The sequence below is a fragment of the Gorillibacterium sp. sgz306347 genome, from assembly GCF_059735245.1.
The window spans coordinates 1-57,671 of record NZ_JCAPET010000013.1 but is presented as its reverse complement, the minus strand read 5'-3'; the positions used below and the strand labels follow the sequence as shown (position 1 = coordinate 57,671).

Annotated in this window: 58 protein-coding genes (1 of these 58 running past the window's edge); 56 read left to right on the top strand and 2 right to left on the bottom strand. The window is 58.1% G+C overall.

Features of this window, described 5'->3' with window-relative positions; all coding sequences use genetic code 11:
- The 36 genes from AC6I6H_RS09390 to AC6I6H_RS09215 all read left to right on the top strand — a co-directional run.
- On the top strand, positions 1-23 hold the 3' portion of the coding sequence (locus AC6I6H_RS09390) for a flagellar hook capping FlgD N-terminal domain-containing protein (protein ID WP_497953496.1). 418 nt of this gene lie to the left of the window's left edge; only the last 23 of its 441 coding nucleotides appear in the window; the start codon falls outside the window, past its left edge; the stop codon is at positions 21-23.
- 3 nt (positions 24-26) lie between these two features.
- Positions 27-407, top strand: a complete 381-nt coding sequence (locus AC6I6H_RS09385; protein WP_497953495.1) for a TIGR02530 family flagellar biosynthesis protein — start codon at positions 27-29, stop codon at positions 405-407.
- Between the two features lie 106 nt (positions 408-513).
- Positions 514-1,338 carry a flagellar basal body rod protein FlgG gene (gene flgG / locus AC6I6H_RS09380; protein WP_497953494.1) on the top strand — a complete coding sequence of 275 codons (825 nt, stop codon included), beginning with the start codon at positions 514-516 and terminating at the stop codon, positions 1,336-1,338.
- 79 nt (positions 1,339-1,417) lie between these two features.
- Complete coding sequence (locus AC6I6H_RS09375; protein WP_497953493.1) at positions 1,418-1,642, top strand: flagellar FlbD family protein; 225 nt, start codon at positions 1,418-1,420, stop codon at positions 1,640-1,642.
- Between the two features lie 2 nt (positions 1,643-1,644).
- Positions 1,645-2,118: a flagellar basal body-associated FliL family protein gene (locus tag AC6I6H_RS09370; RefSeq protein ID WP_497953492.1), complete on the top strand. Its 474-nt coding sequence runs from the start codon at positions 1,645-1,647 to the stop codon at positions 2,116-2,118.
- Positions 2,119-2,151: 33 nt separating this feature from the next.
- Complete coding sequence (gene fliM / locus AC6I6H_RS09365; RefSeq protein WP_497953491.1) at positions 2,152-3,150, top strand: flagellar motor switch protein FliM; 999 nt, start codon at positions 2,152-2,154, stop codon at positions 3,148-3,150.
- The gene (gene fliY / locus AC6I6H_RS09360) at positions 3,140-4,471 is read left to right on the top strand and encodes a flagellar motor switch phosphatase FliY (protein ID WP_497953490.1); all 1,332 of its coding nucleotides are present in this window, start codon (positions 3,140-3,142) and stop codon (positions 4,469-4,471) included. Before fliM ends, fliY begins: the two co-directional genes overlap by 11 nt.
- Before the next feature lie 21 nt (positions 4,472-4,492).
- Positions 4,493-4,855, top strand: coding sequence for a response regulator (locus tag AC6I6H_RS09355; protein ID WP_497953489.1), 363 nt, complete (start codon positions 4,493-4,495; stop codon positions 4,853-4,855).
- Between the two features lie 12 nt (positions 4,856-4,867).
- Complete coding sequence (locus AC6I6H_RS09350) at positions 4,868-5,503, top strand: FliO/MopB family protein (protein ID WP_497953546.1); 636 nt, start codon at positions 4,868-4,870, stop codon at positions 5,501-5,503.
- Positions 5,500-6,306 carry a flagellar type III secretion system pore protein FliP gene (gene fliP / locus AC6I6H_RS09345; protein ID WP_497953488.1) on the top strand — a complete coding sequence of 269 codons (807 nt, stop codon included), beginning with the start codon at positions 5,500-5,502 and terminating at the stop codon, positions 6,304-6,306. The genes AC6I6H_RS09350 and fliP overlap by 4 nt, the downstream gene beginning before the upstream one ends.
- Before the next feature lie 17 nt (positions 6,307-6,323).
- The gene (gene fliQ, locus AC6I6H_RS09340) at positions 6,324-6,593 is read left to right on the top strand and encodes a flagellar biosynthesis protein FliQ (RefSeq protein WP_497953487.1); all 270 of its coding nucleotides are present in this window, start codon (positions 6,324-6,326) and stop codon (positions 6,591-6,593) included.
- A gap of 11 nt (positions 6,594-6,604) precedes the next feature.
- Positions 6,605-7,393 carry a flagellar biosynthetic protein FliR gene (gene fliR / locus AC6I6H_RS09335; protein WP_497953486.1) on the top strand — a complete coding sequence of 263 codons (789 nt, stop codon included), beginning with the start codon at positions 6,605-6,607 and terminating at the stop codon, positions 7,391-7,393.
- Positions 7,390-8,520 carry a flagellar biosynthesis protein FlhB gene (gene flhB / locus AC6I6H_RS09330; RefSeq protein ID WP_497953485.1) on the top strand — a complete coding sequence of 377 codons (1,131 nt, stop codon included), beginning with the start codon at positions 7,390-7,392 and terminating at the stop codon, positions 8,518-8,520. The genes fliR and flhB overlap by 4 nt, the downstream gene beginning before the upstream one ends.
- A 58-nt stretch (positions 8,521-8,578) precedes the next feature.
- A complete protein-coding gene (gene flhA / locus AC6I6H_RS09325) occupies positions 8,579-10,612 on the top strand; it encodes a flagellar biosynthesis protein FlhA (RefSeq protein ID WP_497953484.1) in 2,034 nt (677 codons plus the stop codon).
- Entirely contained in the window at positions 10,609-11,919 is a 1,311-nt protein-coding gene (gene flhF / locus AC6I6H_RS09320) for a flagellar biosynthesis GTPase FlhF (RefSeq protein ID WP_497953483.1), read from the top strand. The genes flhA and flhF overlap by 4 nt, the downstream gene beginning before the upstream one ends.
- Positions 11,916-12,815 carry a MinD/ParA family protein gene (locus AC6I6H_RS09315; protein WP_497953482.1) on the top strand — a complete coding sequence of 300 codons (900 nt, stop codon included), beginning with the start codon at positions 11,916-11,918 and terminating at the stop codon, positions 12,813-12,815. The genes flhF and AC6I6H_RS09315 overlap by 4 nt, the downstream gene beginning before the upstream one ends.
- A 51-nt stretch (positions 12,816-12,866) precedes the next feature.
- Complete coding sequence (locus tag AC6I6H_RS09310) at positions 12,867-14,906, top strand: chemotaxis protein CheA (RefSeq protein WP_497953481.1); 2,040 nt, start codon at positions 12,867-12,869, stop codon at positions 14,904-14,906.
- A 46-nt stretch (positions 14,907-14,952) separates the two neighbouring features.
- Complete coding sequence (locus tag AC6I6H_RS09305; RefSeq protein ID WP_497953480.1) at positions 14,953-15,414, top strand: chemotaxis protein CheW; 462 nt, start codon at positions 14,953-14,955, stop codon at positions 15,412-15,414.
- Between the two features lie 3 nt (positions 15,415-15,417).
- Positions 15,418-16,038, top strand: coding sequence for a chemotaxis protein CheC (locus tag AC6I6H_RS09300; protein ID WP_497953479.1), 621 nt, complete (start codon positions 15,418-15,420; stop codon positions 16,036-16,038).
- A complete protein-coding gene (locus AC6I6H_RS09295) occupies positions 16,035-16,529 on the top strand; it encodes a chemotaxis protein CheD (RefSeq protein WP_497953478.1) in 495 nt (164 codons plus the stop codon). Before AC6I6H_RS09300 ends, AC6I6H_RS09295 begins: the two co-directional genes overlap by 4 nt.
- A 3-nt stretch (positions 16,530-16,532) precedes the next feature.
- Positions 16,533-16,943 (top strand): hypothetical protein, encoded by a 411-nt coding sequence (locus tag AC6I6H_RS09290; protein WP_497953477.1) that lies wholly within the window; start codon positions 16,533-16,535, stop codon positions 16,941-16,943.
- A 15-nt stretch (positions 16,944-16,958) separates the two neighbouring features.
- Positions 16,959-17,744 carry a FliA/WhiG family RNA polymerase sigma factor gene (locus tag AC6I6H_RS09285; RefSeq protein ID WP_497953476.1) on the top strand — a complete coding sequence of 262 codons (786 nt, stop codon included), beginning with the start codon at positions 16,959-16,961 and terminating at the stop codon, positions 17,742-17,744.
- Positions 17,745-17,773: 29 nt separating this feature from the next.
- Positions 17,774-19,183, top strand: a complete 1,410-nt coding sequence (locus tag AC6I6H_RS09280) for a flagellar assembly protein A (RefSeq protein WP_497953475.1) — start codon at positions 17,774-17,776, stop codon at positions 19,181-19,183.
- Positions 19,184-19,242: 59 nt separating this feature from the next.
- Positions 19,243-19,569 carry a hypothetical protein gene (locus AC6I6H_RS09275; RefSeq protein WP_497953474.1) on the top strand — a complete coding sequence of 109 codons (327 nt, stop codon included), beginning with the start codon at positions 19,243-19,245 and terminating at the stop codon, positions 19,567-19,569.
- A 12-nt stretch (positions 19,570-19,581) separates the two neighbouring features.
- Positions 19,582-20,175 (top strand): hypothetical protein, encoded by a 594-nt coding sequence (locus AC6I6H_RS09270; protein ID WP_497953473.1) that lies wholly within the window; start codon positions 19,582-19,584, stop codon positions 20,173-20,175.
- Entirely contained in the window at positions 20,168-20,671 is a 504-nt protein-coding gene (locus tag AC6I6H_RS09265) for a hypothetical protein (RefSeq protein ID WP_497953472.1), read from the top strand. The genes AC6I6H_RS09270 and AC6I6H_RS09265 overlap by 8 nt, the downstream gene beginning before the upstream one ends.
- A 166-nt stretch (positions 20,672-20,837) precedes the next feature.
- A complete protein-coding gene (gene rpsB / locus AC6I6H_RS09260; protein WP_497953471.1) occupies positions 20,838-21,536 on the top strand; it encodes a 30S ribosomal protein S2 in 699 nt (232 codons plus the stop codon).
- Positions 21,537-21,627: 91 nt separating this feature from the next.
- Positions 21,628-22,278, top strand: coding sequence for a translation elongation factor Ts (tsf, locus tag AC6I6H_RS09255; RefSeq protein WP_497953470.1), 651 nt, complete (start codon positions 21,628-21,630; stop codon positions 22,276-22,278).
- Positions 22,279-22,398: 120 nt separating this feature from the next.
- A complete protein-coding gene (gene pyrH, locus AC6I6H_RS09250; RefSeq protein WP_497953469.1) occupies positions 22,399-23,127 on the top strand; it encodes a UMP kinase in 729 nt (242 codons plus the stop codon).
- Positions 23,128-23,685, top strand: a complete 558-nt coding sequence (gene frr, locus AC6I6H_RS09245) for a ribosome recycling factor (RefSeq protein ID WP_497953468.1) — start codon at positions 23,128-23,130, stop codon at positions 23,683-23,685.
- 231 nt (positions 23,686-23,916) lie between these two features.
- A complete protein-coding gene (uppS, locus tag AC6I6H_RS09240) occupies positions 23,917-24,684 on the top strand; it encodes an undecaprenyl pyrophosphate synthase (protein ID WP_497953467.1) in 768 nt (255 codons plus the stop codon).
- Positions 24,685-24,705: 21 nt separating this feature from the next.
- Positions 24,706-25,524, top strand: coding sequence for a phosphatidate cytidylyltransferase (locus AC6I6H_RS09235; RefSeq protein WP_497953466.1), 819 nt, complete (start codon positions 24,706-24,708; stop codon positions 25,522-25,524).
- 12 nt (positions 25,525-25,536) lie between these two features.
- On the top strand, positions 25,537-26,688 hold the full coding sequence (locus tag AC6I6H_RS09230) for a 1-deoxy-D-xylulose-5-phosphate reductoisomerase (RefSeq protein WP_497953465.1): 1,152 nt from the start codon (positions 25,537-25,539) through the stop codon (positions 26,686-26,688).
- A gap of 156 nt (positions 26,689-26,844) precedes the next feature.
- A complete protein-coding gene (gene rseP, locus AC6I6H_RS09225) occupies positions 26,845-28,101 on the top strand; it encodes an RIP metalloprotease RseP (RefSeq protein ID WP_497953464.1) in 1,257 nt (418 codons plus the stop codon).
- 36 nt (positions 28,102-28,137) lie between these two features.
- Positions 28,138-29,592, top strand: coding sequence for a proline--tRNA ligase (gene proS, locus AC6I6H_RS09220; RefSeq protein ID WP_497953463.1), 1,455 nt, complete (start codon positions 28,138-28,140; stop codon positions 29,590-29,592).
- 188 nt (positions 29,593-29,780) lie between these two features.
- Entirely contained in the window at positions 29,781-34,112 is a 4,332-nt protein-coding gene (locus AC6I6H_RS09215) for a PolC-type DNA polymerase III (protein WP_497953462.1), read from the top strand.
- A gap of 268 nt (positions 34,113-34,380) precedes the next feature.
- On the opposite strand, the gene AC6I6H_RS09210 is transcribed toward AC6I6H_RS09215, so the two are convergent.
- Positions 34,381-35,373: a ketoacyl-ACP synthase III gene (locus AC6I6H_RS09210; RefSeq protein ID WP_497953461.1), complete on the bottom strand. Its 993-nt coding sequence runs from the start codon at positions 35,371-35,373 to the stop codon at positions 34,381-34,383.
- Between the two features lie 179 nt (positions 35,374-35,552).
- The gene (locus AC6I6H_RS09205; protein WP_497953460.1) at positions 35,553-35,945 is read right to left on the bottom strand and encodes a hypothetical protein; all 393 of its coding nucleotides are present in this window, start codon (positions 35,943-35,945) and stop codon (positions 35,553-35,555) included.
- Between the two features lie 491 nt (positions 35,946-36,436).
- On the opposite strand from AC6I6H_RS09205, the gene rimP reads away from it, so the two are divergent.
- From rimP to dapA, 20 genes are all read left to right on the top strand, one after another.
- A complete protein-coding gene (gene rimP / locus AC6I6H_RS09200) occupies positions 36,437-36,895 on the top strand; it encodes a ribosome maturation factor RimP (RefSeq protein ID WP_497953459.1) in 459 nt (152 codons plus the stop codon).
- Between the two features lie 61 nt (positions 36,896-36,956).
- Entirely contained in the window at positions 36,957-38,054 is a 1,098-nt protein-coding gene (gene nusA, locus AC6I6H_RS09195) for a transcription termination factor NusA (RefSeq protein WP_497953458.1), read from the top strand.
- An 83-nt stretch (positions 38,055-38,137) separates the two neighbouring features.
- Complete coding sequence (gene rnpM / locus AC6I6H_RS09190; RefSeq protein WP_497953457.1) at positions 38,138-38,452, top strand: RNase P modulator RnpM; 315 nt, start codon at positions 38,138-38,140, stop codon at positions 38,450-38,452.
- Entirely contained in the window at positions 38,445-38,738 is a 294-nt protein-coding gene (locus AC6I6H_RS09185; RefSeq protein WP_497953456.1) for a L7Ae/L30e/S12e/Gadd45 family ribosomal protein, read from the top strand. Before rnpM ends, AC6I6H_RS09185 begins: the two co-directional genes overlap by 8 nt.
- 22 nt (positions 38,739-38,760) lie before the next feature.
- The gene (infB, locus tag AC6I6H_RS09180; protein WP_497953455.1) at positions 38,761-41,469 is read left to right on the top strand and encodes a translation initiation factor IF-2; all 2,709 of its coding nucleotides are present in this window, start codon (positions 38,761-38,763) and stop codon (positions 41,467-41,469) included.
- Between the two features lie 7 nt (positions 41,470-41,476).
- On the top strand, positions 41,477-41,833 hold the full coding sequence (gene rbfA / locus AC6I6H_RS09175) for a 30S ribosome-binding factor RbfA (RefSeq protein WP_497953454.1): 357 nt from the start codon (positions 41,477-41,479) through the stop codon (positions 41,831-41,833).
- Positions 41,830-42,822: a DHH family phosphoesterase gene (locus AC6I6H_RS09170; RefSeq protein ID WP_497953453.1), complete on the top strand. Its 993-nt coding sequence runs from the start codon at positions 41,830-41,832 to the stop codon at positions 42,820-42,822. The genes rbfA and AC6I6H_RS09170 overlap by 4 nt, the downstream gene beginning before the upstream one ends.
- Positions 42,819-43,751, top strand: coding sequence for a tRNA pseudouridine(55) synthase TruB (truB, locus tag AC6I6H_RS09165; protein ID WP_497953452.1), 933 nt, complete (start codon positions 42,819-42,821; stop codon positions 43,749-43,751). The genes AC6I6H_RS09170 and truB overlap by 4 nt, the downstream gene beginning before the upstream one ends.
- Positions 43,752-43,797: 46 nt before the next feature.
- Positions 43,798-44,733, top strand: coding sequence for a bifunctional riboflavin kinase/FAD synthetase (locus AC6I6H_RS09160; RefSeq protein ID WP_497953451.1), 936 nt, complete (start codon positions 43,798-43,800; stop codon positions 44,731-44,733).
- Positions 44,734-45,020: 287 nt separating this feature from the next.
- Positions 45,021-45,290: a 30S ribosomal protein S15 gene (rpsO, locus tag AC6I6H_RS09155; protein ID WP_497953450.1), complete on the top strand. Its 270-nt coding sequence runs from the start codon at positions 45,021-45,023 to the stop codon at positions 45,288-45,290.
- Between the two features lie 202 nt (positions 45,291-45,492).
- A complete protein-coding gene (gene pnp / locus AC6I6H_RS09150; protein WP_497953449.1) occupies positions 45,493-47,673 on the top strand; it encodes a polyribonucleotide nucleotidyltransferase in 2,181 nt (726 codons plus the stop codon).
- A gap of 220 nt (positions 47,674-47,893) precedes the next feature.
- Positions 47,894-48,943, top strand: a complete 1,050-nt coding sequence (locus tag AC6I6H_RS09145) for a polysaccharide deacetylase family protein (RefSeq protein WP_497953448.1) — start codon at positions 47,894-47,896, stop codon at positions 48,941-48,943.
- Positions 48,944-48,984: 41 nt separating this feature from the next.
- Positions 48,985-50,253 carry a M16 family metallopeptidase gene (locus tag AC6I6H_RS09140; protein WP_497953447.1) on the top strand — a complete coding sequence of 423 codons (1,269 nt, stop codon included), beginning with the start codon at positions 48,985-48,987 and terminating at the stop codon, positions 50,251-50,253.
- Positions 50,231-50,677 carry a dUTP diphosphatase gene (dut, locus tag AC6I6H_RS09135; protein ID WP_497953446.1) on the top strand — a complete coding sequence of 149 codons (447 nt, stop codon included), beginning with the start codon at positions 50,231-50,233 and terminating at the stop codon, positions 50,675-50,677. Before AC6I6H_RS09140 ends, dut begins: the two co-directional genes overlap by 23 nt.
- A 91-nt stretch (positions 50,678-50,768) precedes the next feature.
- Positions 50,769-52,622 carry an LTA synthase family protein gene (locus AC6I6H_RS09130; RefSeq protein ID WP_497953445.1) on the top strand — a complete coding sequence of 618 codons (1,854 nt, stop codon included), beginning with the start codon at positions 50,769-50,771 and terminating at the stop codon, positions 52,620-52,622.
- Between the two features lie 157 nt (positions 52,623-52,779).
- The gene (gene dpsA, locus AC6I6H_RS09125; protein WP_497953444.1) at positions 52,780-53,679 is read left to right on the top strand and encodes a dipicolinate synthase subunit DpsA; all 900 of its coding nucleotides are present in this window, start codon (positions 52,780-52,782) and stop codon (positions 53,677-53,679) included.
- Positions 53,676-54,266, top strand: coding sequence for a dipicolinate synthase subunit B (locus AC6I6H_RS09120; RefSeq protein ID WP_497953443.1), 591 nt, complete (start codon positions 53,676-53,678; stop codon positions 54,264-54,266). The genes dpsA and AC6I6H_RS09120 overlap by 4 nt, the downstream gene beginning before the upstream one ends.
- Before the next feature lie 66 nt (positions 54,267-54,332).
- On the top strand, positions 54,333-55,370 hold the full coding sequence (locus AC6I6H_RS09115; protein WP_497953442.1) for an aspartate-semialdehyde dehydrogenase: 1,038 nt from the start codon (positions 54,333-54,335) through the stop codon (positions 55,368-55,370).
- Positions 55,371-55,451: 81 nt separating this feature from the next.
- Positions 55,452-56,669, top strand: coding sequence for an aspartate kinase (gene dapG / locus AC6I6H_RS09110; RefSeq protein ID WP_497953441.1), 1,218 nt, complete (start codon positions 55,452-55,454; stop codon positions 56,667-56,669).
- A gap of 53 nt (positions 56,670-56,722) precedes the next feature.
- Positions 56,723-57,601 carry a 4-hydroxy-tetrahydrodipicolinate synthase gene (dapA, locus tag AC6I6H_RS09105; protein ID WP_497953440.1) on the top strand — a complete coding sequence of 293 codons (879 nt, stop codon included), beginning with the start codon at positions 56,723-56,725 and terminating at the stop codon, positions 57,599-57,601.
- Positions 57,602-57,671 lie beyond the last annotated feature (70 nt).

The following is a 57,671-nucleotide window of genomic DNA, read 5'->3' as shown; positions in this document are numbered from 1 at the left end:
GTGTCCGGAATCCGGAGGAATAAGCCATGAACGAGAAATTCGCGATCGGCCGTCTTTATCCGAATCCGGTTCCGCCAGTCGCGGCCGGCCGGAGCGCCGCATCGCCCGCCCCGAATACGGGCGGCCCGCGTTTCGACGAGCTGCTGGCGAAGGAGTTGAAGCTCAGCCGGCATGCGGAAATCCGCCTGCAGCAGCGGGGCCTCAGCCTGAAGCCCGAGCAACTGGCCGAAATCGGCAGCGCGATCGACAAGGCGGCGGCCAAAGGCGCCAAAGACTCCCTGATACTCATGAAGGATCTGGCGCTTATCGTAAGCGTCAAGAACCGGACGATTGTGACGGCTATGGACGGTGCTTCCCTGAAAGACAACGTATTTACCCAAATCGACAGCGCAATTGTTCTGAAGTGACCGTGCCGAAGGCGCGGGTCGCAGGGCCGGCCCCAACGGGGAGCCCGAGGTCCGCCGAACGACAGAAGCGGACCGCAGCATAATCAAATCGGGAGGAATGAAACGAATGTTAAGATCTCTTTACTCCGGCGTTTCCGGGATGCGCGGCTTTCAAACCAAGCTTGACGTCATCGGCAACAACATCGCCAACGTCAACACCATCGGCTTCAAGGCAAGCCGCGTTATGTTCAAGGACATCCTCAGCCAGACGGTAGCCGGCAGCACGCCGCCCACCGCCGAAACCGGCGGAGTAAACGCAAAGCAAATCGGCCTTGGCGTCGCCCTCGGCACGATCGACACTGTCCATACGCCGGGCAGCGCCATGACAACGAACTATCCGACGGACCTGCGGATTGACGGAGACGGATTCTTCGCCGTCCGGGCCACGGCGGAAGCCGAGAGCACCTACCTGACCCGCGCCGGCAACTTCACCCTGGACGCCAACCGCCGTCTGGTGAATGGCGACGGCATGTTTGTTCTTTCCGCGGATGACGGAGGCATTATCCAGCTTCCCGAAGAAGTGACCTCCTTCACCATCGGCCAGGACGGATCGATTCTGTCCGTCGATGCGGAAGGGAACACAACAGCGGTCGACGGCCTGCGGGTAGGCGTGGTCAGCATCCCGAACCCGGCCGGCCTGGAAAAGATCGGCGGAAACCTCTACCGTGCAAACCCCACCGCTTTGGGCGAAGGCGTGACCGAAATTACGGTCGGCTCCGCCGGAGTGGAAGGAAACGGTGCGATCATCGCCGGCCAGCTTGAAATGTCCAACGTAGAATTGACCAGCGAGTTTACCGAAATGATCGTCGCGCAGCGCGGCTTCCAGGCAAACTCCCGGATTATTACCACCTCCGACGAAGTGCTTCAGGAAATCGTCAACCTGAAACGCTAATCGGTCCGGAAGGCCCGGGGCGGCTTGGCCGCTCCGGCCGTCTTCCATGAAGCGAAACGCCAACTAGGGGGGAAATCATTTGATATCCGTTACGCGGCTTAACGGCAAATCCTTAACGATTAACGCATTGTTCATTGAGACCGTTGAAGAAACTCCCGATACGGTGATCACCTTGACAACCGGGAAGAAGATCATGGTTCTCGAGGGTGTGGAGGATGTGACCGGAAGAACGATCCGGTACCTTCGAGAGATCGGACTGGTGAACGCAACTGTCAAGAGTATGGAACCGAAGGAGACGGAATGAACATGAAAAAAATGCTACCCTTAGCACTGGCGCTTGTACTGGTTGTTGTCTTAGTCGCTTTTGGAGCCGTATGGGTGTTTGACCGGCTGGATGAGAAGAATGCCAGCGCGGATCCGGGACAGAAAGCGGTCCAATCGGTCGGGGATGTCTCGGGAGAAAAAGTATCGGCCGCCGAAGTCAAGGCGCTGACAGTGCCGATCGACAGCATTGTAACCAATTTGAAGGACAACAATTCCGCCGTGAAAGCAAGCTTTGCTTTTGAACTGAGCGGAGAAAAAGGCAAGACCGAATTCGAAAATTACGACGCCCGGGTGCGCAACGTCATCAATCAGACGCTGGCCGACCTGAGCCCCGAGCAATTGTCGGGCAGCAAAGGGATGGATTTTCTTACGTCGCTCCTGATGAATCGGATAAACGAATTCCTGGAAGAAGGAAAAATCCGGCAAATTAACATCACGGAGCTGATCGTTCAGTGAAAAGGAATATGACGCTTCGGGGAGGTGACATTCATGGTTGACGTGCTCTCGCAGAATGAAATTGACGCACTGCTTGCCGCATTATCCTCGGGTGAAATGGACGCCGAGGAGCTGAAAAAGGAAGAGACTCAGAAAAAAATCCGCGGTTACAATTTCAAGAGAGCCACGAGATTCTCCAAGGATCATCTCCGAAGCTTGACGCGGATACATGAAAATTTCGCCCGCTATCTGACCACTTACTTCTCAACCCAGTTAAGAACCTTTGTTCAGATCAACGTGGTGCAGGTGGAACAGCTCCCTTATGACGAATTTATCCGCTCGATCCCCAAAATGACCATTCTGAATATCTTCGAGGCGGAACCGCTCGAAGGCCGGATGGTGCTGGAGGTCAACCCCAACGTCGCGTACGCGATGCTGGACCGCCTTCTTGGGGGCTCGGGCACGTCGAACGGGAAGATCACCGTCTTGACGGAAATCGAAACCATGATTATGGAACGGATGTTCAGCAAGGCGCTTGAGAGCCTGGAGGAAGCCTGGAAGACGGTTGCGGACATAACCCCCCGGCTGGAAGCCCTGGAAACGAATCCGCAGTTCATGCAGATCGCTTCCGCCAACGATACCATCGCCCTGATTTCCCTGAGCACCAAGATCGGCGAAACCACCGGGATGATCAACCTGTGTATTCCGCACGTGGTCATCGAACCGATGATGCCGAGGCTTTCGGTCCATCACATGTTTGTCACCCAGAAGAAGAACAAAACGCCGGAAGAATACGAAGCACTGCAGGAACGGGTCAATCTGGCGAAGCTGAACGTGGTAACCGAGCTAGGGGAGTCTCACTTGAGTGTCAGGGAGTTTCTAGAACTGGCCGTCGGGGATGTCATTACCTTGAACAAACCGGTGGATGACGGATTGATTGTGAAGGTAGGCGATTTGACGAAATTCATCGGAAGCCCCGGGACAATACGAGGAAAAGCCGCCGTCCAGATAACCCAGGTGTTAAGCGAAGGAGTGGAAGAAAGTGACGAATAACAGAGACTTCTTGTCGCAGGAAGAAATTGATGCGCTCCTGAAGCAGACGTCGGACGAGCCCGAAGCGGAAGAAGCGGGCGATTATCCGGCTGCAGCCGGACCGCAGCTGGAAGATTACCTGACCGGCCTCGAGCAGGACGCCCTCGGGGAAATCGGCAACATCACCTTCGGCAGCGCCGCAACGGCTTTGTCCACCCTTCTGGGCAAAAAAGTCGAAATTACGACCCCGAAGGTATCCATTTTGTTCCGGTCCGAGCTGAAAAAGGAGTTTCCCAAACCGCACGTCAGCGTGCACGTCAATTACGTAGACGGCTTCCACGGCATCAACATGCTGGTGATCAAGGTGAAGGACGCGCAGGTCATCGCCGACCTGATGATGGGCGGAAACGGCACGGGGCTTGAAAATACGGAGCTGAACGAGCTTCACATCAGCGCCGTTCAGGAAGCGATGAATCAAATGATGGGTTCGTCGGCCACGTCGATGTCGACGATTTTCAACCGGATGGTCAACATTTCGCCTCCCGGAATCGATGTGATGGATCTTACGTCGGAAGAAGGAAAATCGAAACTCCCTGACGAAGATGTTTTCGTCAAGATTTCTTTCCGTCTGACGATCGGAGATTTGATCGATTCCACGATTATGCAGCTTTTGCCCGTTCAGTTCTCCAAAGAAATGGTGAAAACGCTGATCGGTTCCGAATCGCCAGAGCCTCCGGCCGCCAGCGCGGTGTCGAAACCCGCTGTCGAAGCGCCGGCGCAGCAGCCGGTCCAGCCGCCGCAGGCGCCTCCGGCCGCCGCCGCTCCGGCTTATCCGCCGCAGCCCGAATATCCGCCGCAGGCGCCATATGCGCCGCCGGCAGCGGCTTATCCGCAGCCCCCTATGGGCTATCCGCAGCCTCCGGTGCAGGCGCCCTACGGGTATCCGCCGTATCCGGGCGTTCCGGCAGGCCAGCCGCTTGCACCGCCTCCGGCTGCGTACGGCAGCCAACCGGGCCGCGGCGTCAACGTGCAGCCTGCGCAATTTGCCGGCTTCACGCCAGGTTTGATTCCGCCGGCGGAAGAAACCAATCTGAATCTTCTGCTCGATATCCCGCTTCGGGTAACGGTTGAACTCGGCCGTTCCAAGATGCTTATCAAGGATATCCTTCAATTGTCCCAAGGCTCGATTATCGAGCTGGACAAGCTGGCCGGCGAACCCGTTGACATCCTGGTCAACAACAAGCTGATCGCCAAGGGAGAAGTCGTCGTCATCGACGAGAACTTCGGCGTACGGGTGACCGACATCGTCAATCAGATGGAACGCATTCAAAAGATTCAATAACACTAGGAGGACTGTAAACCAATGCCGAACCGAATTTTGATCGTAGACGACGCTGCCTTTATGAGAATGATGATCCGGGACATTTTGATCAAAAACGGCTTTGAAGTGGTCGGGGAAGCAAACGACGGCTCCCAGGCCATCGAGAAATTCAAGGAAGTCCGCCCCGATCTGATTACGATGGACATTACGATGCCGGAAATGGACGGCATCGCCGCACTGAAAGAAATCAAAAAGATCGATCCGAATGCAAAGGTCATCATGTGCTCCGCCATGGGGCAGCAGGCCATGGTTATCGACGCGATCCAAGCTGGCGCAAAAGACTTTATCGTCAAGCCGTTTCAGGCGGACCGCGTCATCGAAGCGATCAAGAAGACGTTGGGGTGACCCCGGGTGTGGATGCTTAACCGCCTAACGGCAGCCGGGACCGCACCGATAACGCCCGTCCCTTCGGGCTCCGCCAGTCCGGCTCCGGCTTCGTCGGGGATTCCTTTTCTCGATCCTACGGCGGCGCCGCTGCCCGGCGGCTCCTCGGGCGCGGGACCTTCTTTTTTGATGGTGATTGTCTATTTGCTTCTGGTGGTGGGCCTGTTTTATGTCATCATCCGCGTGATCGCCCGGAAGGGAAGATACACCCTTCCCGGCAAAGCGGTCCGTTCGCTCGGGGGGCTTCCCCTCGGCCCGAATAAATCGGTGCAGGTTGTGGAGATCGGAGAGTCGCTTTACATTTTGGGCGTGGGCGAGGACGTTTCGCTGATCGCCAAGGTGGACGACCCGCTGGAGATGGAAGCCATCCGGCAAACGTCCGGTCAAGCGGCTTCCGGTTCGCCGGGACGGTTCCCGGGCATCGCCGAATGGCTGGAAAGCAGAAGGCGGGGGAAAAGCGAAGAAGAGAAAGGCGACTTTCAGCAGATTTTTCAGGACAGGATGATGGCCATGACCAACCGCAGAAAAAGCGTGGACGACTGGATCCGGGAAGAAACGGACCAAACCGGACCGGACGGTCCGGAGACGGAAGGACCCGAAAAACGATGAACAAAAAGCTTGCCTTGGTTCTTCCGCTTGCCGCTCTGCTTCTGTTTTTGGCGGCCTCGGCCGCTTTTGCCGCGCCGGAGCCGGCGGCCAGCCCTTCGCCTTCCGCGTCCGGCAATCTGATTCCGAATCCGCTCGGCGATATCCGGCTGGAGATCGGCGGGGACGGGGAAGCAGGCGGAACGGACGCCTTGTCGATCATTCTCCTCGTGACGGTGCTCAGCCTGGCGCCGGCGATCCTGATTATGATGACCTGTTTTACGCGGATCGTCGTGGTGCTCGGATTTGTCCGGACCTCGCTCGGCACGCAGCAAATGCCGCCCAACCAGGTGCTGATCGGCCTCGCGCTGTTCATGACGCTGTTTGTGATGGCGCCGACGCTTGGCGAAATCAACGAGACCGCGCTGCAGCCCTATCTGCGGGGAGAAATCGCCCAGGCGGAAGCGCTCGACCGGGCGGCGCTTCCCATGAAAGAGTTTATGGGCAAGAATACCCGGCCCGAAGACCTGAAGCTGTTCCTGGACTACTCCAATTCGCCGCGCCCGACGGGCTTCGCGGACACGCCGCTCACCACGCTCATTCCGGCTTACGCCATCAGCGAGCTGAAGACGGCGTTCACGATGGGGTTCATGATTTTTATCCCGTTTTTGGTCATCGACATGGTTATCTCAAGCACGCTCATGGCCATGGGGATGATGATGCTGCCTCCCGTTATGATCTCGCTGCCTTTTAAGATCCTGTTGTTTATTCTGGTGGACGGCTGGTACCTGGTCGTGAAATCGCTGCTTCAGAGCTTCAGTACGTAAAGGACCGGAGGTGGGCCATGAGTTCAGAATTTATTATCCGGCTGGCCGGTCAAGCGGTATACGCCGTACTGAAGGCAAGCGCGCCGATGCTGATCGTCGCTCTGGTCGTCGGTCTTGTGATCAGCATTTTCCAAGCCACCACCCAGATTCAGGAACAGACGCTTGCTTTTGTGCCGAAGATTTTGGCCGTTTTGCTTTCCGTTCTGCTGTTTGGCCCGTGGATTTTGTCGACTCTGGTCGACTTCACCCATACGCTGCTCAGCAATCTCCATAATTATATCGGTTAGGTTGCGGTCAAATGGAATGGCTTGTGCAAATTTTTCCGGCTTTTTTGCTAATTTTTTGCCGCATCACCGCTTTTTTCGTCACCGCTCCGATTTTCTCGTCGCGCAACGTCCCGGTACGCTTTAAGGTGGGGCTTTCGTTTTTCATCGCCCTGCTGGCGGCCACGGTGCTGGATCTGCCCGGCATTCCGCTGGACGGCATGTACGCCGCGGCGATTGCGCGAGAAACATTGATCGGGCTTCTGATCGGCTTCACCGCCTATCTGTTTTTTACCGTCGTGCAGATTGCCGGGTCTTTTGCCGACATGCAGATCGGGTTCAGCATGGCGAACATCATTGACCCGCTGACGGGCACGCCGAGTCCGATTCTCGGCAACTTCAAATACATGCTTGCCACGCTCCTTTTTCTGGCCTCCAACGGCCATCACCTGCTGATCCGGGGCGTGCTGCAAAGCTATCAATGGGTGCCGCTGGAGAACGACGCGTTTGCCCAGGTCATAAACGGCAACATCAACCAGTTTCTGGTGCAGTCCTTGTCCCAGGCGTTTATGCTGGCGCTGCAAATGTCCGCGCCGCTTGTGGTCAGCCTGTTTCTCGTCGACGTCGGCCTCGGCATTCTGGCCCGCACGGCGCCGCAGTTCAATATTTTCGTCATCGGCATTCCGTTAAAGATCGTAGTCGGCCTGTTGATTCTGCTTTTGCTTGTCGCCGGCTTTCCGACTCTGTTCCGGGAATTGTTCCAGGTGCTGTTTCGCGAAATGGAAACCCTGCTGCGGTTGTTTTCCGGCGGATCGACGTCATGAATTCGGGAGCGGCCCGGCCGCAGGAGGCATCAGAAGTGGCAAACTTTCGTTACCGGCTGGATCTGCAGCTGTTTTCCGGCGAAAAGACGGAACCGGCAACGCCCAAGAAACGCCAGGAAACCCGCAAAAAAGGGCAGGTCGCCCGCAGCATGGAGGTTTCCGGCGCGTTTGTCCTGCTGGCCTGCTTTTTCAGCTTTATGCTTTTCGGCAGCTTTTTCAAAGAGCATTACGTCAAGCTGTTCCGCAGCACCTTTACGGACTATCTGCTTATGGACGTCACGATTCCGAACATCGTCTCCCTGGCCGGCAACCTGGTCATCGAATCGCTGATCATGCTGGCCCCGATCTTTATCGTCAGCATGCTGGTCGGCCTGGTCGCGAATTACTTGCAGTTCGGGTTCCTTTTTACCGGCGAGCCTCTGAAGATGAAGTTCAACAAGCTAAACCCGCTGCAAGGCGCCAAACGGCTGTTCAGCATGCAAGCGATGGTCGAGTTCTTAAAGTCGATCATCAAGATCGTTATTATCGGCGCCGTGGTTTATCAGACGCTTTGGAGCGAGCGGGGCAACATGCTGGCCCTCGGGCGGGTGCCGCTGACCGACACCGTCTCTTACGTAGCGCGTTTGACGATCAACCTGGGCATCAAGATCGGCGCCATTCTGGTTGTAATCGCCGCCTTCGACTTCCTTTATCAAAAATACGACTTCGAAAAGAATCTGCGCATGTCCAAGCAGGACATCAAGGATGAATATAAAAAGACCGAGGGGGACCCGCTTATCAAGGGCAAAATCCGCGAGCGGCAGCGCCGGATGGCGATGCAGCGGATGATGCAGGAGGTTCCGAAAGCGGACGTCATCATCACCAACCCGACGCACTTCGCCGTAGCCGTGAAATATGAAGCTTCGGAGATGTCGGCCCCCCGCGTGATCGCCAAAGGAACGGATCTGGTCGCCCAGCGCATCAAGGAAATCGGGCGCGAGAACGGCATCGTCCTGATGGAAAACAAACCGTTGGCCCGGGCGCTGTACAGCCAGGTGGAGATCGGGCAATCGATTCCGGCGGAGCTGTTCCAGGCGGTCGCGGAAGTACTCGCTTACGTTTACAAGCTGAAGGGCAGGAGAAGATGATGGCGGCGAGCGGTAAAGCAAACAACCGGTTTTACGGAATGAAAGGAGGAGCCTGCCGATGAAAGTGAAAGACCTCATCGTGCTGATCGGGGTGATCGGCATCGTGCTGATGATGATCGTGCCCGTGCCGATTCTCATCCTCGACGTGCTCCTGGTCATCAACATCACCATCGCGTTGTTGATCCTGCTTGTCGCCATGAATACCCAGGAGGCGCTTCAGTTTTCGATTTTCCCGTCGCTCCTATTGATCACCACCTTGTTCCGGCTGGCGCTGAACGTTTCCACGACCCGGAACATCCTGGCCCACGGAGAAGCGGGGGAAGTGGTTCACACCTTCGGTTCGTTTGTGGCCGGAGGCAATCTTGTCGTCGGGTTTGTCGTCTTCTTCATTCTGGTCATCGTGCAGTTTATCGTCATCACCAAAGGCTCGGAGCGCGTCGCCGAGGTGGCCGCACGGTTTACGCTGGACGCGATGCCCGGCAAACAGATGAGCATCGACGCCGATCTGAACGCCGGGCTGATCAACGAGCAGCAGGCGCGCGACCGGCGGAAGAAAATTGAAAACGAAGCCGACTTTTACGGCGCCATGGACGGCGCCAGCAAATTTGTCAAAGGGGATGCCATTGCAGGCATCATCATCCTGATCGTCAACCTGATCGGCGGCTTTATCATCGGCATGGCCATGAACGGCGAATCGTTCGACGAAGCGGCCGCCCGTTACACGATTTTGTCGATCGGCGACGGTCTGGTCAGCCAAATTCCGGCGCTCCTTATCTCCACGGCCGCGGGCCTTATCGTCACGCGGGCAACCTCCGAGGGCAACCTGGCCTCGGACATCACCTCGCAAATCCTTGCCTACCCGAAGCTGATGTTTATTGCGGCGGGGACGTTGTTCCTGCTCGGGACATTCACGCCGATCGGCGTGCTGTCCACTTACCCGATCGCCATTCTGCTTGTCATTGCCGGCTTTAAAATGCAGGCCAACCTCAAGAAAAAACAGGTGGCCGAGGAGCAGATGGAGGAAGAGCAGCAGATCGAGGAGGTCCGCAGCCCCGAGAGCGTCATCAGCCTGCTGAATGTCGACCCGATCGAATTCGAATTCGGATACGGCCTCATCCCGCTTGCCGATGCGCAGCAGGGCGGCGATCTGCTCGACCGCATTATCCTCATCCGGCGGCAGTGCGCGCTCGAGCTCGGCATCGTCGTACCGGTCATCCGGATTCGCGACAATATTCAACTAAAACCGAACGAATATGTCATCAAAATTAAAGGAAATACGGTCGCTCGCGGTGAATTACTTCTTAACCACTATTTGGCGATGAGTCCCGGATTCGAGGACGAGAGCGTGAACGGGATCGAGACGACGGAACCGGCGTTCGGCCTGCCGGCGCTCTGGATCGACGAGATGACCAAGGAACGGGCCGAAATGTCCGGCTACACGGTTGTCGATCCGCCTTCGGTCGTGGCGACGCACCTGACGGAAATCATCAAGCGCCACGCGCACGAGCTCGTGGGCCGTCAGGAAACCAAAGCGCTTGTCGACAATGTTCGAGAAACTTCGCCGGCGCTCGTCGACGAGCTGGTGCCCGGCATTCTGACGCTCGGCGACATTCAGAAGGTAATCGCCAAAATGCTGCGTGAGAAAATTTCCGTGCGCGACATGGTCACCATCCTGGAGACGCTGGCGGACTACGGCTCCTATACCAAGGACCCGGATATTCTCACAGAGTACGTGCGCCAGGCGCTGTCCCGCCAAATTACGCTGCAATACGCTTCGGAGGGGGAATCGCTTAAGGTCATTACGGTCGGTCCGAATCTCGAGCGCAAAATCGCCGAATCGGTTCAGCAGACCGATCAGGGCTCTTACCTGGCGCTGGATCCCGCTTCCTCGCAAATGATCCACAGCCGGATCACGGAGCAGGTCAGCAAAGCGGTGCAATCCGGCCAGCAGCCCGTCATCCTAACCTCGCCGACCATCCGGATGTACCTGAAGCAGCTTCTGGAAAGAACCCTGCAGGACATCCCGGTGCTGTCGTACAGCGAGCTGGAACCAACCGTTGAAATTCAAAGCCTGGGGGTTGTCAACCTATGAGGGTAAAACGCTACGTGGTAGACACCATGCCTGACGCCCTGCAACAAATTCGTTCGGAGCTGGGGAATGACGCGGTCATCCTCAGCACCAAGGATATCCGCTCCGGCGGATTCCTCGGTTTGTTCGGCAAGAAAAAGATCGAAGTGGTGGCCGCGACGGACGCGGCGGACAGCAAGAAGGGCGGCGGAGAACGGCAGGGTTCTCCGGTTCCGGCTTCCATCCCACGTTCGGCGGCCGCCCAGGCCTACGGAGGACCGTCCGCGAAACCGAAGGAAAAGCCGGCGGCGATGCCTTATGTGCCCGACGTGCTGCCGGAATCGCAGCCGGCTCCCGCCGCTGCGCCTGTACCGCCGGCGCGGTCCGCGACCGCCGAGCCTTCGGCGCCGCCCGCTGCGGCCGCTCCCGCTCCCAAAGAGCCGGTCCGGCCGCCGGCCGAGAAGGGGCTGATGAGCGAAATCCGGGAGATGAAGGACATGGTGCGGCTCTTGGCCGCCCGCGTTCCGGCCGATGGAACCCGGCATCCGGCGGTCGTTCAATGGGCCGAACGGCTTGCCGCGCAGGATCTTCTTCCCGAGCTCGTCAGCCGCATTCTCGATCCGGTCGAAACCGAAGCCGCCGAAACCGGCGAGGTTACCCCGGAATGGGTGGAGGAGCGCGTCCGGCATCATCTCCTGGAGCTCGTCTCGGGCCGGGGCGGAACGACCTTGTCCCCGCAGGTGCGGATCGTCAACTTCGTCGGCCCGACGGGCGTCGGCAAAACGACCACAATCGCCAAGCTGGCGGCGGAGCAGGTGCTGCGCAGCCACCGCAAGGTCGGGATGATCACCTCCGACACGTACCGGATCGCAGCGGTCGAGCAGCTGAAAACCTACGCCACGATCCTGAACATCCCGCTTGAGGTCGTCTTTTCGCCGGCGGATCTTCACAAGGCGCTGGACCGGCTGCAAACCTGCGATCTGATTCTGATGGACACGGCGGGGCGGAATTACCGCAACGAAGCCTATGTTTCCGAGCTGTACGCCTTGCTAGGCTCCCGGGGCGAAAGCGAGACGATTTTGGTGCTCAGCTTGACGAACAAGTACGGAGACATGAAGGTCATCTCCGAAAACTTCCGCAAGTACGGCGTGGAGCGGGTCCTTTTTACCAAGATGGACGAAACCGAATCGTACGGCGCCATCGTCAACCTGCTGCAAGAGTACCCGTTTCGGTTGTCCTATGTAACGAACGGACAGAACGTCCCGGAGGACATCACGCTTCTGACGGAAGAGGAACTGGTTAACCGGCTGATGGGAGTCGAAGGAGGATGAGCGACCAGGCGGAACGTTTGCGGGCGCTGATCGAGCTGCGAAGAACGGCCTCCGGAGCCGTGCCGTCCGCCGAAGCCGGAGCGACGAAAGTCATCACGGTAACGAGCGGCAAGGGCGGGGTCGGAAAATCCAACTTCACGCTCAACTTCGCCCTGATGCTGCAAAAAATGGGGAAACGGGTGCTCCTGTTCGACGCCGATATCGGACTGGCCAACATCGACGTGCTGATGGGCATCAGCTCCTCGTACAGCCTTTATCATCTGTTGAAGAAGGAAAAGACGATCTGGGACATTATCCAGACCGGCTACGGCGGCCTGAAGTTTATTGCCGGCGGCTCCGGCTTCACCGATTTGCTCCGGCTGACGGAAGCGGAGCTGGACGATTTCGCCCGGCAGGTCGGCGAGCTGAACGGACATTTTGATTACATTTTGTTCGACACGGGGGCAGGGCTCTCCAAGGAAACGCTGAAGTTTATCCTGGCGGCCCACGAGACCTTTGTGGTGACGACGCCGGAGCCGACTTCCATCACAGACGCCTACGCAATTATCAAAATGGTTCATCAGGAAGAGGAGCAGGTCAAGTTTCGCCTGATCGTCAACCGGGTCACAAGCGAGCGGGAAGGAAGCCAGACCGCCGACAAAATCGTCCTGGTGGCCAAACGCTTTCTGGGTCTGACGATTCCGGTGCTGGGGCATATCCCGGACGACGGCAGCGTCTCCAAGGCCGTCAAACGGCAGGTTCCCTTCACCGTCGCTTACCCCGGCTCTCATGCAGCACGAAATATGGATGAATTGACCGGCCGGTTTTTGGGAAGCGAAGAAACGGCTAGCGGTCAGCCCGGCATCAAAGGCTTCCTGAACAAAATGCTTCGGTTACTAAAAAACTCCTCGACCTGAAGTCCGAGACTTCAAACCGGCCGGGAGATACAGCGCGGAGGTGCAATGCCTTTGGAACTCTCACAATATTTGTCCATGTTTATCGATGAAGCGACGGAGCACCTGCAGGCCGTCAACGAAAATCTGCTGGAGCTGGAACAAAGCCCGGCGAATACGGACATCGTCAACAAGATTTTTCGTTCCGCCCACACCTTGAAGGGCATGGCCGCGACGATGGGGTTCGAGGACCTCGCTTCTTTGACCCACCAAATGGAGAACGTGCTGGACATGGTGCGCAACGGGAAGCTGGAGATGGACGCCTATACCTTCGACAGCCTCTTCAAGAGCACCGACGCCCTGGAGCTGATGGTTTCCGACATCGTGGCCGGGGGCACGGGGAAAGCCGAGGTTGGCGAAATCGTCGCTTCCCTGAAATCGATCGTTTCGGGGGATTACCGCAAGGACGCTCCGGCGGCGAAGGCAAGCGGCGCAGCCGACGGGGTCGCGCTCGACCAGTTCCAGTATTCCGTACTGGAGCAGACGCTCGGCAGCGGCTTGAACGCCTTCTTCATCCGGACGGAGCTGGCCGAGGAGTGCGTGCTGAAGGCCGCTCGCGCCTACATGGTCTTCCGGCAGCTAGAGGAGAACGGGGAGATCATCAAATCCTCGCCTTCGGTTGAAGACATCGAGCAGGATAAGTTCGACGGCTCGTTCTCGGTGTACTTTGTCACGAAGCTGGAGCAGTCCGCCGTCGAGAAAATGATTCTCGACGTCTCCGAGGTTTCCGCCGTCACCGCCACCCAGCTGGACGCGGAGAGCCTGAAGGCGCTCGACGAGTCGGCCAAAGCAAGCGCCGAAACGGCCGCGTCGGCCGCCCCTGCGGCGTCTGCCAAGCCGGAAGGCGCGTCCGCTCCGACGTCGGCAGCCGCCCCTGCGGCAGCGGCCGGCGGCCATGCCGTCGCGACCCGCACCATCCGCGTCGACCTGGACCGGCTGGACAACCTGATGAACCTGTTCAGCGAGCTTTTGATCGACCGCGTCCGTCTGGAGCAACTGGCGTCCGAAATCAAACGGGGCGATCTGAGCGAAACCGTCGAGCACATGGCGCGCGTCAGCAGCGACCTGCAAAACATCGTGCTCAAGCTGCGGATGGTTCCGGTCGACACCGTCTTCAACCGGTTCCCCCGGATGATCCGCGACGTGGCCAAAACCCTGGGCAAAAAGCTCGATTTGGTCATCACCGGTGCGGATACCGAGCTGGACCGCACCGTAGTCGACGAAATCGGCGATCCGCTTGTGCATCTGCTCCGCAATTCAGCTGACCACGGCATCGAATCGATCGAAGAGCGCAAGCAGTCCGGCAAGAACGAAACGGGTACGATCAACCTGCGGGCTTACCACAGCGGCAACCATGTCTTCATTGAGGTTTCAGACGACGGAAAAGGCATCAACCGGGATAAGACGCTTGCATCCGCGATCAAAAAGGGCGTTGTGACTCCCGAGCAAGCGGCGCTGATGTCCGACGAAGAGGTCTTTGCGCTTCTGTTCGCGAGCGGCTTCAGCACGGCGGAGAAAATTTCGGACTTGTCCGGACGCGGCGTCGGCCTGGACGTGGTCAAAACCAAGATCGAATCCCTGGGCGGGCAAGTTTCCGTAACCTCCAGACCGGGAGAAGGGACGACCTTCTCGATCCAGCTGCCGCTGACTTTGTCGATTATCGGGGCGATGCTGGTCCGTTCCGGCGGGGAGAAATACGCGATTCCGCTGAATTCCATCGTGGAAACGGCCGCCGCTTCGGTGGACCGCATCCGTACGGTGCACGGCAACGCGCTGCTTGATTTCCGCGAGGCCTATATCCCCGTCATCAACCTGGGCGTGCTGCTTGAGGTGCCCGACCGGACGGAGCCCGATTCCGACGAGCGCAATTTTGTCATCATCCGCAAAGGAGATAAGATGGCTGCGGTCATCGTTGACGAATTCATCGGGCAGCAGGAAATCGTGTTGAAATCGCTCGGCAAGTACCTGTCCAACCTGTTTGCCGTATCCGGCGCCACCATTCTCGGCGACGGCCAGGTGGCTTTGATTCTGGATACAAATGCCTTGCTGAAATAATAGACTTGCACAGACGGGTACAGCCACTAGCTTAGGAGGTAAGGACATGGGTGAAGAATTAAAAGTGATCGTGTTTTCACTGGGCAGCGAAGAGTACGGGGTGGAAGTGGAAAAGGTCAAAACGATCGAACGGGTCCAGCATCTGACCCGCGTTCCCAAGACGCCTTCGTTTGTAAAAGGCGTCATGAATCTGCGCGGCGTGGTCGTTCCCGTCATTGATCTGCGCGGCCGCTTCAGCCTTCCGGAATCGGAGTTCACCGACAGCAGCCGGATTATCGTGGTCGGCGTCGGCGAGCTGGAGGTCGGCATGATCGTCGACTCCGCAAACGACGTCATTGACGTCAATACCGATTCGATCTCCGACCCTCCGGAAATCGTCGGCGGCATCAAGGCAAAATACTTGCGCGGCGTGGCTCGAATCGGCGAAGAGCGTCTCCTCGTGCTTCTGAACCTGAAAGAGGTGCTGAACAAAGCGGAAATCGTTCAGCTGGAAGAGATCGGGGAATAAGCGGTGTCCTCTTTTCGATCTTTAGGAGACTATCAGCTGGATGTGCTGAAGGAGGTCGGAAACATCGGGGCGGGACATGCCGCAACCGCCCTGTCCACCTTGCTCGACAAACCGGTTGATATGATGGTACCCCAGGTCCGGCTCGTGCCTTTCGAGGAAATTTCCGAAAGCGTCGGCGGGGCCGAGCAAATTGTCACCGCCATCTTCCTTCGCGTGGAAGGCGAAACGCCGGGCAACCTGTTCTTTATTCTGTCGATGGACTCCGCCAAGCGCCTGCTGGGCCGCTTCGCGGGCCTGGACGGAGAAGAGGACGGCGAGTTCAGCGAGATGGAGCTTTCCGCACTGAACGAAATCGGCAACATACTCGCCGGCTCCTACCTGACATCTCTTGCCGATTTCACCCGGCTTTCGATGATGCCGACCGTACCTTCCCTGGCGGTGGATATGGCGGGAGCGATTCTCAGTTATGGCTTGCTGCAGTTTGGAGAGATGGGGGATCACGCCCTCTTTATCGACACGAAGTTTCTGCAGAACGGCAAGGAAGTAGAAGGGCATTTCTTTCTGATTCCCGATCCGGAGTCATTTGACAAAATCTTTGCCGCTTTGGGAGTCAATGGCTCATGATTGAACGCGTCGTGATTAAAGTCGGAATGGCCGATCTCAATGTGGCGGCAAAGGAAGGATTTCTGAAGACAACCGGGCTTGGCTCGTGCGTCGGCCTGACCCTGTACGATCCGCTCGTGAAGGTGGCAGGCATGGCGCATGTGATGCTCCCGTCCTCGGAAATTGCCAAAGAAGGCCAGTTGAATCGCGCCAAATATGCCGACACGGCGATTCCGGAATTGATTCACCGCATGGTCCAGCTGGGCGCCACCGTTTCCCGCATGCAGTCCAAGCTGGCGGGGGGCGCCCAGATGTTTTCCTTTGCCACGGCGAAGGATACGATGCGAATCGGCCCGCGCAATGTGGAATCCTGCAAGGCCATGCTGGACAAATTCGGAATCCCCATCATCGGAGAGGACACAGGTGCCAATTATGGGAGGACCATTGAATTTGACAGTTCCTCGGGAGTTTTGTTCATTAACAGCGTACAAATGGGTACAAAGGAATTGTAAGCGATGAAACGTTATCTCCGTTTGGCCGTTCCAATCGGCTTGTTGGGTTTCCTGGCGACCTTTCTGCTTTCCCTCGGCCATAACATCCTGACCACGTCCCTGGTCCGGGGGCTGGTCAGCGGGGCGCTTCTGTTCGCCATCTCGCTGGCGGGAGCCTGGGCCTTCGGGGTCCTGTTGAAAGAGCCGAAGGCCGAAGAAGCTTCGCTTGAACAACCGGCTGAACAGCCGAAAGGCCAAAATTTTGATGTGACCACCCCGAATGAAGACGAAGAACTGAAGCAGCTGCTGAGACAACCGCCTTCCCAAGTGGAGGATGACGGGTTCCAGCCGCTCCAGCCTCCGAAGCTCGCGACGAAAATCGATTCGGATCCGGAACTGTTGGCACAAGCAATGCGTCGAATGTCTGAAGAGTAAGGTGGTGACCGGACCGTGAAACAAACGGGCAAAGCGGCCAAACCCAATTTGGAGTTATGGCGCAAATGGAGGGAAGAGGGCGACCCTTCCGCCAAAAAAGATTTGATCGAGTCGTATCTGCCGCTGGTGGATTACGCCGCCGGAAGACTGGCGGTCGGACTCCCCAAGTCGGTGGCCAAAGAGGACCTGGCGAGCACCGGTGTGCTCGGCCTGATTGACGCCGTAGACAAATTCGATTATGAACGCGGCCTGCAATTTGAAACCTATGCATCCTGGCGAATCCGCGGCGCCATGATCGACGGGCTCCGGCAGAACGATTGGGTTCCCCGCTCCGTTCGGGAGAAAGCGAAGAAAATTGAAGACGCCTATCAAAAGCTGGAGCAAACCTATATGCGCTCGGTGACCGACGCGGAAATCAGCAGCTACCTGAACGTGTCCGAATCCGATTTTCGGCAGATGCTGCAGGATGTCGCGTTCGCAACCGTTTCTTCCTTTGATGAACCTGTGAAGGAGGACGAGAACGAGGCGCGGTTGTCCTTTTTGATTGACGAGAAAGCCAAAAACCCCGATTACAAGGTCAATGAAACGTTTATGAAAGAGACGCTGGCGAAAGCGATCGACAGGCTCACGGAAAAGGAACGAATCGTCGTGTCTCTGTTTTATTATGATGAACTGTCATTAAGCGAGATTGCGGAAGTGATGAGCCTGTCCCCCTCAAGAATATCCCAGCTTCACTCAAAAGCCATTTTTCGGTTGAGGGGCTCTTTAAATCGGTTGAGAGGACAGCTGCTGACCGATTGACGTTTACAGTTGGGTTAGGGGGGCTACTATTGTATTCCATTCAAGGGCTTTTGGACAAGTGCGCGAAAGTTTCGGTCTCCGCGGACAAACAAACGGCTCTGCTCACATTGCTTATGGTGGAAGAAGGATTTGCCTGCACCGCTTTTGACCTGGAAGACCTGCTGAAGCGAAACGGCGTTGTTTACGGCATTCAGCACAGCCAGCTGGCGAACATCGCATCCAACCCCGCCGCTTTTGTCGGCACGGCGATTCCGGTCGCAAAAGGCAAGGCGCCGGAGGACGGGGCGGACGGCTCGATCCGGTATCTCTTTGACATCAACGCTACGGAGCGCAAACCGCTGATGCTGGAAAACGGCAAGGTGGATTATAAGGAAATGACGACCATCCTGAATATCCGCCAGGGCGAGAAAATCGCAGACCGGACGGCGCCCACGGACGGATCGCCGGGCATCGCCGTAACGGGCGAGGAAATTGCCGGAAAGCGGGGGAAGGAAGCCCGGTTCAAGCTGGGCAAAAACGTCGTCACGGACGCCGAGCAAAGCATGCTGTTTGCTGCCATTGCCGGCGTTATCACCGTTACCGAGAAAGACAAAATCAATGTGTTTCCCCTGTATGAAGTAAACGGGGACATCGATTATAACATAGGCAACATCGACTTTGTGGGCTCGGTGGTGGTCCGGGGCAACGTGCTCAGCGGCTTTCGAGTAAAAGCCTCCGGGGATATCCGCGTGACCGGCGGGGTCGAGGGGGCGGAGCTGCTGGCCGACGGCTCGATTGAAATCTCCGGCGGCATTCTCGGCCAGAGTAAAGGGCTCGTGAAAGCGGGCAAAAGCGTCAAAAGCTCGTTTGTGCAGGACGGACGCATCGAAGCGGGCGAGGATGTCCTCATCAGCCAAAGCATCATGCATTCGACGGTTCGTGCGGGACGCAATGTCTTCTGCAAAGGCGCCAAAGGCCTGATAGTCGGCGGCATCGTTCAGGCGGGCGCACGGGTGGAAGCGCGGAACATCGGCAATTTCCTGTCGACCGCGACCGCGATTGAGGTCGGCGTTTTGCCCGAGCTTCGCAACGAGCTGCAGGACCTGCGGAGCCAGCTCAAGCTTTCCAACGAAAACCTGAAGAAAACGGAGCAGGCGTTGACCCTGCTCGACCAGTTGGCCGCGGCGGGACAGCTGTCCGGCGAGAAGCTGGCTATGAAAATCAAGCTTGGCAATACCCGCAAACAAGCCAAGGAAGAGATCGACCAGATCAAGGAGCGCATTCTGGAGATCGAAACCCAGCTGGATCAAACGGGCGCAGCCGTGGTGGAGGTCAATTCCACCATTTACGGCGGAGCCAAAATTGTGATTGGCCGATACACAAGGTTTATCAAGGACCCGGTGTCCCGCGTACGTTTCATGATCATGGACGGAGACATCGCCATGCTGTCGGATTATTAAGCCGCAGCGGGATGACGCGATTAGCTTTCGCCGCAGGCGCAAGCGGGAGGAGCGGAACTATGAGCCTGAAAGCCATTGATATGCAAATCGCCGTTCATAAAAGCCCTGACGCCAGCCAGCTTCAGAAGCAGCAGCTGGAGCGTCCGGTAATGGAGCAATCCGTCCTGGCCGCGAATCAGGCGAAAGCCGATACCGTCAAAAGCCGGCGGAGCGAACGCAAGGATGAAGCGAAAAAAGGCAGTGTCGACACAGCTCCCGACCGGAACGGAAAGCAGCGCCGCCCGGCCGCGCACGCCGGCAAAAAGACGGGGAACGAAGCCGCCGAATCCTCCTCCAAAGAGCCGGAGCACCCCTACAAAGGACATCACGTCGATTTAACGCTTTAGGAGGGACACCCCATGGATTTGTGGGTTATTGTGGTGCTCATGGGCATCGTTTGTCTGGTTGCTTCGTGGATGGTCAAGGACCCGAAGCCGGCGGCCAGCATGACCAAGGAAATTGAAGACGCGCTTGACCTCGTGGCCGCGAATATGGAACAGGAAAACCGAGACCTGATCCGTTCCATTGAGCGCATGAAGGACGAATCCGACCGGCGCGGGGAAGAATGGCTCCGCAAAGCCGCGGAGCTGGAGCGGAGGGTGGACGAGCTGTCGCAGGAGCTCGCACGGGTTCGCGGCCAGGTAGCGGAGCGATCCGTTCAAGCGCGCGTCTCCGAGGCGGGTGCTTTTTCCGTCCCGGAGCGCTCCCAGGCGGCCGGCATGGCGGAAAGGCCGGCGGCCGCAGCGGCGGTGCCGTCCACGCCGGAGGAAGCGGAACCGGCCGTTCTCATGCCGCAGGCGCCGGACAGCCTGAAGGCGCGCTATCCCGAAATTTTCCGCCTGCACCGCGAGGGGAAATCGATTGAGCAGATTGCCAAGCAGATGGGCATCAACAAAGGCGAAACGGCGCTGATCCTGCAGCTTTCGAAACAGGAGGAGGAGGGCCGTGTTTAAAAACCGCAAATTTCTCGTTGGCCTCGGAACCGGATTAATGGTCGGGGCCATTCTGATGCAGCTGGGCTCCATCGGGCAGCAGGCGGAAGCGGACCTGCGCGGAACCGTTTCCCCGAGTCCCGCCGCTTCGGCTCCGGCCGCCACGCCTGTCCCCCCGACATGGGAAGGGCTTCAAAAAGAAGCGGGAGAACTGGGCGGCACCCTTTTGACCAACGAGGATTATGAAGCGCTGCAACAGAAAGCGAACCGGCCCGATCCGACCGCCGCTCCGGCCGGAAACGCGCCGCGGCAAATCTATCTCTACATCTATAATGGAATGGACTCGGACGCCATCGAAGAATACCTGTATCAGGCGGGCGTGCTCAACGACCGGATGGCCTTCCGCGAAACGGTGCGCAAGCAGGCGTTGTCCAAGAAACTGAAGTCGGGTTTGTATGCTTTTACGCCGAACATGGACGTTCCCGCCCTGCTGGCTGAATTGCAGCGGGGAAATTGAACGGGAAGGTTGCAAGACCCCTTGGCGCTATGGTATATTAGTTAGCGGTGTCAAGATCACACACGCCTTTGAAGTTCGGACGGAGGTGCTGGCCGCATGGACAGTCCCGTTCGAAGATGCGAAAGGCGGAGGATCAAAATAAACCAAATAGAGGAGGTGCGTGAAGATGGCAGTCATCTCCATGAAACAGCTTCTGGAAGCTGGGGTACACTTCGGTCACCAAACCCGTCGCTGGAACCCGAAAATGGACAAATACATCTTCACCGAAAGAAACGGCATTTACATCATTGACCTGCAAAAAACGGTCAAGAAGGTTGAAGAGGCGTACAATTTCGTCAAAGGCCTGGCGGCCGAAGGCGGAACGTTCCTGTTCGTAGGAACGAAGAAGCAAGCGCAGGATTCCGTTAAGGAAGAAGCCGAGCGCTGCGGCATGTACTACATCAACCAACGTTGGCTGGGCGGCACGCTCACCAACTTCCAAACGATCCAAAAACGGATTTCCCGTCTGCACGAACTGAACAAATGGGAAGAAGACGGCACGTTCGAAGTTCTGCCGAAGAAAGAAGTCATCCTTCTCCGCAAAGAGAAAGAGCGTCTTGAGAAATTCCTCGGCGGCATCAGCGGCATGAAGGGCCTTCCGAGCGCCCTGTTCATCATCGACCCGCGCAAAGAGCGCATTGCCGTTGCGGAAGCCCGCAAGCTGGGCATCCCGATCGTCGGCATCGTCGACACCAACTGCGATCCGGACGAAATCGACTATGTGATTCCCGGCAACGACGACGCGATCCGCGCCGTTAAGCTGCTCACGTCGAAGATGGCCGATGCGGTAGTCGAAGCGCACCAAGGCGAACAAACGACAGCATAAAGCACGACATAGAGGGGTGGGTTGAAGGTCTTGGAACCTATCGCCCGCCCCTTATTTATGACCATTCCCAACCTTACAGGAGGTTTTACTTATGGCAGTGAGTGCAGCAGCGGTTAAAGAATTGCGCGAAAAAACGGGAGCAGGCATGCTCGATTGCAAAAACGCCCTGGAAGAAGCAAACGGAGATCTGGCCAAAGCAGCTGAACTGCTGCGTGAAAAAGGGCTGGCTGCAGCCGCCAAGAAAGCCGGCCGCGTAGCGACCGAAGGCGCCGTAGGCTCCTACATCCACGCCGGCGGACGGATCGGCGTTCTGGTGGAAGTCAACTGCGAAACCGACTTCGTTGCCAAAACGGATCAGTTCCAGGCGCTGGTGAAGGACATTGCCATGCAAATTTCCGCGACGAGCCCGCGTTATGTTCGCCGGGAAGAAGTTCCGCAAGAGGACATCGAGAAGGAAAAGGAAATTTTGCGCGCTCAAGCCCTGAACGAAGGCAAACCGGAAAAGATCGTCGACAAGATGGTCGAAGGCCGCATCAACAAATTCTACGAAGAATTCTGTCTGATGGAACAAGCCTTCATCAAGGACCCCGACAAAACCGTCGCTCAGCTGCTGAACGAAAAGATCAGCACGATCGGCGAAAACATCACCATTCGCCGCTTTGCCCGCTACGAGCTCGGCGAAGGGCTGGAGAAGAAACAGGACAACTTTGTGGAAGAAGTTATGGCCCAAGCCAACCTGTAATACAAGCAAACGGAAAGGAACACCGGCGTGTTCCTTTCTTTCTAGCGTCCCGCCCGTTTCAACGGGCCCGGGCCGCCGGTCATGCAGGTTATTTTAACTAAACGTATGGAGGTATCAGGTTTGGAACAGCCGACTTTTAAACGAATTGTGCTGAAGCTGAGCGGTGAAGCGCTTGCCGGCCAGCAGGGATACGGAATCGATTCCCAGACCATCATCTCTATCGCGGAGCAGGTCAAAAGCGTTCATGAATTGGGCGTGGAGGTTGCCATCGTCTGCGGGGGAGGCAACATCTGGCGCGGAATCGCCGGCAGCGCGAAAGGCATTGACCGGGCGACCGCCGACTACATGGGAATGCTCGCCACCGTGATGAACTCCTTGGCCTTGCAGGATGCGCTGGAAACGGTCGGAGTGCCGACGCGCGTCCAAACCTCGATCTCCATGCAGCAGATTGCGGAACCTTACATCCGCAGAAGAGCAATCCGCCATCTGGAAAAGGGCCGGGTCGTCATTTTTGCAGCCGGTACGGGCAACCCTTATTTTTCCACGGATACGACCGCTGCGCTTCGGGCAGCCGAGATTGAAGCGGAAGTCATCCTGATGGCCAAAAACAAAGTGGATGGCGTCTACTCCGCCGATCCGTTCAAAGACGAAACGGCGATCAAATATGAGACTCTGACTTATATGGAAGTGCTGAGCCAAAACCTCGGCGTCATGGATTCCACGGCCTCCTCCTTGTGCATGGATAACAACATTCCGCTGATTGTGTTCTCCATTACTGAGGAAGGCAATATCAAGAGGGTTGTGCTCGGCGAGAAAATCGGAACGATTGTAAAAGGGAGTGTCGAGTAAATGCCGCAATCCATCAAGAAAAATGCGGAAGAACGCATGGAAAAAGCAATGGGCGCCCTGAAACGCGAGCTGGCCTCCTTCCGGGCGGGTCGGGCCACCCCGTCTCTCCTGGACCGGATTCAAGTGGACTATTACGGCTCGATGACCCCTGTTAACCAGATGGCGGGCATCACCACGCCGGATTCCCGCACGCTGATGATTCAGCCCTGGGACAAATCCGCTTTGGCGCAAATCGAGAAGGCGATTATGAAATCGGATCTCGGCCTGAACCCGACCAATGACGGAACGGTGATCCGCATCGTCATTCCGGCCCTGACGGAAGAGCGCCGCGCCGAGCTCGTCAAGCTGACCAAAAAAGCGGGCGAAGAAGCCAAGGTAGCCGTCCGCAACATCCGCCGCGATGCAAACGACGAGCTGAAAAAGCTGGAGAAAACGGACGGCATATCCGAAGACGAAACCCGCCGCCACCAGGAAGACATCCAGAAATTGACTGACCGCTATATTTCCGAGGTGGATAAGATTCTCGCGGCCAAAGAAAAGGAAATCATGGAAGTCTAATAAACGTAAGGCAGCGCTCCGATCGGGAAACCGGCTTACCGCCGGCTCCGGTCGGGAGGGCGGCGGCTCCTCTCCGGTGCCGCCGCTTGGCGAACCGTTGCCGCCCATAAGGCGCAGGCGTTTCATAACCCCCACGCAAATGCCGGGTTGGGAAACGCCTGTTTTGCCGCATGGACTTGCAGCCGGCGCTTCGCCGAAGAGCGGGGAGCGCGCTGTTTTGGAGGAATCGATATGGTCCGGTTTTGGAGAAAAAACACAAATGGATCCGAACGGGAAGCAAACCTTTCCCTGGAAGAAGGCATGATCCCGAAGCATGTGGCCGTCATCATGGACGGCAACGGGCGCTGGGCCAAGAAAAGAGGCCTTCCCCGGATCGCAGGGCATCATGCCGGCATGAAAGCGGTCAAGCGAGTGACCATTGCCGCCGACGAGCTGGGCGTCGAGGTGCTGACGCTGTACGCGTTTTCGACCGAGAACTGGTCCCGCCCGAAAGAAGAAGTGGACTACTTGATGCGTCTGCCTCAGGAATTTCTCAAAATCGAGCTGCAGGAGCTTGTGGAAAAGAACGTTCAGGTCCGGTTGACGGGTTGGCGGGAAGGGCTTCCCGAGCACACGCTGCAAGCCCTGGACGAGGCGGAAGCCAAAACAGCGGGCAACACCGGACTTATTCTTAACTTCGCCTTGAACTATGGCAGCCGGCGGGAAATTGCGGAAGCGGTCCGGGAACTGGCAAAGGAAGCCCAGACCGGACGGATCGCGCCGGAAGAGATCACCGAAGAGCATCTCTCACGGAAGCTTCTGACGGGCGGCCTGCCCGATCCCGATCTACTGATCCGTACGAGCGGAGAGCTGCGGCTCAGCAATTTTATGCTGTGGCAGCTGGCCTATACGGAATTTTGGTTTTCCCCGCTCTATTGGCCGGAATTCGAAGAGCGGGATTTCAGAGAAGCGGTCCGGGAGTATCAGCGCAGAACCCGCCGGTACGGCGGGCTGAAGTAGCCCGGAATGGAGGAATGACGATTGCGAACGCGCATCGTGACGGGCGTCCTGGCGGGCGCCGTTTTTATCGGCATCTTGTTGTGGGGCGGGTACGCTTTTGCCGTTCTGATCGCCCTGATGGCGCTGATCGGTTATGACGAATACATCCGGCTGAACGGCATCAAGCGTTCCAATGCCGCCGCCGTTGCCGGACTTCTCGGCATGGCGCTTTTTCTGCTTCCCGCTTTTGAGCCCGCAGCCGAATGGCTGGCGGCGGCTGCCGAGCCGGAGCGTCTCGTCTGGGGGCTTTTGTTCGTGCTGCTGGCGGTGACCGTCTTCAGCAAAAACCGGACAACCCTGGATCATGCGGGCCTGATCCTGCTGGGCGCCGCCTACCTCGGCATCGGCTACCGGTACATGATCGAAACCCGGCTGAACGGGGAGGACGGTTTGTTCTGGACGCTGTTTGTCTTTTTGTGCATCTGGGCGTCGGACGCCGGGGCCTACTTTACGGGGAGCCTGATTAACAAAGCCAAGTGGTGGCGAACGACCAAGCTGTGGCCGGCCATCAGCCCCAATAAAACGGTGGAAGGCGCCGTCGGCGGCATTTTGCTTGCCGTCATTACGGCCGTTTGCTTTCAGCTCGCCCGGCCGGAGCTGACAGGCATCGGGAAAGCCGTGCTGCTCGGCGCGGTCATCGCGGTCGTCGGCACCGTGGGAGACCTGATCCAATCCGCCTACAAGCGGGTTCGCGGCGTGAAGGATTCCGGCACGCTCCTTCCGGGACACGGCGGAATTCTCGACCGGACCGACAGCTGGCTGATCGTTTTTCCGTTTCTACACATCATCGGCTTGATCTGAGGTGCAGCATTCATGAAAAAAATAGCGATACTCGGCTCTACGGGCTCCATTGGAACGCAAACGCTCGACGTGATCGCCGCCAACCGCGACCGGTATGCCGTGGAGACACTGGCGGCGGGCGGCAACGTGAAGCTGCTGCTCGAACAGATCCGCGAGTTCCGGCCCAAAAAGGTTTCGGTACATAGCAAGGAGCTGGCGGATGAAGTCAAACAAAGAACGGACGGGTCCGTTCAGGTCTACTGGGGGCCGGAAGGCCTTCTGGAGACGGCGGCGAACAATGATGCGGGGCTGGTGGTGACGGCCGTTGTCGGAAGCATGGGGCTGGCCCCTACCCTTGCTGCCATTCAGGCAGGGAAGCATATCGGCCTTGCGAACAAAGAGACGCTGGTCAGCGCCGGCGGCTTGGTAACCGAAGCCGCACGCAAGGCCGGCGTTTCTCTGCTTCCGGTCGACAGCGAGCATTCCGCGATCTTCCAATGCCTGAACGGGGAAGACCGCGGAGCGCTCGAATCGCTGATCATCACCGCATCCGGCGGCTCGTTCCGGGACCGTACCCGGGAACAGCTGAAGGGCGTCACCGTAGAGGAAGCGCTGCGTCACCCGAACTGGTCGATGGGGGCGAAAATCACGATTGATTCGGCCACCATGGTAAACAAAGGGCTGGAGGTGATCGAAGCCCGCTGGCTGTTCGAGGTCGGCTACGACCGGATTCGGGTGCTGCTTCATCCCGAAAGCGTCGTGCACTCCATGGTGGAGTTTGCCGACCGGAGCGTCATTGCCCAGCTGGGCAACCCGGACATGCGGGTGCCGATCCAGTATGCGTTAACCTATCCCGGGCGGATGCCGAATGCGACGGAGCGGCTTGACCTTGCCCGGATCGGAAGCCTTCATTTTCGGGAAATGGACCTGGAGCGCTATCCTTGCCTGGCCTACGCTTATGAAGCGGGACGGGCGGGAGGAACGGCGCCGGCGGTATTTAATGCCGCAAATGAAACGGCGGTCGCCCGTTTTTTCAAAGGGGAGATTTCCTTCCTCGCCATTGAAGAGGTCATCGCCGGGACGCTGTCCCGCCACCGGAACGGAGCGGGCACGGAGCTTGCGGAGGTGCTGGAAGCGGACGCCTGGGCGCGCCGCGAAGCGGCGGACATTGCGCCCGTGAGCTGAACGGGTCCGTCCCGGTCTAGTTTCGGGGGCGTCCGGCATAGGCTTGGAAGAGCGGATCGGCTTGTATTGATCTTCTAAAACATGTTAATCTTAGTACGTAAAAACGTGCTTCCGCCGGTCGCATGCTACCCAAAGAGGCAAGGGAGGACTGTATTTTTGAATCCTTTACAGATAGGCCTGCAAATTGTGCTGATGTTTTTTGTTCTGGTTTCGCTGCATGAATTCGGGCATCTCTATTTTGCCAAACGGGCGGGCATTCTGGTCAGGGAATTTGCGATTGGCTTCGGACCGAAGCTTTTTTCCTATAAAAGAGGAGAGACGCGCTATACGCTGCGTCTTTTGCCCATCGGCGGATTTGCCCGGATGGCGGGGGAAGACCCGGAAATTTTACAGATCGCCACCGGTCAAACGGTCGGCGTCCGGCTGAAAGAGGACCGCATCACCGAAATCCACACGGACCGCTTTGAGCGGCTGCCCGGTCTGGTAGTGGGCGACATCGAAGAATTCGATCTGGAGAAAAACTTGTTTCTCCGGCTGTCCGTCGACGGGGAGCCGCACCGGTTTACGGTCGATCCGAAAGCGGATGTCATTTCCCAGGGAAGGGAAACGCAGATTGCTCCGCTGGACCGGCAGTTTGGCAGCAAAACGGTGCCGCAGCGGTTCCTGACCATTCTGGCCGGTCCCGTGATGAACGTCATTCTGGCTTTCGTGCTGTTTGTGATTTACATCTTTGTCGCCGGCGTCCCGGCAAACATTACGCTCGGCAAGATCGAAGCCGGATCGCCGGCCGCCGAAGCGGACCTGCGCACCGGAGATGTCATCCGTTCTGTGGACGGACAGGAAATCGGAACCGATTCCGACCGCCTTGTGTCGTTGATTCAGAGCTCCAAAGGCGAGCCGGTTCAGATCGTGCTGGAGCGGGGCGGCGAAGAGCTTCAGAAGACCTTGACGCCCGTGCAGATGGAGGGAGGCGTCCGCATCGGAACCGAGCTCGGCTACGGCACGAGGTCGGCCGGGGCGGGCGAGGCCATTTCGGGCGCCTGGAAAGAAACGACCTTTATGACCGAGCAAATTCTGCTCAGCTTCAAGAAGCTCGTGACCGGCGATTTCAAAATGGACGATTTGGCGGGCCCGGTCGGCACCGTCCGGTTCACCGCCGAGATCGCTTCGGCCGGTATCGCGCCGATGATCCGCTGGTCGGCTCTGCTCAGCCTGTACCTGGCGATCTTCAATTTGCTGCCGATTCCCGCGTTGGACGGCAGCCGCCTCGTGTTCCTTCTTGTGGAGGCCATCCGGGGCAAGCCGATTGATCCAAACCGCGAAGGGCTGGTGCATTTTATCGGCTTCGCCATGCTCATGCTGCTGATGATCGCGGTCACCTATAACGATATTTTGCAATTGTTCCAGGGGTAGTTCCCGGTTTACCCATGTTCGAGATGGAGGTCCGTCATGTCCAAAGAAAACGAAAAGCAATTTGTCAAAGAGATTACGCCTCAGAACGAGGATTTTTCCCGCTGGTACCTGGACGTTATCAAAAAAGCCGATCTGATGAGCTATTCGCCGGTGCGCGGCTGCATCGTTTTTAAACCCGACAGCTATGAGATCTGGGAGCTGTGCCAGCGCGAGCTGGACGCCCGCTTCAAAGAAACCGGGCACCGCAACGCCTACTTCCCGCTGTTTATTCCGGAGAGCTTCTTCCAGAAGGAAAAGGAGCACGTCGAGGGCTTTAACCCCGAGCTTCCCTGGGTAACGGAAGCCGGCGGCGAGAAGCTGGAGGAACGGCTGGCCATCCGTCCCACGTCGGAAACCATGATCGGCCATATGTATTCCGAATGGATCAATTCCTACCGCGACCTGCCGTTGCTGATCAACCAGTGGGCGAACGTGGTCCGCTGGGAGAAGCGCACGCAGCCTTTCCTGCGCACCAGCGAGTTCCTGTGGCAGGAAGGCCATACCGCACATGAAGACGAAGCCGACGCACGCCGCGAGACGATGCAGATGCTGGAAGTATACCGGGAGTTTGTCGAAAACGTATTGGCAATTCCGGTCATCATGGGTCAGAAGACGCCGTCCGAGAAGTTTGCCGGCGCGGTGGACACCTTCTCCATCGAGGCGATGATGAAGGACGGGAAAGCCGTGCAAGCGGGTACCTCCCATTACATGGGCACGAATTTTGCGGTTGCCTTTGACATCAAGTACCTGAACCGGGAGAACGTGCACACCTATGCGCACACCACCTCGTGGGGGGTCAGCACCCGTTTGATCGGGGCGCTGATCATGGTGCACGGCGACGACCGCGGGCTGGTGCTTCCGCCGAAGGTGGCGCCCATGCAGGCCGTTATGATTCCCGTCGGCCCTCCCAAAATGAGAGACGCCGTCACCGCCCGGGTGTACGAGCTGCACGCCGAGCTAAAGAAGGCGGGCGTTCGCGTCAAAGTGGACGACGACACCAACCAGAGCCCCGGCTGGAAATTCAACGAATACGAAATGCGCGGCATTCCGGTCCGGATCGAGCTGGGCCCCCGCGACATGGAAGCGGGCCAGGTCGTTCTCGTTTCCCGCGTTTCCGGAGAGAAGAAGATCGTCGCACAGGAGAATATCGTGCAGGAGGTCCAGCAGCTGCTGGCCGACGTGCATAACGATATGTTCGAGAAAGCGATGCGGTTCCGGGAGGCGCACACGACCGATGTGGACACCCTGGAGGAACTGAACGCTTATCTGGAAGGCACCAAAGGCTTCGCGCTGGCCGGCTGGTGCGGCTCCGAGGCCTGCGAGGCCCAGGTCAAGGAAGAGACCGGCGCAACGAGCCGGAACATTCCGTTCGAGCCCGCCAAGCACAAGGAAACCTGTCTGGTTTGCGGCGAAGCGGCCAAACATACCGTCGTTTTCGGGCGTGCTTATTAATCCCCGGATTCCGGCATAACCAAAAACAGTCTGGTAGAACCCCGGACGATCGTTTAGAATAGAAGAGCACGGGAATGGAAGCCGCACGCGGCGGCAGACGTTCTCCTGCTCTTTTTATTCCCTGAAACGGGGCTATTCGGCCATTATTTTCATAGATACATTTCATAGATACATAAGGAGGAACAGCAATGGGCAGTATCGCAGAGAAACGGTCGCGCTTCGAAATGCTGATGGCGCACGCCGGAGTCCCGGATGAAGTGGCCGCCGGCCATTTTGCGGACGGATACATCGAGCGTGTGGAAGTCAGCCGGTCGAACCGGGAGTGGACCTTTTATCTGGAGAAAGAATCGCTGGTTCCGTCCGATGTTTACCGGTCCTTTTGCAAGCTGGTCCAGGATAAATTTCAGCATATCGCGAGAGTCCGCTTTGTGGTGCGTTACGGAGACGCCTGTCCGCGCGAGCAGCTGGTGCAGGAATATTGGGGCATGCTTCTGGAATGGCTCCAGCGCCAGGAAGCCACCATCAACGGCTGGCTGACCCGGGCGAAGATGGAGGTGGCGGGAAACCGCATCTCGTTGCAGCTGTTGGATTCCATCGGCCTGGAGCTGGCCCGCAAGAAGCAGGTGGACCGCTGGATCAAAAGCTTTTTCAGCGATTACTTCGGTTTTGACTGTCAGGTGAGCCTGCAAGTCTATGACAACCGGCAGGAAGAGCTGGAGCAGTTCGCAAAGCTCATCGAGCAGGAAGAAAGCTCCGTCGTCCGGGAAATTTTCACCTCGATCGAACAGGAGAACGAAGCGGTCAAGCTGGCCGATGCCGAGCTGAAGCTGATGCTGGGCAACGACATCCGGGAGCCGGCGGTTCCGCTCATGGAGATTCAGGATGTCGAGAAAAAGATCGTCATTCAGGGCATGGTGTTCGGCCTCGATTCCAAAGAGCTCAAAAACGGCAATACCCTGTTTATGTTCAACATCACCGACTTTACGGATTCCTTGATGGTCAAGGCTTTTGCCCGGAACAAGGAAGACGCCAAGGTTTACAGGCTGCTGGAAAACGGAAAATGGCTGAAAATGCGGGGGAAGGTGGATTACGATACGTTCTCCCAACCGCCGGAGCTGATGTTCATCCCCAACGATCTGGTGGAAATCAGCGCGCCTCCGGGACGCAAGGACAACGCGTCCGAGAAACGGGTCGAATTTCACCTCCACACGGCGATGAGCACCATGGACGGCATTACGCCGATCGGCGACTACGTCAAAACCGCCGCCAAATGGGGCATGAAGGCGATCGCCTTGACGGACCACAGCACCGTTCAGGCGTTTCCCGACGCCGGCAAAGCGGCCAAAAAGCACGGAATCAAGGTCATCTACGGCGTTGAGGCGAACGTGGTCAACGACGCGGTTCCCATTGTGCTTCAGTCGGACGACCGGGACCTCCTGGAAACGGAATACACGGTATTCGACATCGAGACCACCGGGCTTTCCGTCGTCAACAACAAAATTATTGAAATTGCCGGCGTAAAAATGAAGGGCGAAAAGGTGATCGATTCCTTTTCCACCTTTATCAATCCGCATGAAAGCATTCCCTATAACATCACGCAGCTGACGAGCATTACCAACGAGATGGTGCAGGGAGCGCCCGAGCTGGCCGACAAGCTGCCGGAATTTGTCCGGTTTGTCGGCGACAGCGTGCTCGTCGCGCACAACGCCAAGTTCGACATCGGCTTCGTGCAGCACAACCTGAAGGCGCTCGGCCTGCCGGAAATGCCGAATCCGGTGCTGGATACGCTGGAGCTGGCGCGTTTCATGTACCCGGACCTGAAGAACCACCGGCTGAACACCCTGACGGCCAAATTCAAGGTCAGCCTGGAAAACCATCACCGCGCGGTGGATGACGCAGAAGCGCTCGGCGGTGTGCTGCAGGCCATGCTGAAAGAACTTGTGCAGGAGCGGCGGATGACGCGGCTGTCCGGCCTGAACGACAACGTAGGCAAGGACTTGTCCAACCAGCGGCCGTTCCACTGCAACATTTACGCCAAAAACGCCGTAGGCAAAAAGAACTTGTACAAGCTGATTTCACTGTCGCATACCGAATACTTCAAGCGGGTGCCGACTATTCCGCGAACCAAGCTGACCGAGCTGCGGGAAGGGCTGCTGGTGATTTCCGGCTGCGAGAAGGGCGAATTCTTCGAAACCGTTCTGAACAAATCCCGCGAGGAAGCGGAGCAGGTGGCGGAATTTTACGACGTGCTGGAGATTCAGCCGCTGGACATGTACATGCACCTAGTCGACAAGAGCCTGGTAGGCAGCCGCCTCGATTTGGAAAAGGCGCTCCGGACCGTCTGCGAAATCGGCGCAAAGCTCGGCAAACCGGTTATCGCCACCGGAAACGTGCATTATTTGGAGCCGAAGGACAAGATTTGCCGGGACATCACCATTCACGGCATCACCGGCTTCAGCCCGCTGAAGGATCAGCGCAAACCGGATGCCCATTTCCGGACGACGGACGAGATGCTGGAGGAATTCCAGTTCCTCGGCGCGGAAAAGGCGAAGGAAGTGGTCGTGACCGCCACCAACAAGCTGGCGGACGAGTTTGAGGAAATCAGCCTGTTCCCCAAAAAGGGCGGACCGACCGACAACGGCCTGTTCTCCCCGATCATCGAGGGGGCGGAGGAGGAAATCCGCAACACTTGTTACACGACGGCAAAGGAGATGTACGGCGAACCGCTGCCGGACATCGTCGTCCAGCGGCTGGAGAAAGAATTGAAGCCGATTATCGGCTACGGGTTTTCGGCGAACTACCTGATTTCCGAGCGGCTGGTCAAAAAATCGAATGCGGACGGCTACCTGGTCGGCTCCCGGGGGTCGGTCGGCTCTTCGTTCGTCGCCACCATGCTGGGCATTTCGGAGGTCAATCCGCTTCCGCCGCATTATGTTTGCAAAGCCTGCAAATACAGCGAGTTTTTTACCGACGGCCGGATTCCGTCCGGGTTTGACCTTCCGGATAAAGCATGCCCGAATTGCGGCGGCCCGCTGAAAGGCGAAGGGCAGGACATTCCGTTCGAAACCTTCCTCGGGTTTAAGGGCGACAAGGTGCCCGATATCGACTTGAACTTTTCCGGGGAATACCAGCCGGAGGCGCACAATTTCACTAAAGTCATGTTTGGCGAGAAAAACGTGTTTCGCGCCGGCACGATCGGTACCGTTGCCGATAAAACCGCGTTCGGCTATACCAAGAAATACGAAGAACACATCGGCAAATCCTGGCGCAAGGCGGAGGTCGAGCGGCTGGCTGCAGGCTGTACGGGCGTGCGCCGAAGCACGGGCCAGCACCCCGGCGGCATCGTGGTTGTGCCCGATTACATCGATGTGGAGGATATCACCCCCGTGCAGTATCCGGCGGATGATACGTCAGCGGAGTGGAAAACGACGCACTTCGATTACCACGCCTTTGACGAAAACCTGCTCAAGCTTGATATTCTCGGACACGATGATCCGACGATGATGCGGATGCTGCAGGATTTGACCGGGGTCGACCCGACAACGATTCCGATGAACGATCCGAAGGTGATGAGCCTGTTCAGCTCGACCGAAGCGCTGGGCGTGACGCCGGAGCAGATTCGGACTCCGGTCGCCACCTACGGCGTTCCGGAAATGGGGACGAAGTTCGTCCGCCAGATGCTGCAGGAAACGCACCCGACCACATTTGCCGACCTGCTGCAAATTTCCGGGCTTTCGCACGGAACGGGCGTATGGCTCGGGAATGCGCAAGAGCTGATCCGGCGCGGCATCTGCAACATCAAAACCGTTATCGGCTGCCGGGACGACATTATGCTTTATCTCATTTATAAAGCGGGCATGGACGCCGGGCTGGCGTTTAAAATCACGGAAAGCGTACGGAAGGGCAAGGGGCTTACCGACGAGTGGAAAGAAGAGATGAAGCGGTGCAACGTCCCCGCCTGGTACATCGATTCCTGCGAAAAGATCGAATATATGTTTCCGAAGGCGCACGCCTCGGCGTACGTCATCTCCGCCGTACGGACCGCCTACTTCAAGCTCTATTATCCGATTGCCTATTACGCGACGTATTTTACCGTCCGGGCGGAGGATTTCGACGTGGACCTGTTCTGCCAGGGCTATGACGCCATCCTGAAAAAGCTGATCGAGATTGAAGAGAAAGGCTTCCAGGCGCAGCCGAAGGAAAAGGCGATGTGCCCGATCCTTGAAATGGGACTGGAAATGACGGCGCGCGGCTTTTCCTTCAAGCCGATCGATTTGTACCGCTCCGACGCCGTCAAGTTCCAGGTCGACGGCAATTCGCTGCTGCCTCCGTTTTCGGCGATTGCCGGCATCGGGGATAACGCAGCGAAGCAGATCGCCGCAGCCAAGGAGGAAGGCGATTTTCTTTCGGTGGAGGACTTTCAGCGGCGTTCCCGCGCTTCCAAAACCATTGTCGAGCTGCTGACCAATATGGGCTGCTTCCGGGGGCTTCCGGAGTCGAACCAGCTGTCGCTGTTTTAAGAAACAAAAACGGATGAACACAACTACGAGGAGATTTGGGCTTTCGGTCGCTGTTGTCCGCGGAATCCCTGAATGTAAGCTTCCAATGGGGGATTCCGCGGACAAAGGCGAACGCTGGCGCTCCTGCAGCCTCAAACTCCTCTTCGTTGCTGACGTCCGCCAACTGGGGCAAAACAGCGAAAAACCAAACAACAACAAAACCCGGACACGGCGGAGAAAACTCCGAGGTGTCCGGGTTTTGTATAGGGATGCAAGGACAGAGCGGTTTTTAGTAACGGAAAATGACGTTGCAGCAGGTGATCCCGGCGCCGACCGACCAGAAGACGACGACATCGCCGCGCTTCAGCTCGCCTTTTTCGATGGTTTTCTGCATGGCGATGAACGGGCTGCTGGTGCCGGTATAGCCGAATTCGTCGCCGACAAACGGGAATTTGGCGATGTCTTCCTTTAATTGGTCGCAGATGATCTTGATGTTGCCCCAGGCAAACTGGGAGAGGAAGTATTTCTTGACGTCGGCTTTGGTGAGGTTGTTCTCCGCCAGCAGGGCCTCGATGGATTTCCGCGCGCTCGCGAACGCCTCGTCCGTGTCGAAGGGGAGCCAGATCATGCGGGCGTCTTCTTCCTTGATGCCGTTCTCCAGCAGGGCGGTAAAGCCTGCGCCCGGCAGGACGATCGTATCGTGATAGGAAGAATCCGTGTAGAAGCCGGAATCGATGAAACCGGAAGCCGTGTTTTCGCTGCGCTCCAGAATTACGGCGCAGGAGGCGTCGCCGAAGTTGGCGTACGGCACTTCCTCGGTGCGCCTGGCATACCGGTTCATTTGCTCGGCTCCGACCAGGAGCGCACGCTTCACGCGCGGGTTGGCCAGCATGTACCGGCTGACCTGCTCCAGCGCCACCACCATGCCTACGCAGTTGGCGTTCAAATCATAAACGGCGGCGCTCGGCTTGCCTCCGACGGCTTGATGAATCTTGATGGCATTGCTTGGCGAAACATATTCGGGCGTTCCCGAGGAGTACACGATCAGGTCGAGATCTTCGCCGGAAAGCCCGGTTTTGTCAAGAACGGCGGCTGAGGCTTTGATCGCCATGGTCAAGGAGTTCTCGGACGGATCAATGTAACGCTCCCGTCTTCCCATGAACTTCATGAGCGGCTTGATGTCTTTTCCCTGCTTCTGAAAATGATCCACAAAAAAGGCGTTGTCCACTTTGCTTTCGGGATGAAAGATCGCCAAATCCCGGATGATTACGTTAGTGCCCATCACAGTCCACTCCTCGCATGGTCCGAATAAACGCAAAAAGTCCAGCCCATGCCGCATCGGAACAGTAAGCGGGGAGCCTACATGCCGACGAAAGATGGGTTGGACCGTCTTCAAGGGAAGCATCCCGGGTACACCGCATCGTTTACGAAAGAATCATGCAAGCGCCGGAGAGGAAAATGTCAAGCCGTGGCGATTCGGAGAGCCTCTTCGCGCGTGTCCACGAAATCCGCCTTCAGCTGAACGGCGTTGCCCACGCGCTTCAGCTGTGCTTTGCAGGTGTTGTGAACGGGATTGACAAACACGATGTTCTTGAACTCCTTGCTCATGTACAACTTGTAGCAGGCTTCCAGAATCGGCAGGACCTCGGGTTTGAAAACGGACAGCTCTACGCAATCGATCAGCAGGGTGTATTGCTTGGGATCGAACGTGCTGACGTGGGCCTCGAAGTCGTCGGGAAATTTCTGGGCCTTCTCCACGTCGAAAAAGCCGCGCAGGGTGATGTAAAACACCTTCTTGTTTGCTTGTACATCCATTTCGTACAGTGCTTGGGGAGCCGCCATCTTCTCATCCACTCTCTTTCCTTGTTTTGACAAATGATGTCGAAGAAATTTTACTTGATAACCTGATCGGGCGTCAATATATGTAAACGGAAGCAGGACTTAGAGCCTATAAAAGAACTTCCCACGATTGGTGGATGAACGGGCGGTCCGTTATTCCGCCCTACCCGGGAGGCCGGGGATATGGGGCTTTCCTATTGTAAGGGCAAACCGGTTATGGTATAATTTTTTTTGGCAATAATGTGGATAGTCGACCGTGTGCGGAGAGTGGGGAAACCCACTCTTTACATTTATAAATCAGATCCCAAACCTTACGGCAGCACGCCGCTCTGATTTGTCCGGTAAACGGCCCCGTCTCGCTTCTTGGAGACGGCTCAGCCGTTTATACTTGTGCTTCAGGGTTTTTTGCGGTACAGGATCCGGTTTGAACGCCGTCCCGAAGACGGATGGCGATAGGCCCGCCGGCCGGCAACGTGCCAGTCAGAAGCATAAAGGGGGATAGAAGCTTGAGCGCAAACATTAAAAACGTGGTGGAAACGTTGACGGGTTCTTTTCTGGAGGAGAACGGCTACGAACTCGTCGAGGTGGAATACGTAAAAGAAGGCAGCAACCGGTTTCTGCGTGTATACGTCGACAAAGAAGGCGGTATCGACATCGACGATTGCGGCCGGATCAGCGAATACTTAAGCGCGCGTCTGGATGAAACGGACCCGATTCCCGACGCCTATTTCCTGGAAGTGTCCTCGCCGGGAGCGGAGCGTCCGCTCAAAAAACCGCAGGATTTTGTCAAAGCGGAAGGGAAATACGTTCTGATCACCACGTATGAACCGATCGACGGCTTGAAGGAGTTCGAAGGAACGCTGACAAGCGTCACGGAAGAAACGCTCACCGTCCGGATCGGCAAAAAAGAGCACGCCATTCCCCGCGCCAAAGTTGCGGGCGCCCGGCTGGCGATCGCGTTTTAAATTGGAAACCGGCAGCAGGCCTTCAGCCTGCAGATTACCGTAAAGGGGGACCGCAAGCATTATGAATAGCGATTTTATCGAAGCGCTGAACGAAATTGAAACCACCAAGGGGATCAGCAAGGACATTCTGATCGAAGCGATCGAGGCCGCCCTGATCTCCAGCTACAAGCGCAACTTCAATGCAGCGCAGAACGTAAGGGTGGACGTCAACCGGCTGACCGGGCTCATCAAAGTCTATGCCCGCAAAACGGTCAGCGAAGAGGTGCTCGATCCGCGTCTGGAAATCTCGTTGGAGGCGGCACGCGAAATCAGCGGCGGCTTTCAGCTCGGGGATATCGTCGAGATCGAAGTAACGCCCCGCGACTTCGGCCGGATCGCGGCGCAAACGGCCAAGCAGGTCGTCACCCAGCGCATTCGGGAAGCCGAACGCGGACTGATCTACAATGCGTTTATCGAAAAGGAAGAGGACATCGTGACGGGCATCGTGCAGCGTCAGGATACCCGCAGCCTGTTTGTGGACCTGGGCAAGGTGGAGGCGGTGCTTCCGCTTACCGAACTCATGCCCGGTGAGAAATTCAAACACAACGACCGGATCAAGGCGTTCATCACGAAGGTGGAGAATACGACCAAAGGCCCGCAAATCTTTCTTTCCCGCACTCATCCCGGTCTGCTGAAGCGGCTGTTTGAACTGGAAGTGCCCGAGATTTACGACGGCGTCGTGGAGATCCGCTCGGTCGCCCGCGAAGCCGGCCTGCGCTCGAAGATCGCCGTGCATTCCCGCAACTCGGAGGTCGATCCCGTCGGCTCGTGCGTCGGACCGAAAGGCGTCCGCGTCCAGACCGTCGTGGGCGAGCTGCGCGGCGAGAAAATCGACATCGTCCGCTGGTCCGAAGGCGTGGACGAGTACGTCGCCAATGCGCTCAGCCCCTCCAAGGTGCTGGAGGTCAACGTTTTTGAAAGCGAAAAAATGTGCCGGGTCATCGTCCCCGACAACCAGCTTTCGCTCGCGATCGGGATCAAAGGGCAAAATGCGCGTCTGGCTGCCAAGCTGACCGGCTGGAAGATCGACATCAAGAGCGAGGCCCAGGCGGAGCAGGAGTATGGACGTCCCCGTTCGTTGACCGGGGAAATGCACCAGGATTCCGTCAGCATTGACTGACGAGCGCCGTTTTCGGCCGGGCGGCCGTTCCGAGGACGCCTGTCCGATTTGCTTCTAACCAATAAATGCAGGCGGTGAGCGGGTTGAAACAACGAAAAATCCCCTTGCGCAAATGCGTGGCCTGTCAGGAAATGATGCCGAAGAAAGAGCTGATCCGCGTTGTCCGCACCCCGGAAGGGGATACCTTGATCGACCTCAAAGGAAAAATGTCGGGCCGCGGCGCCTATTTGTGCGGCAAACGCTCCTGCTTCAAACTGGCGCGCAAAAGCAAGGCCCTGGACCGGGCGCTGAAATCGCCGGTCAGCGACGAGATTTACAGCCGGCTGGAGCAGGAGTTCATCCGGGTGGAAGACGAGTTTAATGCGGCGAAGGCCGCCGACGGAGAAGAAGATGAATAAATTTTACAACCGGTTGGGGTTGGCCATGCGCGCCGGCAAAGTCGCCTTCGGCGACGACGCGGTGCTGGATGCGATCCGGAGCGGAGAAGCCCGGCTCGTGCTGCTGGCGAGCGATGCGTCGGACAACACCAAGAAAAAATACAGCGACAAATGCAGCCATTATCAGATACCGCTTTTGGAATGCGGGACCCGGCAGGAGATCGGGGCAGCAATCGGCAAAGAAGAACGGGTCGTTGTGGCCGTAAACGACGCCGGTTTCGCCAAACTCCTGACGGGAAGCGAGTGAATACCTGCGGAGGTGGAACGATTTGAGCAAACAAGACAATAATAAAGACAAACTCAGGGTGTACGAATACGCGAAATCTTTGAATATGAGCAGCAAAGAGATCATCAAGATCTTGCAGCGTTTGAATATTTCCGTCAACAACCACATGAGTGTAATGGAGAATGAGGCGGTGCATGCAGTGGAGAAATTTTTCCGGGATGTAAAAGCAGAAGCGGCGGCTCGCCGCGCAGCGGGGGAAACGGGTTCGGCGGGACGCCCCGCCGGCCAGGCGCTGGCGGCCGGGCAGGCGCAGACGCCGCAGCAGGGCGAACGCCCCAAGGCGGCGGCAAGCGGAGGCCAGACGGGTGGCAGCGGACAGCGTCCGGCAGCCCAAGGCGACCGTCCGCAAGGCGGCGGCCAAGGCCAAGGCGGTTCGCCGCGGCCGCATAACGACCGTCCGGGCGGAGAGCATCGCCCGCAGGGCGGACAGCGCAGCGGCGGTCAAGGCGACCGGCCGCAGGGAGCCGGCCAGCAAGGCGATCGCCCGCGCAGCGGGGGCCAAGGCGGCTACGGCGGCGGACGTCCGCAGGGCGGCGGCCAGGGCGGGCAGCGCCCGCAAGGCGGCGGCTACGGCGGCGGACGCCCGCAAGGCGGCGGCCAGGGCGGGCAGCGTCCGGCAGGCGGCGGCTACGGCGGCGGACAGCGTCCGGCAGCGCCGGCACCTTCCGCGGCGAGCCTGACGACGGGGAAACCCGAACAGCGCCGCAGCAAGGACCGCGACAAGGACAAAGGCGCTTCCAACCGGCAGCATGACAGCGGCGGGCGCCCGAACCGCAATGCGGTTGTGCCCGGCGTGGACGAAATGGACGTAAAGGCCAACGAAGGCGTCGGGTTCAAACGCCAGAAGCCGGGTGCCAAGAGCTTTGGCGGCGGACGCGGCGGCAAAAACCGGGGACGCTCGCAAGCGCCTCAGGTCCGGAAAGAGAAAGTGGACAATACGCCGAAGAAAATCATCGTGCGCGGCAACATGACCGTTGGCGAAACGGCAAAGCTTTTGCACAAGGACTTGTCCGAGGTTATCAAAAAGCTTCTGTTCCTGGGCACTATGGCAACGATCAACCAGGAGCTTGATCTGGATACGATTCAACTGCTGGCCACCGAGTTCGGCGTGGAAGTCGAGCTCAAGATCGCCGTCGACGAAGAAAACTTCGAAGCGATCGAAGAAGTGGATGAAGAAGCCGATCTTCTGGAGCGTCCCCCGGTCGTTACGATCATGGGCCACGTCGACCACGGCAAAACGACGCTGCTTGACGCCATCCGGGAATCGAGCGTGACCGAAGGCGAAGCCGGCGGAATCACGCAGCATATCGGGGCTTACCAGGTGGAGATCAACAACAAGAAGATCACCTTCCTGGATACGCCGGGCCACGAAGCCTTTACCTCCATGCGTGCCCGCGGCGCGCAGGTAACCGACATCACAATTCTGGTTGTCGCTGCCGATGACGGCGTCATGCCGCAGACGGTCGAAGCGATCAACCACGCCAAAGCCGCCGGCGTGCCGATTATCGTCGCGGTCAACAAAATCGACAAGCCGGGCGCAAACCCGGATAAAATCAAACAAGAGCTGACGGAATACGAGCTCGTGCCCGAAGAATGGGGCGGCGATACGATCTTCGTCAACATTTCCGCGAAGCAGCGTCAGAACCTTGAGGAACTGCTGGAAATGATTCTGCTCGTGGCCGAGGTCAAAGAACTGAAGGCCAACCCGAACAAGCGGGCGAGAGGCACCGTCATCGAGGCCGAGCTGGACAAAGGCAAAGGCCCCGTCGCCCGCGTGCTGATCCAGAACGGAACGCTCAAGGTCGGCGACAGCTTTATCGCCGGCGTTACCTTCGGGCGTGTCCGCGCCATGGTCAACGACAAAGGCAAGCGCCTCAAGGAAGCCGGTCCTTCCACCCCGGTGGAAATTACCGGCCTGACGGAAGTGCCGCACGCCGGCGATCCGTTCCTGGCTTACGAGGACGAGCGCAAGGCGCGGGACATCGCCGAACGCCGCGCGTCTACGCTGCGCCAATCGGAAATGGGCTCGACGAATACCCGCGTGACGCTGGACGATCTGTACAAACACATTCAAGAAGGCGAGATCAAAGATCTCTTCGTTATTATCAAAGCGGACGTGCAGGGCTCGGCGGAAGCGCTGAAAGGCTCCCTTGAGAAGATTGACGTGCAAGGCGCGCGGGTTAAGATTATTCATACCGGCGTCGGCGCCATTACGGAATCCGACATCACCCTGGCCTCCGCCTCCAACGCGATTGTCATCGGCTTCAACGTCCGTCCGGAGCCCCAGGCGAAAATCGCGGCCGATCAGGAGAAAGTCGACGTTCGTCTCCACCGGATCATCTACAACGTGATCGAGGAAATCGAACAGGCGATGAAGGGCATGCTCGACCCGGTATTCAAGGAAAACGTTATCGGCCACGCCGAGGTGCGCAACACGTTCAAGGTTTCCAAAGTCGGCACCATCGCCGGCTGCATGGTTACCTCCGGCAAGATCACCCGTTCGGCGGAAGCCCGCCTGATTCGCGGCGGCATCGTGGTTTACGAAGGCAAGATCGATTCCCTGAAACGCTTCAAGGACGACGCCAAGGAAGTGGCCCAAGGCTACGAGTGCGGCATCACGCTCGAGAAGTACAACGACCTCAAAGAAGGAGACGTCATCGAGGCGTTCGTTATGGAAACCGTAGAGAGGTGAGACAGCAATGGCTAAAATCCGAACCGGTCGCGTAGCGGAAGAAATCAAGAAGGAATTGAGCCTTGTTCTCCAACAGGAATTCAAAGACCCCGGCATCGGTTTTCTGACCATCACCGGTGTCGAGGTTACGAACGATCTTTCGCAGGCGAAGGTTTATCTCAGCGTGCTGGGATCGGAGGAGCAGCGGGAAACCACCCTGAAGGCCCTGGCCCGGGGAAAAGGATTTCTCCGCTCCGAGATCGGCAAGCGGATCCGGCTCCGCGTGGTGCCGGAGCTGATCTTCAAACTGGATACGTCCATTGATTACGGCAGCCGCATTCAGGAGCTGCTGACCAAGATCAACGACGGAAAGGCGGACCTATGAGCTCATCCCGTGCTCCTTTTGAAGCGCAGCTGGCCGAGGCCGCCCGCTTCATCCGGGAGGGGGACGACTTCCTGGTGGCGGCGCATTTGAATCCGGACGGCGATGCCATCGGCTCGACCCTGGCGGTCGGCGAAATGCTCGCTGCGCTCGGCAAGCGCCACCTCCTGGTGAACGAATCGGAGCTGCCGGAAAAGTTTGCTTTTCTGACAGAGGGGGAACGGCGGATTTCCGCCTTTTCCCCTGATTCCGGTTTTGCCTTTTCACATGTAATCTTTGTCGACTGCGCCGATTATACGCGCGCAGGCCGGGTGACGGCATTCCTGCCGGAAGGCGTGCCGCTGCTTAATATTGACCATCACGAGACCAATGACGATTACGGAACGGTCCAGCTGATCCAGCCGGATGCCGCGGCGACCGCTGAAATTCTGTATCATCTGGTGCGGGAGCTCGGGCTTGCTTTGACGAAGCCGCTGGCTTCCTTTCTCTATACCGGACTGATGACCGATACGGGCGGGTTTCGTTATTCCAACACCTCTCCCTCCGTGCTGCGGATTGCGGCCGAGCTGGTGGAAAGCGGGGCGCCGGGTGCGCTGCTTGCCGACCGGCTGCTGGAGCGGCTGACCCTCGCCCAGTTCCGGCTTCTGCGCCATGCGCTCACCGGGATGACGTTTGCCGGAGACGGCAAAATTGCCTGGCTGGCCGTCTCGCATGCCGATCTGTCGGCATCCGGGGCTTCGTCGGAAGACATGGAAGGGCTGGTCAATTATCCCCGAAACATCGAAGGGGTCGAAGTCGGCATTTTGTTCAAGGAAAACGAACCGGGCCGCTGGAAGGTCAGTTTGCGCTCGGCCGGTAGGGTGAACGTCGCCCGGCTGGCCGCGCGTTTTGGCGGCGGCGGCCATGAAAAGGCCGCGGGCTGCACCATTATGGGCGAATTAACGGATGCGGTCGAGCGGATCGTCGGGGAAGCGGGGAAGGATCTCGCATGAACGAAACGACGCTTGACGGCGTGCTGCCCGTCTGGAAGCCGGCCGGCATGACGTCCCACGACGTGGTTGCCAAGGTACGGCGCTTCACCGGCATTCGCCGGATCGGCCACACGGGTACGCTTGACCCGGAGGTGACCGGCGTTCTTCCGCTTTGCATCGGCCGGGCGACCCGGGTCGTCGAATACGTGCAGGAGCTGCCGAAGGAGTACGAGGCCGTCCTGACCATCGGCTATTCGACCGACACCGAGGATGCAACCGGCACGGTCTTGGAGCAGGTGGAGCGGGCGATGGTAACACGGGAGCAGGTCGAGGAGGCCTTCGCCCGATTTACCGGCGCGATCGAACAGATTCCTCCGATGTTTTCCGCCGTAAAAGTGGAAGGAAAACGGCTTTACGAGCTTGCTCGGGAGGGCAAGGAAATCGAGCGGAAGCCCCGGCGGGTGGAAATCTACCGGATCGAAACGCTCGGCATGGAGCTGGAACGGGCCCATCCCGAAATCCGCTTCCGCGTCTCCTGCTCAAAAGGCACGTATATCCGCACCCTTTGCGCGGATTTGGGCAAGGCGTTGGGGTATCCGGCCGTTATGTCCGGCCTGGTCCGCACCTCAACCGGCGCGATCCGCCGGGACCGCTGCCTGACGCTGGAGGAAGTCGAGAGGAAGGCGAAAGAAGGCTCTCTCGCAGAGGCTTTGATTCCTTCCGATCAAGCCGTGCCGCATTTTCCTTCCGCGGTTTTGCCGCCGGAGGAAGCCCGGCATGCGCTTCAGGGCAAAAGCATCCCGGCGGCGCACGCCTCCGGAAAGCTGGATGCCGCCGGTCTTGTCCGCTTGTACGGCGAACCGTCCGGAGAAGAAAGCGGCCGCTTTTTGGGGCTGTTTCGCCTGACGGGAGACCTCCGCTACTTGAAGCCGGAGAAGGTCTTTACTTGAACCGATTGATCCAATCCCAACACTAACGAAAAACGGAGAACCGCTCATGCAGGTGATAGAACTTAAGCAGCCGTTCGAGCTTTCGCGGCAGGCGCCCGGTGCCGTCGGCCAGCTGCTGGCCATCGGGGACTTCGACGGGCTGCACCGCGGCCATTTGACCGTGGTCGAACGGGCCAAGGAGAGAGCGCGTCAGCTCGGACGGCAGGCCGCCATCATGACCTTTCATCCTCATCCCAGAGAGATTCTGGGCACCGACAAGTACCGGCAGATCCTGACGCCGCTGCCGGACAAGCTTGAGCTGCTGAGGCAGGCGGGCGTCGACTGCACCTATGTGGTGGCGTTCGACAAATCCTTTTCCGCGATGGAGCCGCGGGCCTTTGTGGAGCAGGTGCTGGTTCCGCTCGCGCCCGATTCCGTTATTGTCGGCTTCGATTTTACCTTTGGCCGGGGCGGCGCAGGGAACGCGGATGCTCTGCCGGCACTGGCCGGCGGGAAATTCGCCGTTGAAGTGGTCCGCCCTTTCCAGCAAAACGGCACCAAGGTGAGCAGCACGCTCGTGCGGGAATGCCTCGCCGAAGGCAGGCTGGAGGAAGCGGCCGAGCTGCTCGGCCGGCATTATTCGCTTGCCGGAGTTGTGGTACACGGGGAAGCGCGAGGCCGTACGATCGGGTACCGCACGGCGAATGTTCAAACCGAGCAGCCCTACGTCATTCCCAAAAACGGAGTTTATGCCGTGCGCGCTTCCGTTCGCGGCGAAACCTACGCCGGAGTGATGAACATCGGGGTTAAACCGACGTTTGCCGGCAGTGTGCAAACCCTGGAGGTCCATCTGTTTGATTTTGAGGAGGACATTTACGGGGAAACGCTCCGGGTCGATTTTGTCGCGATGCTCCGGGACGAAAAAAAATTCGGCTCCGTGCAGGAGCTAATCGCCCAGATCGGCGCCGATTCGGCACGGGCCCGCGAGCTGCTGCTGGGCTGATTGAGAGCGGGCGCCACGCCCCGGGCTACCCGAGATTGGGCCGGACCGCGCCAACGACAGCCTCGCAGTCGGACGCACTCCCGCTGTGCGGGAAACGAAGAACCGGCATGGCCTGCGCGTTTTTCGCTTCATTTTATCAATTGCGCAGGGAACATTTACTTCTTTCCGCCAGTTGTGTTATACTGTTAAACGGCGCTTAGGAGCCGAGAACCTCTGCTTGGTTGCCCGCTCTCACCGGCGGTTACTGGGCTGCAGGCGATTTTGAACAAGAGAAGGAGGTGAGCGTAATGGCATTGACTCAGGAACGGAAACAAGAGTTGATCACCGAACACAAGGTTCACGACACGGATACCGGTTCGCCGGAGGTTCAAGTCGCGATCCTGACGCAGAACATCGTCAACCTGACCAACCATTTGCGCGTCCACAAGAAGGATCATCATTCCCGCCGCGGACTGCTCAAGATGGTCGGCCAACGCCGCAAACTGCTGGCGTACCTGAAAAACAAGGATATCCGGCGTTACAGCGCGCTGATCGAGAAGCTCGGTCTCCGCAGGTAATCCCGTGAGAAGAGGGAAGCAACCGATGTTCCCCCGTGCCCGGCGCACGGGCAACAAGGTTGCTTTTTCTTGATTATGCGTGTTTGCGCGAGCGGGAGGGCGAATTTCGGTTCGTCCTGCCCATCTTTGCAACCGCTATCCGGACAAGTCCGACCCCGGCGGGAAAAACGCAAGATGAACTCGTTACAAACGGGAGGTAGCTATGGAAAAAACAATTCAGTTTGAGTTGGCGGGACGTCCATTCAGTTTGGAAACCGGCAAGCTGGCCAAGCAGGCGAACGGAGCGGTTATGGCGCGTTACGGCGATACCGCCGTTTTGTGTACGGTGACGGCTTCTTCCGAGCCGAAGGACCTCGATTTCTTTCCGCTGACGGTCAATTATGAAGAGAAGATGTACGCGGTCGGCAAAATCCCCGGCGGCTACATCAAGCGGGAAGGGCGCCCGACGCAAAAAGCGATTCTGGCCAGCCGTCTCACCGACCGCCCGATCCGCCCGTTGTTCCCGGAAGGCTTCCGCAACGACGTGCAGATCGTCAACCTGGTCATGAGCGTGGAGCAGGACTGCAGCCCGGAGATCGTCGCCATGATCGGCACGTCCGCCGCGCTCAGCATCTCCAACGTACCGTTTGACGGCCCGATCGGCGGCGTCATCGTCGGCCGCGTGAACGGAGAATTCGTGATCAACCCGACGGTCGAGCAGGCCGCCGTGACCGAGCTGTACTTGGTCGTAGCCGGTACGAAGGACGCCATCATGATGGTCGAGGCCGAAGCGCATGAGGTTCCCGAAGAGATCATGCTCGAAGCGATCATGTTCGGCCACGAGGAAATCCGCAAGATCGTCGCCAAAATCGAAGAATTCACGGCCGAGGTCGGCAAGCCGAAGATGGAAGTGGTGCTTCACCAGGTGGATGCCGAAGTCAACGCGCAGGTGCGCGAGTTCGCCGCTTCCCGTCTGGTGGAAGCCGTGCGGATCGGCGAGAAGCAGGCCCGCCAGGAAGCGATCGATCAAGTGAATGCGGACGCGGTCGAGCACTTCAAGGAAGTCTACGCGGAAGACCCGGACAAGGTCGACGACGTCAAGGAAGTGCTGTACGACATCGTCAAAGAAGAAGTCCGCCGTCTGATCACCCATGACAAGGTCCGCCCGGACGGCCGTGCGGTGGATGAAATCCGCCCGATCAGCAGCGAAACCTCTCTTCTGCCAAGAACCCACGGTTCGGCGCTGTTCACCCGCGGACAAACCCAGGCACTCAGCGTTTGTACGCTTGGCGCGCTCGGCGACGTGCAGATTCTCGACGGCATCGACCTGGAAGAATCGAAGCGTTTTATGCACCATTACAACTTCCCGCCTTTCAGCGTCGGCGAAGCCAGACCGCTTCGCGCGCCCGGACGGCGTGAAATCGGACACGGCGCCCTCGGCGAGCGTGCGCTCGAGATGGTTCTGCCGGACGAAGCCGATTTTCCGTACACGATTCGTCTTGTATCGGAAGTGCTGGAATCGAACGGCTCCACTTCGCAGGCCAGCATTTGCGCAAGCTGCATGGCGCTCATGGACGCAGGCGTTCCGATCAAGGCGCCGGTGGCCGGTGTTGCGATGGGCCTGATCAAGGACGGCGACCATGTCACCATCCTGACGGACATTCAGGGCATGGAAGACCACTTGGGCGACATGGACTTTAAAGTGGCCGGCACCAAGAAAGGCGTCACGGCCATCCAGATGGACATCAAAATCGGCGGCATAGACCGTTCCATCCTGGACGAAGCCCTGAAGCAAGCGTACAAGGGCCGGATGTTTATCATGGAGAAGATGATGGAAACCATTTCGGAGCCGCGGAAGAACCTGTCGCCGTATGCGCCGAAAATCATCATCATGCAGATCAATCCCGACAAAATCCGTGAAGTTATCGGAGCGGGCGGGAAGATCATCAACAAGATCATCGAGGAAACCGGCGTGAAGATCGACATCGAGCAGGACGGCAAAGTGTACATCGCTTCGTCGAACCAGGAGATGAACGAAAAAGCGCGCTCGATTATCGAAGGAATTGTACGCGACGTCGTGGTTGGCGAGATTTACGTCGGCACCGTCAAACGCGTGGAGAAATTCGGCGCCTTCGTCGAAGTGCTTCCGGGCAAAGAGGGCCTCGTGCACATTTCCCAGCTTTCCACGGAACGGGTGGCGAACACCGAGGACGTTGTGTCCGTCGGCGATTCGATCACCGTCAAGGTGACGGAAATCGACCAGCAGGGCCGCGTAAACCTGTCGCGCAAAGCTGTATTGGATCCGACGGCATCGACGGAAATCGTCCGTACGCCCCGCCCGTCGGGACCGAGCCGCCAGGGCGGCGGGAACGGGCCGAGAGGACCGAGACCGGAACGGAAGTAACGGGAGCGGTTGACATCCGCCGTGCGGATCTCGACCGTCCCGGTTTATTCTCTTCCACCGCTGATCCAAAAGGACTCCGAAAGGAGTTTTTTTGTTTTTCAGGGGATTGCTTCATTGACCGTCTGGAGCAGCCTGCTTCAAAAGCGATTTCTTCTAGGAGGCCCTTGTCCCGCATAAACTGGTTGCAAAACGGGGGCAGCTCCCGGAAGGAGCGGGGAAGATGAACAAATGGACGGCAGGGCTGGCGGGACTGGCCGCTGCGGTTTTGATCGGATCGTTCTGGCCGCGGCTGGGCATAGCGGCCTATGTGCACGAGATCAAGCAAACCGAGGCCCGTTCGGCCGCGGTTCCGCGGGGGGCCGCGGCGAAGCAAGCCGAAGAGCGGGCGAACCGGCAGCTGCTCGAGCGCATCAAGCAAGAAGCGGACGCACGGCGGATTGCGCCGGTGAACGCGCGGATCGACCGTGTCTGGAAAGCGATTCCCGGATACAACGGCCTGGAAGTGGACGAGCGGGAAACGCTCGCCTTGGCGCAAGACTACCGGGTCGGTCCGGACCAGACGCTTCCTTTGGTGTACCGGGAGGTGCAGCCGGAGCTTCAGCTGACCGATCTTGAGCCGAATCCGGTTTACAAAGGAAACCCGGCAAAGCCGATGGCGGCGCTTATGATCAATGTGGCGTGGGGCGAGACGTTTCTTGCCGAAATGCTGGAAAAGTTGAAGAAAGAAAATGTTCGTGCTACATTCTTCTTTGACGGTTCCTGGTTGTCCGGGCATTTGGACATGGCGCGGCAAATTGCGGCGCTCGGGCATGAGCTGTCCAACCACGGGTACAGCCACCGGAACATGAGCAAGTTGAGCGAAGCGGAAGTCCGGGATGAGATTGCCCGGACCGAGCGGCTTTTGGAGCGGGAACTGGGCGTGCGCAACACGCTGCTTGCGCCCCCGTCCGGGGACTTTGATAGGCGCACCGTGCGGATTGCCCGCGAGATGGGGCTGCAAACGGTGCTTTGGACGCTGGATACGCTGGACTGGAAAGAACCGGGGGCCGATTTCGCGGTACGCAAGGTATCGGCACAGGCCGAGCCGGGCACGCTGATTCTGATGCACCCGACCGCTACGTCAAGCGAAGCTTTGGAGGAGATCATTCGCGTCATACGCAGGAAAGGGCTGGCCCTTGGAACCGTAAGCCAGCTGCTGTCCTCCGATCGGGTGCCTGTGCTGGAAAACGGCATGTCCGGCGGAGGGAACCAAACGAACAACCGGCCGTAACTATACAGACGGACGGATGAAGGACTGGATGGAGGGTTTACGTGATCAAATTGGAATTATCGAACGGATTGCGGGTCGTGATGGAGAAAATCCCGACGCTGCGCTCCGTTTCCTTCGGAATATGGGTGCGTGCGGGGTCCCGCAATGAAACGCCCGCGCAGAACGGCATTTCGCATTTTATCGAACATATGCTTTTCAAGGGAACGGAACGGTACGACGCGGCGCAAATCGCGGATTTGTTTGACGGGATCGGGGGGAACGTAAACGCATTTACGTCCAAAGAATACACCAGCTATTATGCAAAGGTGCTGGACGAGCATCTGCCGCTTGCGATGGATGTTCTGGCGGATATGTTTTTCCGGTCCCGTTTTGACAAGGCCGAGATGGACAAAGAGCGGAATGTCATCCTGGAGGAAATCGCGATGTACGAAGACACGCCGGATGATCTGGTGCACGATCTTCTGGCCAAGGCGGCGTACGGGGAGCATCCGCTGGGCATGACCATCCTCGGACCGGAGGAAAACCTGCTTTCCCTGGATCGGGAAGACCTGCGGGCCTACATGCGCGAGCGGTACAGCGTCAAGGAAACGGTGATTGCGGTCGCCGGCAATTATCCGGACAATATGGCCGACCTGCTGGAAGAGCATTTCGGCTCGTTTTCGGTGCAAGGGGGCGGGGAGCCGGACTTGAAGGCGCCCGTTTTTGCGGCGGACCGCATTTTCTACGAGAAGGATACGGAGCAGAATCACATCTGCCTGGCGCTGCCCGGCTGCGCGCTTTCGGACGACAAGCTGTATGCCATGATCCTGTTGAACAACGCGATCGGGGGAGGCATGAGCTCCCGGCTGTTCCAGGAAATCCGTGAGAAGCGGGGCCTGGCCTACTCCGTGTATTCGTATCATTCGGCCCATGCCGACAGCGGGCTGTTTGCGATTTACGCGGGGACCGCGCCGAAGCAGACGGCCGAAGTGCTGAAGCTGACCGAAGCGATTCTGGAGGATGTATACCGGAACGGCCTCACCGCCGCGGAGCTCCGCAAAGGAAAAGAGCAGCTCAAAGGGAACCTGATCCTGGGGCTGGAAAGCTCGGGCAGCCGGATGAACCGGATCGGCAAAAACGAGCTGATGCTCGGCCGGCACGATTCCATCGACGAGATTATCGCCCGGATCGAACGCGTTACCGACGAGGACATTCGCGCCGTCATCGCCCACTCCTTCTCCGAACCGTTTGCGGTTTCCATGGTGGGAGAGTCGGACAAAGACTTGAACGGCTTCAGGAGGGATTTGTTTGTCTCATCTCGTACAAATTAAAAAATTGCCCGGGCAGGAGGATCTTCCGCTGCCGCAAAAGATGTCCGAAGCGGCGGCCGGGTTTGACCTCCACGCGGCGGTAACGGAACCGGTGACACTGAATCCCGGCGCGCGCTCGCTCGTGCCCGCCGGCTTTCAAATGGCCATGCCCGAAACGCTGGAAGCGCAAATCCGCCCGCGCAGCGGGCTGGCCTTCAAGCACGGCATCACCTGTTTGAACTCGCCCGGCACCATTGACGCCGATTATCGGGGAGAAGTCAAAGTGCTGTTGGTCAATCTGGGGACGGAGCCGTTTGTCATCAACCGCGGCGAGCGGATTGCCCAGATGGTTTTTCAGGAAGTCCCGCGCGTTCGTCTGGAGGAAACGGACGAGCTTTCCGATACGGTGCGGGGTGCGGGCGGATTCGGCCACACGGGAAGCTGACGCTCCCTGAAGGACCCTGCGCTGGGTATCGCTCCGCCGGCAAACCGCGACTCGCGGCGCGCGGCGGATGAAAGAGATCGGAGGAGCAGCCTTGAACCAGAAGTCGAACTTTTTTGCTACGCCTTTTTTTGTTTTTACCGTCGCCATGCTGCTGAAAATCGCCCTTGCCGGATCCGTCGTATTCGGGAACGCTTCCTTATGGACGCCGCTGATAACGGCCATTCCCTCGGTTTGGCTGTTTTTCTGCCTGATCGAAATATTTGCCAGGAAACGGCGCATTTTTTGGTACCTGCTGGTCAATACCGTCCTGACGTCGATTTATTTTGCCGTCATTATGTATTACAAGTACTTTGGGGTCATCGTTACCTATCGGGCGCTGCAGCAGGCCGGCCAGGTTACGCAGGTGAAAGGGAGCGTCATGCATTTGATGCATGCGTACTTCCTTTTGGTTTACATCGATATCGTCCTGTTTTTGCTGGTGTACGCTTTTCTTCCCCGCATTCGCAAATGGGGGCGTGAGCGTGTCGGCAAAAAAAGCGTATACGCCGGGCTATTGGCGGCTTCGCTGGCGGTTTGCGTCGCCACCGTGGGGGCGAACAAAGGGATCGTTAACGAGTTGAAGCAAGCGCAGCACATGGGGATTTTAAACTATGAAGCGCATATTATCGCTTCGGATCTTTTCAAGCGCCCGGCCGGGCCGGTTCAGGTGACCGAGTCGCAGGTCGTCGAATTGAAAACGGGGAAACCCGCTGTGCCTGTAGAAAATCCGGAATACAAAGGGATCGCCAAAGGGAGAAACCTGATCATTATTCAGCTGGAAGCCTTTCAGGATTTTCTGATCGGCAAGTCGGTGGATGGAGTGGAGCTGACGCCGAACCTGAACCGCCTGGCGAAGGAAAGCATCTATTTCACCAACTTCTTCCAGCAAGCCGGACAGGGGAACACCTCGGACGCGGAATACCTTATCAACACCTCGCTGTTTGTTCCGCCCAACGGGGCCGCGGCCCAGACCTATGTGGACAAAGCATTGCCAAGCCTGCCGAAGCTGTTCAAGACCCAGGGGTACGGCACCTATACGTTCCATACGAACGACGTCCGGTTCTGGAACCGGGATCAGCTGTACGCGGCTTTGGGCTTTGACAAGTATTACGACCGAACGTTTTTTGACGACGAAGATTTCCTGTTCTTCGGTTCCTCGGACCCCGTCCTTTACCGGAAGACGGCGGAAGAGCTCGGCCGCTTCCAGGCGGAAGGCAAGCCGTTTTACTCGATGGTCGTTTCGATGTCCAGCCATCACCCCTTCGACATGCCGGAGGACCGCCGCCTGATAGAGCTGCCGGAACGGTACAACGACACGTTCGTCGGCGATTACCTGCAGGGCCAGCATTACGCGGACCACGCGCTCGGGGAATTTATCGGCCAATTGAAGGCGAACGGCGTCTGGGACAACAGTCTGATCGTGATTTATGGCGACCATATGGGATTGCCGATTTATTCATTGACGGATCACGAAAAGGATCTGCTGAAGGAGCTTCTCGGCCGGGAATATGCTTACCCGGATATGCTGAACATCCCGCTCATTATCGCCGCTCCCGGCAAAGTCGGGGCGCGGGAATACCATCACGTAGGCGGCCAGGTGGACGTTCTGCCGACGGTGGCCAATCTGATGGATCTTCCGCTCGGCGACATGGTGGTCTTCGGCCAGGATATTCTGAATCGAAAAGAAAACCTGCTGCCGGAGCGGTATTACCTGCCGTCCGGGTCTTATATCACCAACAAGGCGATCTTTGTGCCCGGCAAAGGATTTTCGGACGGAAGCGTCTATCCGCTGCCGGAAGGGGAGGCTTCTCCTCCGGGACAGGAGACGGATAAAGAGGAATTCGCGCGTGCGCTCAAGCTGATCAAGCTGGGCGACGCCTATGTGCAGAACTTGCCGGAACGGTAAAGCCTTCCTGCGGACCTTTAACGGGACCCGCGGTCCAGCACTCCCAAGAGGGGCGGACCGCGGGTCCCGGCGTTTGCGGAAGCCCCGCTTTTTCACCCATTGGCTGCGGTGGGCATACGATAACTTATCGACTACCGCCAGAAAAGGGTGTGACGACATGCTAACCGGAACCCGGATCGCCATCATCGGCGGCGACTCCCGACAGCTTGAGGTTATCCGGCGCTTGGCCGGAGAAGGGGCGACAGTGCTCGTGATGGGCTTCGAGAAATGGGAGTGCGCGGTGGAAGGCGCTCGCCATGCTGCATTCGGCCCGGACGCCGTATCGGGTGTGGATGCCGTATTGCTGCCCGTCGTCGGAACGGATGACGGAGGGCGGGTGCAGGCGACCTACGGCAGCGCCCCTTTGCTGTTCGACGATACGATTGCATCCGCTCTTCCCCAAGGAACACGCGTATTTACGGGAATGGCGAAGCCCTATTTAAAAGAATTGTGCCGGCGGCATTCCCTTCGCCTTGTCGAGCTGTTGGAGCGGGACGACGTTGCGATCCTGAATTCGATCCCCACGGCCGAGGGGGCGCTGCTGCTTGCAATTCAGCATACCGATTTCACCATACACGGATCAACCAGTCTGGTGCTCGGCATGGGCCGTACGGGCATTACCATGGCGCGGGTGCTGAAAGGGCTCGGCTCGCGCGTTAAAGCCGGCGTGCGCAAGCCGGACCAGTTCGCGAGGGCGCTCGAGTCCGGCTTTGAACCCTTTTATATGGACCAGCTGGAGGATGCGGCGGGGACGGCGGACCTCATCTTCAATACGGTTCCCGCTGTGGTACTGACGGAGACGGCGATTGCACGGCTTCCCCGCCACGCCCTGATCATTGACCTTGCTTCCAGGCCGGGAGGGACCGACTTCGCCGCCGCCGAGCAGCGAGGAATCAAAGCGATGCTCGCCCCGGGACTGCCGGGAATCGTCGCCCCGAAAACGGCGGGCGCCATTATCGGCACCACGCTGTGCGGGCTGTTGGCCGGAGAGAGTTCCAAAGGGAGGGAACAAGGATGACGCTGCAGGGTAAAACGGTCGGTTTCGCGATCACGGGATCGCATTGCACGCTTGCCGAGGTGCTTCCGCAAATTGAGCGCTTTCTCGCCGCCGGAGCGTCGGTCGTTCCCCTTGCTTCGCCGGCTCTGATGGGCACGGATACGCGGTTCGGAACGTCTGAGTCATGGCAAAAAGAGTTGAAAGAACGGACGGGAAATGATATCATTTCTACAATTGTTCAGGCGGAACCGCTCGGTCCCGCCAAGCGGCTGGACCTGCTGGTTATCGCCCCTTGCACGGGCAATACAACCAGCAAGCTGGCGAACGCCGTGACGGACAGCGCGGTGCTTATGGCCGCCAAAGCGCAGATGCGCAACCAGCGGCCGACGGTCCTGGCGATTTCCACGAACGACGGTCTTGGTTTGAACATGGCGAACATCGCCAAGCTTTTGACCGCGAAACATATTTATTTCGTCCCCTTCCGCCAGGATGATCCGTTCGGCAAGCCTAATTCGCTTGTCGCCCGCATGGATCTGATTCTGGAGGCCAGCGTTGCCGCTTTGCAGGGAACGCAGCTGCAGCCGCTTCTGGCGGGACGGGAGGCTTGAACCGGATGCCGCGAAGGCGGAAGGGCGGATAAACAACGGATAACGAATAAGGGAGAGACGTAAGCAATGGGGTCACAGAAACGCGTTAACGTAGCAGTTGTCGGAATTACCGGAGCGGTCGGCCAGCAAATTATCCGGCTCCTGGAGGAACGGGATTTTCCGATCGGGGAGCTGAAGCTGCTGGCTTCCGCCCGTTCCGCCGGGAAGAAAGTGCCCTTCAAGGGGCGGGAAATCACCGTGGAGGAAGCGACGCCGGAAAGCTTTGAAGGCATCCAGATCGCATTCTTCAGCGCGGGCGGCAGCGTGAGCGAAGCGCTTGTTCCGGCAGCCGTTAAAGCGGGCGCCGTCTGCATCGACAACACGAACGCGTTTCGGATGGACCCGGAAACTCCGCTTGTCGTTCCTGAAGTAAACCTGGACATGATCGCGCGCCACAAGGGTGTCATTGCGAACCCGAACTGCTCCACCATTCAAATGGTGGCGGCGCTGAAGCCGCTTTATGACCGCTTCGGCATTTCCCGCATCATCGTTTCCACCTACCAGGCTGTTTCCGGCGCCGGGGCGAAGGCGATTGAAGAGCTGAAGCGCCAATCGCAGCGGGCTTTGGAGGGCAACGACGTGCAGCCGGACATTTTGCCCGTTTCGTCTCTGCCGGTGAAGCACCAAATCGCCTTTAACGCCATTCCGCAAATCGATAAATTCCTCGACAACGGCTTCACGAACGAAGAGATGAAGATGATCCGGGAAACCAAGAAAATCATGGGCGACGACAGCATCGCCGTTACGGCGACCTGCGTCCGGATTCCGGTTTATTACGGCCATTCGGAATCGGTTTACGTGGAGCTGAAAAGCGATTTCGAGCTGGAGGAAGTGCGCAGCCTGCTCGCAAACGCTCCGGGCATCGTGCTTTGCGACGAGCCGGGCGAACAGAAATATCCTCTGGCGACGGAAGCCGCCGGCAAGCTGGATACCTATGTCGGCCGGGTGCGGAGAGACCTGGAAAACCCGCACGGCCTGAACCTTTGGGTGGTATCGGACAATCTGCTGAAAGGCGCGGCCTGGAACGCCGTGCAAATCGGGGAGCATCTTGTTCAGCAAAGCTGAACAAGATGGTTTTTTCCGTTTTCGACTAACGCCATAACCGGCGAATCACAGCAAGAGGCTGTTTTGGAGAGAGGGAAAAACGTGCGGATTTTGGTTCAGAAATTCGGCGGAACCTCGGTTTCGAATGCCGAGGGTAGAAAGCACGTGATCCGGCACGTCCGCGACGGTTTGGAAAGCGGATACCGGCTGGTTGTCGTCGTGTCGGCCATGGGGCGCAAAGGGGATCCCTACGCCACCGATACGCTGTTGGATTTGATCTCCGCGAACGGGAACGCGCTTCCCGACCGCGAGAAGGATATGTTGCTTTACTGCGGGGAGACCATCTCGGCCGTTACCTTATGCAGCACGCTGAACGCGGAGGGGATTTCCGCATCGGTGCTGAACGGGGCGCAGGCCGGAATAATGACCAACGACCACTATGGGAACGCCCAAATTCTTTCCGTCCAGCCGACTCGTATTATGGATTTGCTGGAGCAGGACAAGGTCGTGATCGTGACCGGGTTTCAAGGCCGGACGGCCGCCGATGACTTCACCACGCTGGGAAGGGGCGGGAGCGACACGACCGCGACCGCGCTCGGCGTCGCCCTGCGGGCGGAGATCGTCGACATTTTTACGGACGTGGACGGAATTTTGACCGCGGACCCGAAGATTGTCCACGATGCGAAGCAGCTTCCGAGAATCACGTATGCGGAAATCTGCAACATGGCGTACAATGGGGCGAAAGTGATTCATCCGCGTGCCGTTGAAATTGCCATGCAGGCAAATATGCCGGTGCGCGTCCGTTCGACCTTCAGCGATTCGGAGGGAACGCTCCTTACCGGACTGAGCGACGCGAGAGACCGCGCCGGCGGCGTCGGGGACCGCACCGTAACTGCGATTGCGCACGTTTCCGGCGTAACCCAGATTCAGGTCGCCGCGGAAGAAGGCCAGCACGACCTTCAGTTGAAGGTTTTTCAGGCCATGGCGGTTGCGGGGATCAGTGTGGACTTTATCAATGTGTATCCGTGGAAGCTTGTGTTTACCGTTTCGGACCAAGTGGCGCTTCAAGCGGTCACCGCGTTAAAGGAATTGGGATTAATGCCCGAAACCTTGTCCGGCTGCGCAAAAGTATCCGTCATCGGAGGAGGCATCACCGGCGTTCCCGGCATCATGGCGAGGATCGTTGAAGCCATGGCAGAGCAGGGCGTCACCATCCTCCAATCGGCGGATTCCAATATCACAATTTGGGTGCTTGTGCGCGGCGAAGACATGGTCAAGGCCGTGCAGGCGCTGCACAACAAGTTTTTGCTTCACGTTTGAAAGGCCGCCGGCCGGCAATTGCCGGACCGGGGGCAAACAAAGGAGGAACGGCTTTGGATTTCGGAAGATTGATCACCGCTATGGTAACACCGTTCGACAGCGACCTGCAGATCGATTGGAAGCAGCTTGAGAAGCTTGTCGATTACCTGATCGTTGAACAGAAAAGCGAAAGCCTCGTCGTTTGCGGAACAACCGGCGAAACCTCGACCTTGTCGGACGATGAGAAAGTCGGATTGTTCAGAGAAGTGGTTCGCCTGGCGAACGGCCGCTGCAAGGTCATCGCCGGTTCCGGCAGCAATGAAACGGCGCACAGCGTCGTCCTGACCCGCAAAGCGGAAGAAGTCGGTGTCGACGGTATTTTAACCGTGACGCCCTATTATGTACGTCCTTCCCAGGAAGGCCTCTATCGGCACTTCAAAGCCGTGGCCGAAGCGACAAGCTTGCCCGTCATGCTTTACAACATCCCCGGAAGAGCCAGCGTCAACCTGGAAGCCGAAACCGCGCTCCGGCTGGCGCATGACATCCCGAACATCGTATCCAGCAAAGAAGCGCACTGCGACTTTGACCACTTGACCAAGCTGCTTGACGAAGCGCCGGAAGGCTTCCGGATTTACTGTGGAGAGGATTCGCTGACGCTGCCGTTCCTGTCCATCGGCTGCTACGGTTCCGTCAGCGTCGCCAGTCATGTGGTTGGCGGCGAGCTGCAGGAATTGATTCACACGTATCTGAAAGGCGATGTAAACGGCGCGATGGCGCTGCACCGCAAGCTTCATCCGGTTCTGAAGGGCTTGTTCTTCTGCCCTCACCGCGTTCCCAGTCCCGCTCCGGTTAAGGCAGCGCTGAACTTGAAGGGAATGCAGGTAGGCGGCGTCCGGCTGCCGCTTGTTCCGTGCACGGAAGAAGAAATTGCTTTCTTGCGGGAACTGATTTAAGTTTTCTTTTCCAGTGCGAACGAATGAAAAGAGGGTGTCCCAAAAGCAGGTTTCTGGAACAGACCACAAA

Coding starts and splice junctions, on each gene's coding strand:
- AC6I6H_RS09160 (WP_497953451.1), top strand. CDS start 43,798: ATGCAGGTGATAGAACTTAAGCAGCCGTTCGAGCTTTCGCGGCAGGCG.
- AC6I6H_RS09115 (WP_497953442.1), top strand. CDS start 54,333: ATGGGGTCACAGAAACGCGTTAACGTAGCAGTTGTCGGAATTACCGGA.
- truB (WP_497953452.1), top strand. CDS start 42,819: ATGAACGAAACGACGCTTGACGGCGTGCTGCCCGTCTGGAAGCCGGCC.
- AC6I6H_RS09185 (WP_497953456.1), top strand. CDS start 38,445: ATGAATAAATTTTACAACCGGTTGGGGTTGGCCATGCGCGCCGGCAAA.
- flgG (WP_497953494.1), top strand. CDS start 514: ATGTTAAGATCTCTTTACTCCGGCGTTTCCGGGATGCGCGGCTTTCAA.
- fliQ (WP_497953487.1), top strand. CDS start 6,324: ATGAGTTCAGAATTTATTATCCGGCTGGCCGGTCAAGCGGTATACGCC.
- nusA (WP_497953458.1), top strand. CDS start 36,957: ATGAATAGCGATTTTATCGAAGCGCTGAACGAAATTGAAACCACCAAG.
- AC6I6H_RS09315 (WP_497953482.1), top strand. CDS start 11,916: ATGAGCGACCAGGCGGAACGTTTGCGGGCGCTGATCGAGCTGCGAAGA.
- AC6I6H_RS09215 (WP_497953462.1), top strand. CDS start 29,781: ATGGGCAGTATCGCAGAGAAACGGTCGCGCTTCGAAATGCTGATGGCG.
- pnp (WP_497953449.1), top strand. CDS start 45,493: ATGGAAAAAACAATTCAGTTTGAGTTGGCGGGACGTCCATTCAGTTTG.
- rpsO (WP_497953450.1), top strand. CDS start 45,021: ATGGCATTGACTCAGGAACGGAAACAAGAGTTGATCACCGAACACAAG.
- AC6I6H_RS09295 (WP_497953478.1), top strand. CDS start 16,035: ATGATTGAACGCGTCGTGATTAAAGTCGGAATGGCCGATCTCAATGTG.
- AC6I6H_RS09290 (WP_497953477.1), top strand. CDS start 16,533: ATGAAACGTTATCTCCGTTTGGCCGTTCCAATCGGCTTGTTGGGTTTC.
- AC6I6H_RS09370 (WP_497953492.1), top strand. CDS start 1,645: ATGAAAAAAATGCTACCCTTAGCACTGGCGCTTGTACTGGTTGTTGTC.
- AC6I6H_RS09120 (WP_497953443.1), top strand. CDS start 53,676: ATGACGCTGCAGGGTAAAACGGTCGGTTTCGCGATCACGGGATCGCAT.
- fliM (WP_497953491.1), top strand. CDS start 2,152: ATGGTTGACGTGCTCTCGCAGAATGAAATTGACGCACTGCTTGCCGCA.
- tsf (WP_497953470.1), top strand. CDS start 21,628: ATGGCAGTGAGTGCAGCAGCGGTTAAAGAATTGCGCGAAAAAACGGGA.
- rbfA (WP_497953454.1), top strand. CDS start 41,477: ATGGCTAAAATCCGAACCGGTCGCGTAGCGGAAGAAATCAAGAAGGAA.
- AC6I6H_RS09210 (WP_497953461.1), bottom strand. CDS start 35,373: ATGGGCACTAACGTAATCATCCGGGATTTGGCGATCTTTCATCCCGAA.
- flhB (WP_497953485.1), top strand. CDS start 7,390: ATGAATTCGGGAGCGGCCCGGCCGCAGGAGGCATCAGAAGTGGCAAAC.
- AC6I6H_RS09145 (WP_497953448.1), top strand. CDS start 47,894: ATGAACAAATGGACGGCAGGGCTGGCGGGACTGGCCGCTGCGGTTTTG.
- flhA (WP_497953484.1), top strand. CDS start 8,579: ATGAAAGTGAAAGACCTCATCGTGCTGATCGGGGTGATCGGCATCGTG.
- fliP (WP_497953488.1), top strand. CDS start 5,500: ATGAACAAAAAGCTTGCCTTGGTTCTTCCGCTTGCCGCTCTGCTTCTG.
- AC6I6H_RS09230 (WP_497953465.1), top strand. CDS start 25,537: ATGAAAAAAATAGCGATACTCGGCTCTACGGGCTCCATTGGAACGCAA.
- AC6I6H_RS09355 (WP_497953489.1), top strand. CDS start 4,493: ATGCCGAACCGAATTTTGATCGTAGACGACGCTGCCTTTATGAGAATG.
- rpsB (WP_497953471.1), top strand. CDS start 20,838: ATGGCAGTCATCTCCATGAAACAGCTTCTGGAAGCTGGGGTACACTTC.
- flhF (WP_497953483.1), top strand. CDS start 10,609: ATGAGGGTAAAACGCTACGTGGTAGACACCATGCCTGACGCCCTGCAA.
- frr (WP_497953468.1), top strand. CDS start 23,128: ATGCCGCAATCCATCAAGAAAAATGCGGAAGAACGCATGGAAAAAGCA.
- dpsA (WP_497953444.1), top strand. CDS start 52,780: ATGCTAACCGGAACCCGGATCGCCATCATCGGCGGCGACTCCCGACAG.
- AC6I6H_RS09275 (WP_497953474.1), top strand. CDS start 19,243: ATGAGCCTGAAAGCCATTGATATGCAAATCGCCGTTCATAAAAGCCCT.
- AC6I6H_RS09270 (WP_497953473.1), top strand. CDS start 19,582: ATGGATTTGTGGGTTATTGTGGTGCTCATGGGCATCGTTTGTCTGGTT.
- AC6I6H_RS09170 (WP_497953453.1), top strand. CDS start 41,830: ATGAGCTCATCCCGTGCTCCTTTTGAAGCGCAGCTGGCCGAGGCCGCC.
- uppS (WP_497953467.1), top strand. CDS start 23,917: ATGGTCCGGTTTTGGAGAAAAAACACAAATGGATCCGAACGGGAAGCA.
- AC6I6H_RS09305 (WP_497953480.1), top strand. CDS start 14,953: ATGGGTGAAGAATTAAAAGTGATCGTGTTTTCACTGGGCAGCGAAGAG.
- AC6I6H_RS09350 (WP_497953546.1), top strand. CDS start 4,868: ATGCTTAACCGCCTAACGGCAGCCGGGACCGCACCGATAACGCCCGTC.
- AC6I6H_RS09385 (WP_497953495.1), top strand. CDS start 27: ATGAACGAGAAATTCGCGATCGGCCGTCTTTATCCGAATCCGGTTCCG.
- fliR (WP_497953486.1), top strand. CDS start 6,605: ATGGAATGGCTTGTGCAAATTTTTCCGGCTTTTTTGCTAATTTTTTGC.
- proS (WP_497953463.1), top strand. CDS start 28,138: ATGTCCAAAGAAAACGAAAAGCAATTTGTCAAAGAGATTACGCCTCAG.